At 67.5% G+C, this 54,025-nt stretch carries 58 protein-coding genes and 1 riboswitch (2 of these 59 only partly in view); of the genes, 30 read left to right on the top strand and 28 right to left on the bottom strand.

Annotated elements, in window-relative coordinates; genetic code table 11:
• Window positions 1-735, top strand: the 3' portion of a protein-coding gene (gene waaC / locus IAG39_RS30380; protein ID WP_118933516.1) for a lipopolysaccharide heptosyltransferase I. Its footprint begins 306 nt before the window's first position; only the last 735 of its 1,041 coding nucleotides appear in the window; its start codon lies off the left edge, out of view; its stop codon occupies window positions 733-735.
• A gap of 1 nt (window position 736) precedes the next feature.
• Window positions 737-2,026 carry a 3-deoxy-D-manno-octulosonic acid transferase gene (locus IAG39_RS30375; RefSeq protein WP_118933515.1) on the top strand — a complete coding sequence of 430 codons (1,290 nt, stop codon included), beginning with the start codon at window positions 737-739 and terminating at the stop codon, window positions 2,024-2,026.
• 35 nt (window positions 2,027-2,061) lie between these two features.
• Here the strand turns inward: IAG39_RS30375 and IAG39_RS30370 are convergent, their stop codons facing one another.
• Genes IAG39_RS30370 through IAG39_RS30360 form a run of 3 tightly spaced genes read right to left on the bottom strand, consistent with a single transcriptional unit; the run spans window position 2,062 to window position 3,903 of the window.
• Window positions 2,062-2,235, bottom strand: coding sequence for a hypothetical protein (locus IAG39_RS30370; RefSeq protein WP_165867898.1), 174 nt, complete (start codon window positions 2,233-2,235; stop codon window positions 2,062-2,064).
• Between the two features lie 16 nt (window positions 2,236-2,251).
• Window positions 2,252-3,058 (bottom strand): type III pantothenate kinase, encoded by an 807-nt coding sequence (locus IAG39_RS30365; RefSeq protein WP_118933514.1) that lies wholly within the window; start codon window positions 3,056-3,058, stop codon window positions 2,252-2,254.
• Window positions 3,055-3,903: a biotin--[acetyl-CoA-carboxylase] ligase gene (locus IAG39_RS30360; RefSeq protein ID WP_118933513.1), complete on the bottom strand. Its 849-nt coding sequence runs from the start codon at window positions 3,901-3,903 to the stop codon at window positions 3,055-3,057. Before IAG39_RS30360 ends, IAG39_RS30365 begins: the two co-directional genes overlap by 4 nt.
• Before the next feature lie 93 nt (window positions 3,904-3,996).
• On the opposite strand from IAG39_RS30360, the gene IAG39_RS30355 reads away from it, so the two are divergent.
• The 10 genes from IAG39_RS30355 (at window position 3,997) to IAG39_RS30310 (ending at window position 12,435) form a co-directional block, all read left to right on the top strand.
• On the top strand, window positions 3,997-5,130 hold the full coding sequence (locus tag IAG39_RS30355; RefSeq protein WP_059374082.1) for an MlaE family ABC transporter permease: 1,134 nt from the start codon (window positions 3,997-3,999) through the stop codon (window positions 5,128-5,130).
• Window positions 5,130-5,969 (top strand): ABC transporter ATP-binding protein, encoded by an 840-nt coding sequence (locus IAG39_RS30350; protein WP_088154656.1) that lies wholly within the window; start codon window positions 5,130-5,132, stop codon window positions 5,967-5,969. Before IAG39_RS30355 ends, IAG39_RS30350 begins: the two co-directional genes overlap by 1 nt.
• Entirely contained in the window at window positions 5,956-6,912 is a 957-nt protein-coding gene (locus IAG39_RS30345) for an MlaD family protein (protein WP_059374086.1), read from the top strand. Before IAG39_RS30350 ends, IAG39_RS30345 begins: the two co-directional genes overlap by 14 nt.
• A complete protein-coding gene (locus tag IAG39_RS30340) occupies window positions 6,912-7,511 on the top strand; it encodes an ABC-type transport auxiliary lipoprotein family protein (protein WP_118933511.1) in 600 nt (199 codons plus the stop codon). The genes IAG39_RS30345 and IAG39_RS30340 overlap by 1 nt, the downstream gene beginning before the upstream one ends.
• Window positions 7,512-7,544: 33 nt before the next feature.
• Window positions 7,545-8,198, top strand: a complete 654-nt coding sequence (locus IAG39_RS30335) for an alpha/beta hydrolase (RefSeq protein ID WP_059374087.1) — start codon at window positions 7,545-7,547, stop codon at window positions 8,196-8,198.
• Between the two features lie 164 nt (window positions 8,199-8,362).
• A complete protein-coding gene (locus IAG39_RS30330; RefSeq protein WP_118933510.1) occupies window positions 8,363-9,628 on the top strand; it encodes a D-alanyl-D-alanine carboxypeptidase family protein in 1,266 nt (421 codons plus the stop codon).
• Between the two features lie 129 nt (window positions 9,629-9,757).
• Window positions 9,758-10,624, top strand: coding sequence for a D-amino acid aminotransferase (locus IAG39_RS30325; protein WP_059374090.1), 867 nt, complete (start codon window positions 9,758-9,760; stop codon window positions 10,622-10,624).
• A gap of 162 nt (window positions 10,625-10,786) precedes the next feature.
• Window positions 10,787-11,062 (top strand): YbeD family protein, encoded by a 276-nt coding sequence (locus tag IAG39_RS30320; RefSeq protein WP_054457066.1) that lies wholly within the window; start codon window positions 10,787-10,789, stop codon window positions 11,060-11,062.
• An 18-nt stretch (window positions 11,063-11,080) separates the two neighbouring features.
• On the top strand, window positions 11,081-11,719 hold the full coding sequence (gene lipB / locus IAG39_RS30315; protein WP_059374092.1) for a lipoyl(octanoyl) transferase LipB: 639 nt from the start codon (window positions 11,081-11,083) through the stop codon (window positions 11,717-11,719).
• Window positions 11,716-12,435, top strand: a complete 720-nt coding sequence (locus IAG39_RS30310) for a tetratricopeptide repeat protein (protein ID WP_059374094.1) — start codon at window positions 11,716-11,718, stop codon at window positions 12,433-12,435. Before lipB ends, IAG39_RS30310 begins: the two co-directional genes overlap by 4 nt.
• A 61-nt stretch (window positions 12,436-12,496) precedes the next feature.
• Here the strand turns inward: IAG39_RS30310 and IAG39_RS30305 are convergent, their stop codons facing one another.
• Window positions 12,497-13,303 (bottom strand): LacI family DNA-binding transcriptional regulator, encoded by an 807-nt coding sequence (locus IAG39_RS30305; RefSeq protein WP_118933509.1) that lies wholly within the window; start codon window positions 13,301-13,303, stop codon window positions 12,497-12,499.
• Window positions 13,304-13,474: 171 nt separating this feature from the next.
• Between IAG39_RS30305 and lipA the strand changes: the two genes are divergently transcribed.
• Window positions 13,475-14,479, top strand: a complete 1,005-nt coding sequence (gene lipA, locus IAG39_RS30300; protein WP_118933508.1) for a lipoyl synthase — start codon at window positions 13,475-13,477, stop codon at window positions 14,477-14,479.
• A gap of 1 nt (window position 14,480) precedes the next feature.
• Here the strand turns inward: lipA and rfbC are convergent, their stop codons facing one another.
• From rfbC to IAG39_RS30275, 5 genes are read right to left on the bottom strand one after another with little or no spacing between them, the layout of a single operon-like run.
• Window positions 14,481-15,023, bottom strand: coding sequence for a dTDP-4-dehydrorhamnose 3,5-epimerase (gene rfbC, locus IAG39_RS30295; RefSeq protein WP_059374099.1), 543 nt, complete (start codon window positions 15,021-15,023; stop codon window positions 14,481-14,483).
• The gene (gene rfbA, locus IAG39_RS30290) at window positions 15,023-15,904 is read right to left on the bottom strand and encodes a glucose-1-phosphate thymidylyltransferase RfbA (protein WP_118933506.1); all 882 of its coding nucleotides are present in this window, start codon (window positions 15,902-15,904) and stop codon (window positions 15,023-15,025) included. The genes rfbC and rfbA overlap by 1 nt, the downstream gene beginning before the upstream one ends.
• A complete protein-coding gene (gene rfbD / locus IAG39_RS30285) occupies window positions 15,886-16,797 on the bottom strand; it encodes a dTDP-4-dehydrorhamnose reductase (protein ID WP_118933505.1) in 912 nt (303 codons plus the stop codon). The genes rfbA and rfbD overlap by 19 nt, the downstream gene beginning before the upstream one ends.
• A gap of 10 nt (window positions 16,798-16,807) precedes the next feature.
• Window positions 16,808-17,869: a dTDP-glucose 4,6-dehydratase gene (gene rfbB, locus IAG39_RS30280; RefSeq protein ID WP_118933504.1), complete on the bottom strand. Its 1,062-nt coding sequence runs from the start codon at window positions 17,867-17,869 to the stop codon at window positions 16,808-16,810.
• Window positions 17,870-17,913: 44 nt separating this feature from the next.
• Window positions 17,914-18,468, bottom strand: coding sequence for a cob(I)yrinic acid a,c-diamide adenosyltransferase (locus tag IAG39_RS30275; protein WP_118933503.1), 555 nt, complete (start codon window positions 18,466-18,468; stop codon window positions 17,914-17,916).
• Window positions 18,469-18,669: 201 nt separating this feature from the next.
• Between IAG39_RS30275 and IAG39_RS30270 the strand changes: the two genes are divergently transcribed.
• Window positions 18,670-18,975 carry a copper-binding protein gene (locus tag IAG39_RS30270; protein ID WP_118933538.1) on the top strand — a complete coding sequence of 102 codons (306 nt, stop codon included), beginning with the start codon at window positions 18,670-18,672 and terminating at the stop codon, window positions 18,973-18,975.
• Window positions 18,976-19,093: 118 nt separating this feature from the next.
• Here IAG39_RS30270 and hslU read toward each other — a convergent pair whose 3' ends face one another.
• The 5 genes from hslU to IAG39_RS30245 form a co-directional block, all read right to left on the bottom strand.
• Entirely contained in the window at window positions 19,094-20,428 is a 1,335-nt protein-coding gene (gene hslU / locus IAG39_RS30265) for an ATP-dependent protease ATPase subunit HslU (RefSeq protein WP_059374110.1), read from the bottom strand.
• A 73-nt stretch (window positions 20,429-20,501) separates the two neighbouring features.
• Window positions 20,502-21,041 carry an ATP-dependent protease subunit HslV gene (gene hslV, locus IAG39_RS30260; protein WP_013396837.1) on the bottom strand — a complete coding sequence of 180 codons (540 nt, stop codon included), beginning with the start codon at window positions 21,039-21,041 and terminating at the stop codon, window positions 20,502-20,504.
• Between the two features lie 148 nt (window positions 21,042-21,189).
• A complete protein-coding gene (dksA, locus tag IAG39_RS30255) occupies window positions 21,190-21,654 on the bottom strand; it encodes an RNA polymerase-binding protein DksA (protein ID WP_006389752.1) in 465 nt (154 codons plus the stop codon).
• 126 nt (window positions 21,655-21,780) lie between these two features.
• Window positions 21,781-22,899, bottom strand: a complete 1,119-nt coding sequence (locus IAG39_RS30250; RefSeq protein WP_054457043.1) for a CobW family GTP-binding protein — start codon at window positions 22,897-22,899, stop codon at window positions 21,781-21,783.
• 388 nt (window positions 22,900-23,287) lie between these two features.
• Window positions 23,288-23,794 carry a Fur family transcriptional regulator gene (locus IAG39_RS30245; protein WP_118933502.1) on the bottom strand — a complete coding sequence of 169 codons (507 nt, stop codon included), beginning with the start codon at window positions 23,792-23,794 and terminating at the stop codon, window positions 23,288-23,290.
• Between the two features lie 330 nt (window positions 23,795-24,124).
• Here IAG39_RS30245 and IAG39_RS30240 point away from each other — a divergent pair, with 330 nt between their 5' ends.
• The 5 genes from IAG39_RS30240 to IAG39_RS30220 are packed head-to-tail and all read left to right on the top strand — an operon-like array spanning window position 24,125 to window position 28,336.
• On the top strand, window positions 24,125-24,844 hold the full coding sequence (locus IAG39_RS30240) for a metal ABC transporter ATP-binding protein (protein ID WP_118933501.1): 720 nt from the start codon (window positions 24,125-24,127) through the stop codon (window positions 24,842-24,844).
• On the top strand, window positions 24,841-25,707 hold the full coding sequence (locus IAG39_RS30235; protein ID WP_118933500.1) for a metal ABC transporter permease: 867 nt from the start codon (window positions 24,841-24,843) through the stop codon (window positions 25,705-25,707). Before IAG39_RS30240 ends, IAG39_RS30235 begins: the two co-directional genes overlap by 4 nt.
• 21 nt (window positions 25,708-25,728) lie before the next feature.
• Complete coding sequence (locus IAG39_RS30230) at window positions 25,729-26,697, top strand: metal ABC transporter substrate-binding protein (RefSeq protein WP_118933499.1); 969 nt, start codon at window positions 25,729-25,731, stop codon at window positions 26,695-26,697.
• On the top strand, window positions 26,658-27,341 hold the full coding sequence (locus IAG39_RS30225; RefSeq protein WP_118933498.1) for a DUF1007 family protein: 684 nt from the start codon (window positions 26,658-26,660) through the stop codon (window positions 27,339-27,341). The genes IAG39_RS30230 and IAG39_RS30225 overlap by 40 nt, the downstream gene beginning before the upstream one ends.
• Window positions 27,332-28,336 (top strand): nickel/cobalt transporter, encoded by a 1,005-nt coding sequence (locus tag IAG39_RS30220; protein ID WP_118933497.1) that lies wholly within the window; start codon window positions 27,332-27,334, stop codon window positions 28,334-28,336. The genes IAG39_RS30225 and IAG39_RS30220 overlap by 10 nt, the downstream gene beginning before the upstream one ends.
• Before the next feature lie 58 nt (window positions 28,337-28,394).
• Here the strand turns inward: IAG39_RS30220 and xerC are convergent, their stop codons facing one another.
• Genes xerC through IAG39_RS30195 form a run of 5 tightly spaced genes read right to left on the bottom strand, consistent with a single transcriptional unit; the run spans window position 28,395 to window position 32,825 of the window.
• Entirely contained in the window at window positions 28,395-29,390 is a 996-nt protein-coding gene (gene xerC, locus IAG39_RS30215; protein ID WP_118933496.1) for a tyrosine recombinase XerC, read from the bottom strand.
• A gap of 20 nt (window positions 29,391-29,410) precedes the next feature.
• Complete coding sequence (locus IAG39_RS30210) at window positions 29,411-30,088, bottom strand: DUF484 family protein (RefSeq protein WP_059374119.1); 678 nt, start codon at window positions 30,086-30,088, stop codon at window positions 29,411-29,413.
• A 3-nt stretch (window positions 30,089-30,091) separates the two neighbouring features.
• On the bottom strand, window positions 30,092-31,003 hold the full coding sequence (dapF, locus tag IAG39_RS30205) for a diaminopimelate epimerase (protein WP_118933495.1): 912 nt from the start codon (window positions 31,001-31,003) through the stop codon (window positions 30,092-30,094).
• A 30-nt stretch (window positions 31,004-31,033) separates the two neighbouring features.
• Window positions 31,034-31,924: a lysophospholipid acyltransferase family protein gene (locus tag IAG39_RS30200; RefSeq protein WP_118933494.1), complete on the bottom strand. Its 891-nt coding sequence runs from the start codon at window positions 31,922-31,924 to the stop codon at window positions 31,034-31,036.
• A gap of 34 nt (window positions 31,925-31,958) precedes the next feature.
• On the bottom strand, window positions 31,959-32,825 hold the full coding sequence (locus IAG39_RS30195; RefSeq protein ID WP_059374122.1) for a lysophospholipid acyltransferase family protein: 867 nt from the start codon (window positions 32,823-32,825) through the stop codon (window positions 31,959-31,961).
• A gap of 277 nt (window positions 32,826-33,102) precedes the next feature.
• Here IAG39_RS30195 and metK point away from each other — a divergent pair, with 277 nt between their 5' ends.
• On the top strand, window positions 33,103-34,266 hold the full coding sequence (gene metK, locus IAG39_RS30190; RefSeq protein ID WP_088143368.1) for a methionine adenosyltransferase: 1,164 nt from the start codon (window positions 33,103-33,105) through the stop codon (window positions 34,264-34,266).
• Between the two features lie 65 nt (window positions 34,267-34,331).
• Here the strand turns inward: metK and IAG39_RS30185 are convergent, their stop codons facing one another.
• Window positions 34,332-35,759 carry an amidase gene (locus IAG39_RS30185; RefSeq protein WP_187774070.1) on the bottom strand — a complete coding sequence of 476 codons (1,428 nt, stop codon included), beginning with the start codon at window positions 35,757-35,759 and terminating at the stop codon, window positions 34,332-34,334.
• 79 nt (window positions 35,760-35,838) lie between these two features.
• Window positions 35,839-37,155, bottom strand: coding sequence for an MFS transporter (locus IAG39_RS30180; protein ID WP_059374124.1), 1,317 nt, complete (start codon window positions 37,153-37,155; stop codon window positions 35,839-35,841).
• Between the two features lie 81 nt (window positions 37,156-37,236).
• On the opposite strand from IAG39_RS30180, the gene IAG39_RS30175 reads away from it, so the two are divergent.
• Window positions 37,237-38,241, top strand: a complete 1,005-nt coding sequence (locus tag IAG39_RS30175) for an Lrp/AsnC family transcriptional regulator (RefSeq protein ID WP_118933262.1) — start codon at window positions 37,237-37,239, stop codon at window positions 38,239-38,241.
• Window positions 38,242-38,275: 34 nt separating this feature from the next.
• On the opposite strand, the gene IAG39_RS30170 is transcribed toward IAG39_RS30175, so the two are convergent.
• Window positions 38,276-39,199: a LysR family transcriptional regulator gene (locus tag IAG39_RS30170; protein WP_118933261.1), complete on the bottom strand. Its 924-nt coding sequence runs from the start codon at window positions 39,197-39,199 to the stop codon at window positions 38,276-38,278.
• Window positions 39,200-39,325: 126 nt separating this feature from the next.
• Here IAG39_RS30170 and IAG39_RS30165 point away from each other — a divergent pair, with 126 nt between their 5' ends.
• From IAG39_RS30165 to metF, 9 genes are all read left to right on the top strand, one after another.
• Window positions 39,326-40,303, top strand: a complete 978-nt coding sequence (locus IAG39_RS30165; RefSeq protein ID WP_118933260.1) for a tripartite tricarboxylate transporter substrate binding protein — start codon at window positions 39,326-39,328, stop codon at window positions 40,301-40,303.
• Window positions 40,304-40,339: 36 nt separating this feature from the next.
• Window positions 40,340-41,761, top strand: coding sequence for a 3-isopropylmalate dehydratase large subunit (leuC, locus tag IAG39_RS30160; protein WP_118933259.1), 1,422 nt, complete (start codon window positions 40,340-40,342; stop codon window positions 41,759-41,761).
• On the top strand, window positions 41,758-42,405 hold the full coding sequence (gene leuD / locus IAG39_RS30155; RefSeq protein WP_059374129.1) for a 3-isopropylmalate dehydratase small subunit: 648 nt from the start codon (window positions 41,758-41,760) through the stop codon (window positions 42,403-42,405). The genes leuC and leuD overlap by 4 nt, the downstream gene beginning before the upstream one ends.
• Window positions 42,402-43,292, top strand: coding sequence for an alpha/beta fold hydrolase (locus IAG39_RS30150; RefSeq protein ID WP_118933258.1), 891 nt, complete (start codon window positions 42,402-42,404; stop codon window positions 43,290-43,292). The genes leuD and IAG39_RS30150 overlap by 4 nt, the downstream gene beginning before the upstream one ends.
• A 105-nt stretch (window positions 43,293-43,397) precedes the next feature.
• A complete protein-coding gene (locus IAG39_RS30145; RefSeq protein WP_054457003.1) occupies window positions 43,398-43,634 on the top strand; it encodes a DUF1289 domain-containing protein in 237 nt (78 codons plus the stop codon).
• A gap of 78 nt (window positions 43,635-43,712) precedes the next feature.
• A complete protein-coding gene (locus IAG39_RS30140) occupies window positions 43,713-44,819 on the top strand; it encodes a glycosyltransferase family 4 protein (protein WP_118933263.1) in 1,107 nt (368 codons plus the stop codon).
• A gap of 35 nt (window positions 44,820-44,854) precedes the next feature.
• A riboswitch (S-adenosyl-L-homocysteine riboswitch) is annotated at window positions 44,855-44,990 on the top strand.
• 100 nt (window positions 44,991-45,090) lie between these two features.
• Entirely contained in the window at window positions 45,091-46,509 is a 1,419-nt protein-coding gene (gene ahcY / locus IAG39_RS30135; RefSeq protein WP_059374131.1) for an adenosylhomocysteinase, read from the top strand.
• A gap of 120 nt (window positions 46,510-46,629) precedes the next feature.
• The gene (locus tag IAG39_RS30130) at window positions 46,630-46,965 is read left to right on the top strand and encodes a phage holin family protein (RefSeq protein ID WP_006389784.1); all 336 of its coding nucleotides are present in this window, start codon (window positions 46,630-46,632) and stop codon (window positions 46,963-46,965) included.
• On the top strand, window positions 46,965-47,813 hold the full coding sequence (metF, locus tag IAG39_RS30125) for a methylenetetrahydrofolate reductase [NAD(P)H] (protein ID WP_059374132.1): 849 nt from the start codon (window positions 46,965-46,967) through the stop codon (window positions 47,811-47,813). Before IAG39_RS30130 ends, metF begins: the two co-directional genes overlap by 1 nt.
• A gap of 76 nt (window positions 47,814-47,889) precedes the next feature.
• Here the strand turns inward: metF and IAG39_RS30120 are convergent, their stop codons facing one another.
• From IAG39_RS30120 to IAG39_RS30095, 6 genes are all read right to left on the bottom strand, one after another.
• Entirely contained in the window at window positions 47,890-48,888 is a 999-nt protein-coding gene (locus IAG39_RS30120) for a tripartite tricarboxylate transporter substrate-binding protein (protein ID WP_118933257.1), read from the bottom strand.
• 131 nt (window positions 48,889-49,019) lie between these two features.
• Complete coding sequence (locus IAG39_RS30115; RefSeq protein ID WP_118933256.1) at window positions 49,020-49,814, bottom strand: DUF3800 domain-containing protein; 795 nt, start codon at window positions 49,812-49,814, stop codon at window positions 49,020-49,022.
• Between the two features lie 345 nt (window positions 49,815-50,159).
• The gene (locus tag IAG39_RS30110) at window positions 50,160-51,023 is read right to left on the bottom strand and encodes a proteasome-type protease (RefSeq protein ID WP_059374135.1); all 864 of its coding nucleotides are present in this window, start codon (window positions 51,021-51,023) and stop codon (window positions 50,160-50,162) included.
• A 55-nt stretch (window positions 51,024-51,078) separates the two neighbouring features.
• On the bottom strand, window positions 51,079-51,882 hold the full coding sequence (locus IAG39_RS30105; protein WP_118933255.1) for a transglutaminase domain-containing protein: 804 nt from the start codon (window positions 51,880-51,882) through the stop codon (window positions 51,079-51,081).
• 13 nt (window positions 51,883-51,895) lie between these two features.
• A complete protein-coding gene (locus IAG39_RS30100) occupies window positions 51,896-52,867 on the bottom strand; it encodes an alpha-E domain-containing protein (protein ID WP_059374137.1) in 972 nt (323 codons plus the stop codon).
• Between the two features lie 2 nt (window positions 52,868-52,869).
• Window positions 52,870-54,025 carry the 3' portion of a circularly permuted type 2 ATP-grasp protein gene (locus IAG39_RS30095; protein ID WP_118933254.1) on the bottom strand. It continues 278 nt past the right edge of the window, so the window shows 1,156 of its 1,434 coding nt (coding positions 279-1,434); its start codon lies beyond the right edge, outside the window; it ends in the stop codon at window positions 52,870-52,872.

Raw genomic sequence — 54,025 nt, 5'->3', positions numbered from 1 at the left:
TGGCTGGTGCGCCAGACCCGCGGCGTGCGGCATGGGCTGGACTGGCGTTCGGCGCGCGAACCGCTGGCTTCGCTGTTCTACAACGTGCGGCATCGGGTGGAGTTCTGGCAGCCGGCGGTGATCCGCCAGCGCAAGCTGGCCGCCCTGACGTTCGGCTACCAATACGCCGGCGCGCCCGATTTCGGCTTGCAGGCTTTTGCGCGCCAGGCGACGCAGCCTGCGGCGGACCCGGTGCTGGAAGTCGGCAGCGAGGGTCTGAACGTCGGCGAACTGCCGCGCTTGCACCACCTGGATACGGACCGCGGCTATGCCGTGATCATGCCGTCGGCCAGCCGCGACGACAAGCTCTGGCCGGAAGAAGACTGGCGCGTCGTGTTCCGCCGTCTGCGTGACGCAGGCTGCACCCTGAAACTGCTGGCGGGAAATGAGCAGGAGGCCGAGCGGGCCCGGTTGCTGATTGCCGGCATGGATGGCGCCGAGGTGATGCCCCGCATGGACCTGACCGCGGTGGCGCGTTTGCTGGCTGGGTCCCGCCTGATGGTGGGGCTGGACAGCGGCCTGACCCATTTGTCGGCCGCGTTGGGCCGGCCCACCATCGGCATTTACCGTGCTTCCACCCCGGTGCGCACGCCGCTGGTCGGTTCCAGCTACACCGCCAGCCTGGGCGACCGCGGAGCTTCGCCGTCGCGCGAAGCCGTGATGGCGGCGGTGGAGCAGGCTTTGGCCGCACAGTGACATGAACCGCGGCGTCTACTCGCTGGCGCTCAGGGCTCTGTCACCGCTGGTCTGGCTCTGGATGGGCCACCGCGCCCGGCGCGCGGGCGGGCAATGGGAAATCTTCTCTTCTGAACGCTTCGGCCATGTCGGGCCCGCCGCTGCCGCGTCCTGGACCGCTCCGGTCTGGGTGCACGCCGTCAGCCTGGGCGAGACGCGTGCCGCGCAGCCTCTGCTGCAAGCCTTGCTGGACCGCGGCCTGCCGGTGCTGCTTACGCACATGACAGCCACCGGCCGCGCCGAGGGCGCGCGCCAGTACACGGAAGCGATTGCCCGCGGCCAGTTGCGCCAGGCCTGGCTGCCTTATGATTTTCCCGGCGCGACCCGCCGTTTCATGGCGGCGTATCGGCCGCGCTGCGGCCTGCTCATCGAACGGGAGATCTGGCCGAACCTGCTGGCGGCCGCGCGCGCTGCGGGCGTGCCCATGGCGCTGGTCAGCGCCCGCTTTTCGGCGTCGTCGCTGCGCCAGGCGGGCAGGATGGGCGGCGTGATGCGCGAAGCGCTGGGCGGACTGGACTCGGTGCTGGCGCAGACCGCCGAGGACGCGGGCCGGCTGGTGCAGGCCGGGGCGCCGCAGCCCGTCGTGACGGGCAATCTGAAATTCGATCTGGTCCTGCCGGCGGCGCAGGTTGCCGCGGGGCAGGCTTGGCGCGAACAGCTGGGCCGGCATGTGGTGGCGGTGGCCAGCACGCGCGAGGGCGAGGACAGCGGCTTCATCGAGGCCATCAAACGCCATGCGGCTGCGCCTGGTGCGCCCCTGTTTTTGTTGATTCCGCGCCATCCGCAGCGCTTTGACGAGGCCGCGCGCCTATTGTCGGATGCAGGGTTGCCGTACGTCCGGCGCTCCGAAGGCGTGGCGCCGGGGCCGGGCACGGCCGTGCTGCTCGGCGACACGTTGGGCGAGATGGCGTTCCACTACGCCGCGTCGGATGTCGCGATCGTGGCGGGCAGCTTTGCGCCGCTGGGCGGGCAAAATCTGATCGAGGCCTGCGCGGCGGGCGTGCCGGTCATCGTCGGCCCGCACACCTTCAATTTCAAGCAGGCGGCGGAAGACGCCATCGCGGCGGGCGCCGTGCTGCGCGCGGCCGACGCCGGCCAGGCGGTGGAGGCGGCGATGGCGCTGCTGGCGGACGAACCGCGCCGCCAGCGCACGGCTGAGGCGGCGCTGGCATGGTTCCGCATGCATTCGGGAGCCACGGGGCGCACGCTGGACGCGCTGGCACCCTGGCTGGAGGCAGGAAAGGCGGGCTAGCGCCCGCGCTCACCGGCGCGTGCGCCGGATGGGGCTCAGGGGGCGGCAGGCGCGGTCTTGGGAACCAGGGTCACCGCGCCCGGATTCAGTTCCTGGTTGAAGCGGCGCGGATCGCGGCCTTCGTCCTCGGGGCGCACGCCCAGCCAGCCCTGGCCCAACGCATAAACCCCCAGATTCGCCAGCAGGATGAGGATGAAGAGCACGCGCATGGCCGGGGTCTCCCGTTCAGGCTTGGTCGTCCAGGGTGGCGCGGGCGACCGCGGCCAGGCCGTCCAGGACGGGGTGATCCAGATAGATGGGTACGGGGGCCGCACCTTCGGTGCCGCCCGCGTCCGCCAGCAGGCGTTCGATTTCCTGGTGCACTTCGGGCCAGCCGCCGCCCGCCGCGTAGATCTGCGGCGTCTGGCCGTAACGCTGGCGTCCGGCCAGCCATTGGCGCACGACGGCGCCGGCCTGCGCGGCGGCGATGCCGGAGGCGATGGCCTCGTGCGTGTCCGTGGGATAGGCCACGACCTGGCCATTGGCGATGGGTAGGTTGGCGGTGCCGTGGGCCAGCGCGCTGCGCATCATGGCCGGACCCGGCAGGATCAGGCCGCCGGCAAAGACGTTGTCGGGGCCGACGGTGTCGATGGTGGTGGCGGTGCCAAAGCTGGCCAGCACGAAGGGCGGGTGTGCCCCCGGCAGGCGCGACAGCACGCCCAGCAGCGAGGCCCAGCGGTCGGCGCCCAGCTGCGTGGGCGTCTTGTAGCTGTTGATCAGCCCCAGCGTGGTTGCCTGTGACGGCGACCAGGTCACCGCGCAGCCATGTTTTTGCAGGATGGCGGCGATGGCCGCGCCGCGCGCCTCGCCGGCAACGTTCACACCCAGCGCGCGCAGGGGACGGCGCGGCAGGGCGGCCAGCCAGCGGTCCAGGGCGTCCAGGTCCAGGCCGTCGAAGGCGACCGCCGCGGGTTCGCGCGGCGCGTCGGAGTTGCCGGCGTCCAGCCAACCCACCTTGAGACGGCTGTTGCCGGAGTCGATGAGAATAATCATGCTTGGCGTCGAATCGAGATTTCACCGACCAGGATCGGCTGGGTGCCCTCGGGGGTTTGCACCAGCAGGCGGCCTTGTTCGTCCACGCCGCAGGCGGTTCCGCCTAGAAGAATAGCGCCCTTGTCCAGCACGTTGACCTTGCGGCCGGCCAAAGCGTCCACTTGGTCGAAACGTGGCTTGAAGGCGCCAAAGCCCTCGCGCTCCAGCGTCCGCACCGCTTCCAGCCAGGCCATGGCGCTGGCGCAGACCAGGTCGGCGGCGGAGGCCTGGCGGGCGGCGGCTGCCTGCACCTGGCTCCAGTCGGCGACTTCGCGTTCCAGCGCGAGCGACAGCCGGGCGGCGTCGGTCAGGTTCACGCCCATGCCGATGACGACCGTATGGCCGGCCTCGCTGCCGCCGGGGTTGCGGGTGGTCTCCACCAGTACCCCTGCCAGCTTGGCGTCGTGCCACTGCACGTCGTTGGGCCACTTCATGCACAGCCCGGCGGCCTGCGGGCCGGCGACGGTGCGCAGAGCCTCGCAGGCAGCGATGCCGGCCAGCGGCGACAGCGCGGGCAGTTGCGCGGGCGGCAGGTGCACGTCGAAGGCACAGGAGAACATCAGCGTGGAGCCCGTGCGGTTCTGCCACGGACGGCCGGCGCGGCCGCGGCCGGTTTCCTGCAGGTGCGTGCCCAGCAGCCAGGGTTTGCCGCCGCCGCCTGCGCGAGCGCGGGCCAGGAGGTCGGCATTGGTCGATCCGGTGCTGCCGGTCCAGGAGATGTCCTGGAAGGCGGGCAGGCGCGTGCTGAGCATGCGGGCCAGGGTTTCCGGCGCGGGCAGGTCGATGGGGCTGGCTTGAGCGGACATGGCGGCGATTGTAGGGCACGCGGCCTGCGCTCGCGGCCGGACGGCGCCAGCGTTTATGATTGGCGATACATTTTGCATCGGTATTCTGTCTTCATGCCGCATTCCGCTTCGTCCACACCTGCCGCCGCCGCGCCCTTCCGTTTCGAAGGAGGCGTGTGCCATGTGGCCGGCGACTGGAGCGTGCTGGCGCTGGCCGAGCCGGGCGAGGTCCAACGTCGCCGCGAGGCGCTGGCCTGCGCCACGGATGGCGGCGCGCGCTGGGACCTGCACGGCATCGGCCGGCTGGACACCATCGGCGCGCTGCTGATCTGGGAAGCCTGGGGCCACAAGCTGCCCGAGCGCGTGCGCTGGTCCGCCGGCCAGCAGGACGTGTTCAACGCGCTGGCCATGAACAAGGGCGAGACCCCGGCCGCCGCGCCCAAGCGCGATCCGTGGGGCTGGCTGAGAGCGGTGGGCGAGGCGATATTCCAGGCTATCGACAATGGCCGCGCCTTGCTCATCATGCTGGGGCAGCTGGTCCTGGACCTGGGCGGAATGCTGCTGCGGCCGCGGCTGGGGCCATGGCGCGAGATTTCGGCGCAGGTGTACCGCACCGGCGCGCAGGCGCTGGGTATCACGGCGCTGGTCGGCTTCCTGATCGGCGTGGTGCTGTCCTACCTGTCGGCGCAGCAGCTGCAGATGTTTGGCGCCGATCGTTTCATCGTGCGCCTGCTGGGTGTGTCCATCGTGCGCGAGCTGGGTCCGGTGCTGGCCGCCATCCTGGTGGCGGGCCGTTCGGGCTCGGCCATCACGGCGCAGATCGGCGTGATGCGGGTGACGCAGGAGTTGGACGCGATGCTGGTCATGGGCATTTCGCACGGGCAGCGGCTTATCCTGCCGCGGGTGGTGGCGCTGGCCATCACCATGCCGCTGCTGGTGCTGTGGACGGACGCCATGGCGCTGTTGGGCGGCATGCTCGCCGCGCAAATGCAGTTGGGCGTGTCGGCGCAATGGTTCCTGCAGTCGCTGCCGGACGCGATTTCGCTGACGAACTACTGGATCGGCATCCTCAAGGGCGTGACGTTCGGCATGCTGATCGCGCTGATCGCCTGCCATTTCGGCCTGCGCATCCAGCCCAACACGGAAAGCCTGGGGCGCGGCACCACCACCTCGGTGGTCACCTCGATTACCGGCGTGATCCTGCTGGATGCGCTGTATGCCGTGATCTTCAGCTCGGTGGGCATCTGATGAATAGCGCCGCCCAGCACAAGCTCTTCGCCGAGGACGGCGTTACGGTAGAACCCGTCATCACGGTGCGCGGGCTGCGCACGGCGTTTGGCGATCATGTGGTGCACGACAATCTGGACCTGACCGTCTTCCCGGGCGAGATCCTGGTACTGGTGGGAGGTTCGGGCACGGGCAAGACGGTGTTGCTGCGGCAGATCATCGGGCTGGACCGGCCAGCTGCGGGCACGGTGCGGGTGCTGGGCCATTCGTTGTTTGAACTGACGGCGGCTGAACGCCGGCGGCTGTCCTATCGCTGGGGCATGCTGTTCCAGGCGGGGGCGTTGTTCTCCGCGCTGTCGGTGTTCGACAATGTGGCTCTGCCGCTGCGCGAATTGCGCACGGTGCCGGAAGACCTGGTGCGCGACGTGGTCATGTGCCGGCTGGCGATGGTGGGCTTGTCGGCGCGCGACGCCGACAAGCGGCCGTCGGACCTGTCGGGCGGCATGGTCAAGCGCGTGGCGCTGGCGCGCGCCTTGTCGCTGGATCCGGAACTGCTGTTCCTGGACGAACCCACGGCCGGCCTGGACCCGCTGCGCTCCGACGAGTTCGTGGACCTGGTGCGCAGCCTGCACCGGCAATTGGGATTCACCGTCGTCATGGTGACGCACGACCTGGACACGCTGCTGGCGTTGGCCACGCGCGTCGCCGTGCTGGCGGACAAACGGGTGATCGTGTGCGACACGGTGCCGGAAGTACTGAAGGTCGATCACCCGTTCATTCACACATTCTTCCTGGGCGAGCGCGGTTTGCGGGCGCTGGGGGATCTGGCGCCGAAGGGATTGCATCATGGAAAACCGTAGTCATGCGCTCATGGCCGGCATCTTCACGCTGGCCTTGCTGGCCGCAGCCGCCTTGGTGGCCATCTGGATCGGACGCGACCGGACTCAGCTTCAGCCATACGAAATTATCTCCGCGACCGCCGTCAGCGGCCTGAATCCGCAGTCCACGGTGCGCTACCAGGGCGTACCGGTGGGCAAGGTGCAGTCGCTGGCCCTGAACCCGGACAAGCCCGGGCAGGTGCGCATCCGCATCGGCGTGGCGCCGAACACGCCGATTACCGAGTCCACCTGGGCCGAACTGGGCGTGCAGGGCGTGACCGGCATTTCCAATGTGGAGTTGCGCGACGACGGTTCCTCGATGAAGCGGCTGGCCTCGTCGGCGGCGAATCCGGCCGCGATTCCGCTGCGTCCGGGCTTTCTGGACCGCATCGAGCAGCGTGGCGGCAAGCTGATCTCCAACGTGGAAGAGGTCACCGAGCAGTTGCGGCGCGTGCTCAGCGAGCAGAACGTGCAGGCGCTCACCGCCACGCTGCAGAACGCCACCGACATCACCCAGTCGCTCAGGGGCGCGAGCCAGGATCTGGCGCCCACGCTGGCCAAGCTCGGTCCCCTGATTGATTCGCTGGACAAGACCTCGCGCCAGGCCGACCGCGCCGCGCGGGAAGTCGGCGACCTGGCTGCGCAGGCCCGCCAGTCGCTGGCGCGCCTGAACGCGCCCGACGGCCCCCTGTCCGCCGCCACCAGCAGCCTCAATGACATCGCCCTGGCCGCCGCGCGGCTGGATGGCGAGACCTTGCCCGCCATCACCAGCATGGCCACCAACGTCAGCGCGGCCGCGCGCGGCGCCACCGTTACCCTGCGCCGTGTGGACAACACGCCGCAATCGTTCCTGTTCGGCCCGGCGCCCCGCGAGCCCGGGCCCGGCGAGGCCGGCTTTGCAGGCTTCGGGAGATCGCCCAAATGATGAAGATGCGTAGCGCCGTTCTAATCCTGACGCTGGCCCTGGCCGGTTGCGGCATCGGCCGCGTGGCTGCCCCGCCTTCGGTGTTCGACCTGGGCCTGGACTCCCGGCCCACGCCGGTCTTGCCCGCGCGGGCGCCGCTTGCGCTGGTCTTCCAGGCCGTGCCCAGCCTGTCCGACACGGGGGTGATCTGGCGCGTGGGCGACAGCGCCGCGCCCAAGGCCTATGCCAGCTACCGCTGGGCCTCGCCGCCGGCGGACCTGGTGCGTCAGCGCCTCACGGAGCGCCTGTCGCGCCAGGGGCCGGTGCTGGACGAGCGCGTCACCCTGCAGACGCCGCAAATGCAGGTGTCGTTGTCCCAGTTCGAGCAGGTATTCGCCGCCGACGGCCAGTCCAGCGAAGGCCGCGTGCTGCTGCAGGCGGTCTTGCTCAGCGGCCGCAGCGTGGTGGGCCAGACGCGCATCGAGGCGCGCGCGCCCGCACCCACGCAGGACGCGCAGGGCGGGGTCGCGGCATTGCGCCAGGCGACGGACGATGCCGCGGATCAATTGGCGCAGTGGCTTGCCACGACGCTGAAGCCCGCCGCCAGGCCGGGCGGTTAAGATCGCTGTTTTTCCCGCATCCTGAGTCACGCCATGTCCGCACGTACTGAAACCCATGCCTTCAACGGAGCCGCCGGCCGCATCGATTGCGCCGTGGACTGGCCCGCGGGTACGCCGCGAGGCTGGGCGCTGGTCCTGCATCCGCACCCGCTGCAGGGCGGCGCGCGCGAGAACAAGGTGGTCACGACCCTGTCGCGCGCCTGCGTGCAGCATGGCCTGGTGGCGGTGCGGCCCAATTTCCGCGGCGTCGGGCAGTCCGAGGGCACCTTCGACAAATCCGTCGGCGAAACCCAGGACATGCTGGCGGTCGTGGCGCAGATGCGCGAACTGCATCCGGAATTGGCCCAGGCGCCGTGGGTGCTGGCCGGCTTTTCGTTCGGCACTGCCGTCGCGGCGCAGACCTATGCCGCACTCGCCGAACAGGGCGATACGGTACTGCCCTCCGCCCTGATGCTGATGGGCCCCGCCGTGAACCGTTTCCAATCGCACGAAGTGCAGGTGCCGGACGACACGCTGATGGTGCACGGCGAGGAAGACGAAGTCGTGCCGCTGTCCGAAGCCATGGACTGGGCGCGCCCGCGTTCCATCCCCGTGGTGGTGGTGCCGGGCGCATCGCACTTCTTCCACGGCAAACTGCTGGTGCTGCGACAACTGGTGCAGGCGCGGCTGAAGGTCGCGCTGGACTGATCCGATTTGAAGCAACGAGCCTGAATGCGGCCGCAGGTTGCATCAGGTTGCATGTTTTCGACTCGCGGGAACCCCGGGCGGGCCGGACGGGTCTGATCGACTGCCTATAATTGTCAGCCACTTGCCCCGCGCCGGCGGGCGTCATTACTGGACCCACGTTGCCGATGAAGAATTTGCCTTACTCCGCTCACTCCCCCGTTGTCTTTACCCGCCGCCTGCTGTCAGGCGCGGTGCTGTCAGCCATGCTGGCGGCTTCGATGCCGGTCTGGGCGCAGCAGGCTCCCGCCGCGGCACCCGCTGCAGCTGCCGGCGCCGCGGCCCCGGCGCCGAATGCTTCGGCGGTGGTGCCCGTGGGCGACGTCTCGGCCGTGCCGGCCCCCACGATCGCAGCCAAGGCCTGGATCGTGATGGACGTGAACAGCGGCCAGACCCTGGCCGCTTCCAACCCGGACATGAAGGTGGAACCGGCCTCGCTCACCAAGATCATGACGGCCTACGTCGTGTTCAACGCGCTGGACGAAAAGCGCCTGACGCTGGAGCAGACCGTGCCGGTGTCCGAGCGCGCCTGGCGCACGGGCGGTTCGCGCATGTTCATCGAACCGCGCAAGCCGGTCACTGTCGACGAGCTGAATCAGGGCATGATCGTGCAGTCCGGCAACGATGCCTCCGTGGCCCTGGCCGAGGCCGTGGGCGGCAGCGAGGCCTCCTTCGCTTCGCTGATGAATCAGGAAGCCGAACGCCTGGGCATGCGCAACACGCACTTCATGAACGCCACGGGCCTGCCGGATCCGCAGCACATGACGTCCACGCGCGATCTGGCGATCCTGTCTTCGCACCTGATCACCGACCACCCGGATCACTTCCACTACTACAAGCAGAAGAGCTACACCTACAACAAGATCACCCAGCCCAACCGCAACCGCCTGCTGTGGGCCGACCCGTCGGTGGACGGCATGAAGACCGGCCACACCGATTCGGCCGGTTACTGCCTGGTGTCGACCGCGGTGCGCGGCGACCGCCGCATCCTGGTGGTCGTGGTGGGCACGGACAGCGAAGCCACGCGCGCCGAGGAAAGCTTGAAGCTCCTGAACTGGAGCTTCCAGAACTTCGACACCGTGAAACTGTTCGACAAGAGCCAGCCCGGCATCGACGCGCGCGTCTGGGAAGGCACGGTTGAAAACGTCAAGCTGGGCCCGCCCAACCCCGTGTCGATCGCAGTGCCGCGTGGCAAGGCTGGCGATCTGAAGCCGGTGGCGCAGCGCACGGATCCGCTGATCGCCCCGCTGGCCAAGGGCCAGCAGGTCGGCACCCTGCAGTTCACGCTGGACGGCAAGGTGCTGCGCACCGAACCGCTGGTGGTGCAGGACGCGGTCGAACGCGCCGGCTTCTTCGGCCGCATGGTCGATACCGTCAAGCGCTGGTTCGAGTAATCCTGCCGCGCCGCGGGCGCTATCGCGGGTGTAAGCTAGCAACGGGCGTTTCGCATGAAACGCCCGTGCTCTATTCACGGGACGGACCGGACGGTTCGTCCCTCTCCATTTCATATTCAGGAGTGCCTCATGATTCCGGGCGTGCCGGGCGAAAGCCAGGTGTATCTCAACGGTGAGTTTCTGCGTGTGGACGAGGCCAAGGTCTCCGTCCTGGACCGCGGCTTCATTTTCGGCGACGGCATCTACGAAGTCGTCCCCGTGTACCAAGGCAATGCATTCCGCATGGCCGAACACCTCGACCGCCTGGACCGCAGCCTGGCTGCCTTGCGGATCGCGCAGCCCTTCGACCGCGCAGGCTGGATCGACCTGATCCAGCAGCTGCTGGCGCGCACCAACCTTGAAACCTGCATCGTCTATCTGCAGGTGACGCGTGGCGTGGCCAAGCGCGACCACCAGTTCCCCTCGACGCCCGTCGCGCCGACGGTCTTCGGCATGATCTCGGCCTGGGCGCCGCCGCCTGCCGCGCAGCGCGAACGCGGCCTCGCCGCCATCAGCATCCCCGACGAACGCTGGCTGCATTGCGAGATCAAATCGGTGTCGTTGCTGGGCAACGTGCTGGCCAAGCAGCAGGCGGTCGATGCGCAGGTCGACGAAGTGGTGCAGTTCCGCGACGGCTACCTGACCGAAGGCTCGTCCACCAACATCTGGGTGGTTTCCGGCGGCAAGCTGCTGGCGCCGCCGAAGAACAACCTGATCCTGGAAGGCATCCGCTACGGCCTGATGGGCGAGCTGGCCGCCGAGGCCGGCATCCCGTTCGAGTCGCGCCCGATCTCGCGCCAAGAGGTGGAAGAGGCCGACGAGCTGATGCTGTCCTCGGCCACCAAGGAAGTGCTGGCCATCGTCTCGCTGGACGGCAAGCCGGTGGGCTCGGGCAAGCCCGGCCCCGTTTTTGCGCAATTGCGGGCGGGTTATGATGCCCGCATCGCCGCGCTCTGAGTCCGGCGTTACCGGGCGGCTCCTGCGGGGCCGCCCCGGCGGCCTTGCCGGCTGGCGGTTTGCCCCCATATAGACAGGATCTGGCCGCCTCGTGGCAGGCATCCTCGGGTGCAGTATCGAGCCGTGGCCGCGCCCTGTGGGGCAATACCTTATAGGCACATCATGCAACATATCCCGCCCGAAGACTCCCTCATCGAATATCCCAGCGACTTTCCCATCAAGGTCATGGGCAAGCAGCATCCCGAATTCGCGCAGACGCTGACCGAAGTCGTGTTGCAGTTCGATCCCGAGTTCGACGCCGCCACGGTGGAAATGCGGCCCAGCAAGGGCGGTAACTACATGGGCCTGACCTTCACGGTGCGCGCGACCTCGCGCGAGCAGCTGGACGCGCTCTACCGCGCCCTGCATGGCCATCCGATGGTGTCCATCGTCCTCTAGCGCAAGAGCGGGACAGCTGTGATCAAGTGGCTCGCGCGGCCGGCCGACTACCTGTCGGTCTGGCACGACATGCAGGCGTACACCAATCTGCGCGGCGCCGATACGCCTGACGAGATCTGGCTCTGCGAACACGCGCCGGTCTACACCTTGGGGCAGGCCGGCCTGCCCCAGCATGTGCTCAACCCCGGCAACATCCCCATCGTCCATTGCGACCGCGGCGGGCAGGTGACCTATCACGGGCCTGGCCAAGTCATGGCCTATGCGCTGTTCGATCTGCGCCGCGCCGACATCTACGTCAAGGAATACGTCAATTTGCTGGAAGGCGCGGTCATCGACACGCTGGCCCAGATGGGCGTGGCCGACGCCTGCCGCAAGCCCGGCGCGCCGGGCGTTTACGTGCCCGATCCGGACGGGGGCGAACTGGCCAAGATCGCCGCGCTGGGCATCAAGATCCGCAATGGCCGGGCCTATCACGGCGTGTCGCTGAACGTGCAGATGGACCTGGCGCCGTTCCTGGGCATCAATCCCTGCGGCTATGCGGGCCTGCGCACCGTGGACATGGCGGCCTGTGGCGTGCGCCGCGAGCCCACCGAGACCGGCGAGGCGTTGGCGCGCAACCTGGCGCAGGCCTGGGATCGCGCAAGGAACAAGACATGAAGACCTATACCGCGGCCGATGTAGCCGCAACCACGCCAGAAGAACTGGCCCGGCTGCGCGAACAGGGGCCGGCCGAGGACTACGCGGCATGGATCCGCGCGGCGGCCGAACTGGGGCTGATCGAAGCCCAGACCATCTACGGCCAGATGCTGCTGGACGGCACGGGCGTGGAGCGCGATCCGGAACAGGGGCTGACGTGGTTCAAGCGCGCCGCCCATGCCGATCACCCCATGGCCATCAACATGGTGGGCCGTTGCTACGAGAATGGCTGGGGCGTGCCGCAGGACGACACGGTCGCCGCCTACTGGTTCCGCCTGGCCGCGGACAAGGGGCTGGACTGGGGCATGTACAACTACGCCCACATGCTGCGCAGCGGCCGCGGCAGCGTGGCGCAGAATCCCGCGGCGGCGTTGGCGCTCTATCAAAAGGCGGCAGACGCCGGCCACGTGAAGTCCATCGGCGTCGTCGGCCGCTTTTACGAGGCCGGCGAGGTGGTCGAGCAGGACATGGAGCGCGCCTTCGGCTGCTACCAGCGCTGCGCCGAAGGCGGCGACTTCCGCGGCATGTTCCACCTGGGCCGGCTGCTGTTGCTGCGCGGACGGAAGCAGGATGCCGCGCAATGGCTGGTGCGCGTGCCTGAAACCGCCACGCCTGCGTTTCTGCGGGAAGCCAACATCATGCTGCAGGAAAGCGGCTTTCCGGCGCTATATGAGTAGATTCGTGTAGCGCGGCAGGGGCACGGCAAGCGCGCTTGGCTCCCACCGCGTGCAACTCGTCCTACGTACTCAATCTTTCCTCAAAAGCCACTTCCACCGTAATCCTTTCGCCCGTGCCGCGTTCGCCGTCCAGGCGGTCCAGCAGCAACTGGCCGGCGCGCCGGCCCAGAATGGCGGCGTCGGCGCCCAGGGTGGTCAAGCCCTGCGCCCACTGCGCGGCGCTGCCGTCGTCCGAGTAGCCCAGCACCGCCAGGTCCTGCGGCACTTGCAGGTCGCGGTTGTGGGCTTCCGAGACCGAGGCCGCGGCCAGCAGGTCGGTCGTGCAGAACACCGCGTCGAAGATCGTGTTGGTGGTCAGCAGGCGCAGGAAGGCCATGCGGCCGTCGTTCATGTGCTGCACCTCGGGCTGCACGATGTCCGCCACCAGCTCCAGCCCAAGTGCGGCCGCGCTGCTGATGAAGCCTTCACGCCGGGCGCGTTCCCAGGGGGTGTCGGCGCTGACGCAGGCGACGCGCGCATGGCGCTTGGCGGCCAGGTGCCGCGCCGCCATACGGCCGGCTTCCGCGTTGTCGACCACCACTGCGCTGTCCAGTGGCTGGGCGGATGCGATCCAGGTTTCCACCGTGGGAACCTCCAGCGCCGCCACGGCGGCGCGCAGGGCCGGGTCGTCCAGCGGACCGATGACCAGCGCTGCGACGGGGCGCAGTTCGCCAAGCCGGGCCTGGGCCTCGCGCCAGGGGCCCGCTGCCAGGTAGTAGCCGGCGGACAGCAGCAATTCGGCGCAGGCCTGGATGGCGCGGGCCGCGGGCGCCCAGTCCAGTCGGGGCGCGATCAGGGCTATGGGGCGGGGCGGGGGCAGGGAAGACATGGGTAAAACCGGCGGATTCATCAGGCGTGACGATAACCCAGCCTGGCTCCGGCCGAGGAGGCCCGCCGCCTGGGCGGCGGGACCCCGCCCGGCGGATCTGGTCGGCGAAGGGTAAAATGCCGTTTTTGTCTCAGACCCGGCGCGCCCACGCGCCGGTCGTGAAGGTGCTCCATGTCCACGCTCGCCGAGTCTCCTGTCCCCTCGAACGAATCCGCCGCCGCGCCCGCGGAAGCGGTCTACGATCCGACGCAAAAGCAGAAATCGCAGGCCAAGACCGCACGCATCCCCATCAAGATCGTTCCGGCCGAGCGCCTGAAGAAGCCTGAATGGATCCGCGTGAAGGCCGCCGCGCCCGGCTCGCGCTTCTACGACATCAAGCGCATCCTGCGCGAGCACAACCTGCACACGGTGTGCGAGGAAGCGTCCTGCCCGAACATCGGCGAATGCTTCGGCAAGGGCACGGCGACGTTCATGATCATGGGCGACAAGTGCACCCGCCGCTGCCCCTTCTGTGATGTGGGCCATGGCCGTCCGGATCCGCTGGACACCAACGAGCCCCTGAACCTGGCGCGCACCATCGCCGCGATGAAACTGTCCTATGTCGTGATCACCTCGGTGGACCGCGACGACCTGCGCGACGGCGGCGCCGGCCACTTCGTCGATTGCATCACGCACATCCGCGAACTGTCGCCCACCACCCGCATCGAGGTGCTGGTGCCCGACTTCCGCGGCCGCCTGGACCGCGCGCTGACCATCCTGAACGCCGGTCCTCCGGACGTCATGAACCACAACCTGGAAACCGTGCCGCGCCTGTACAAGCAGGCGCGTCCAGGCTCGGACTACATGCATTCGCTGAAGCTGCTGGCCGAGTTCAAGAAGCTGCACCCCGAAGTCCCCACCAAGTCCGGCCTGATGCTGGGCCTGGGCGAGACCGACGAGGAAATCCTGCAGGTGATGCGGGACATGCGCGAGCACAACGTGGATATGCTGACCATTGGCCAGTATCTGCAGCCGTCGGAGCACCATCTGCCGGTGCTGCGTTATGTGCATCCGGATACCTTCGCGATGTTCGAGCGCGAGGCTTATGCGATGGGCTTCTCGCATGCGGCGGTGGGGGCGATGGTGCGGTCTTCGTACCACGCCGACGAACAGGCCCATGCTGCCGGCGTGAACTGATTCAGCAGGCCGGCGCGTCGGCGAACGGCGCGCCGTTGCGGTCCTTCTCGGACAGCAGGGGCGGCTGCAGGCATGGCCAGGCGATCGCCAGCTGCGGATCGTCCCAGCGTATGCAGCGTTCGTGCTGCGGCGCGTAATAATCCGTGGTCTTGTACAGCACCTCGGCATACTCGGACAGCGTCAGGAAGCCGTGGGCAAAGCCTTCGGGAATCCACGCCTGGCGCCTGTTCTCCGCGCTGAGCAGGGTGCCCACCCATTTCCCGTATGTCGGCGAGCCGCGCCGCATATCCACCGCCACGTCGAAAATCTCGCCCGCGCACACGCGCACCAGCTTGCCCTGCGCCTGTTCGACCTGATAGTGCAGCCCGCGCAAGACGCCCTGAACCGAGCGCGAATGATTGTCCTGCACGAAGCAGGGGCGCAGCCCCGTCGCCGCTTCGAACGCGGCCTGGTTGTAGCTCTCGAAGAAAAAGCCGCGTTCGTCGCCCACCACCCTGGGCTCCAGGATCAGCACATCGGGGATGGCTTGAGGAATGACTTTCATCAGAACACCTTGTCCACCAGGATGCGCATCAGGTATTCGCCGTAGCCGCTTCTGGCCAGGGGCGCGGCCAGCTTCGCCAGCGCGTCGGCGTTGATCCAGCCCTGGCGGAAGGCGATTTCCTCAGGGCAGGCTACCTTCAGCCCCTGGCGATGTTCCAGCGTGGCGATGAACTGGCTGGCTTCCAGCAACGATTCATGGGTGCCGGTATCCAGCCAGGCATAGCCGCGCCCCATGATCTCCACGGCCAGCCGGCCCTGTTCCAGGTAGCGCTGGTTGACGTCGGTGATCTCGAGTTCGCCGCGCGCGGACGGCCGGATGTCGCGGGCGATATCGATGACGTCGTTGTCGTAGAAGTACAGCCCGGTCACGGCATAGCTGGAGCGCGGCCGCGCAGGCTTTTCCTCGATGGACAGGACCTTGCCGCGCTGGTCGAATTCCGCCACGCCGTAGCGTTCCGCGTCCTGCACATGGTAGGCGAACACGGTAGCGCCTTCCGTGCGCGCATCGGCCCGTTGCAGCAGTCGGGGCAGTTCATGGCCGTAGAAGATGTTGTCGCCCAGCACCAAGGCGCAGGCATGGCGGCCGATGAAGGGCGCGCCGATGAGAAAAGCCTGGGCCAGACCGTCGGGCGCAGGCTGCACCGCGTACTCGAGATTCAGCCCCCACTGCGAGCCGTCGCCCAGGAGTTGCTGGAAGCGCGGCGTGTCCTGCGGCGTGGAAATGACCAGGATGTCGCGGATGCCCGCCAGCATCAGTGTGGTCAGCGGGTAGTAGATCATCGGCTTGTCGAAGACCGGCAGCAGCTGCTTGCTGATGGCCAGCGTTGCCGGGTGCAGCCGGGCGCCCGAGCCGCCCGCCAGAACTATGCCTTTGCGCGCCATGCGGGGTCTCCAGGGTTGACGAGTTGCTCCAGGGCGCGGTCGACCTGTTCGGTCCAGGGCGGCATTTGCCATTGCAGCGCGCGCGACAGCGCGGCGGTGTCCAGCACGGCGTTGAGCGGCCGCTGGGCGGCGGCGGGATAGTCGCGCGTGGCGACGGCGCGAATCCGCTCGGGAGTCAGCGTCAGGGCAGCGCCGCGCGCGGCGGCGCCAGCGACGATGTACTGTGCGTAGCCGTGCCAGCTGGTGGAGCCGGCGGCGGCCAGATGGTAGGTGCCCGCGGGCAGCTGGTCCGCGCGGCGGCGCTGGATCGCCAGCGCCGTCAGGTCGGCGATCAGTGCGGCCGACGTCGGCGCGCCATGCTGGTCCGCAACCACGTCCAGGCTGTCCCGTTCCCGCGCCAGGCGCAGCACCGTCTTCAGGAAATTGCCCCCATGCGCCGAGTAGATCCAACTGGTCCGGAATATCAATGCATCGCAGCCGCTGGCCAGGATGGCGCGTTCGCCTTCGAGCTTGCTGCGGCCGTACACGTTTAGGGGGTTGGGAGCGTCGGTTTCCGTATAGGGCCGCTCCTGCGTGCCGTCGAATACGTAGTCGGTCGAATAGTGCACCAGCAACGCGCCGGCCGCGCGCGCATGGCGGGCCAGGGCGGCCACCGCGAGCGCATTGACCTGGTGAGCGGTGTCGGGATCGCTCTCAGCCTGGTCCACCGCGGTGAAGGCTGCCGCATTCACGATCACGTCAGGCCGGTGGAGCGCCAGGGCCGCGAGCAGCGCGTCCTGGTCGCGCAGGTCGACGTGGCCGCGTCCCAGCGCCACGACCTCTCCCAAGGGGAGCAGGGCGCGGCACAGTTCCCGGCCGACCTGGCCGTCCTTGCCCAGCAATAAGATCTTCACGCGGCCCTTGCTAAGTTTCGTAGCGTTTTTTGGCCCAGTCGCGATAGGCGCCACTGGCGACGTTCGCCACCCATTGGGGGTGGTTCAGGTACCAGAGTACCGTTTTTCGAATGCCGGTTTCGAATGTTTCGGCAGGCGTCCAACCCAGCTCGCGCCGCAGGCGGCCGGCATCGACTGCATAGCGGCGGTCATGGCCGGGCCGGTCGGTGACATGCGTGATCTGGGCGGAATAGGGTAGCCCGTTGGCCCTGGGGCTGAGCTCATCGAGCAGCGCGCAGACGTGGCGCACCACGTCGAGGTTGGTCTTTTCGTTCCAACCGCCCACGTTGTAGGTTGCGCCCGGTTGCCCGGCCTCCAGGATCTTGCGGATCGCATCGCAATGGTCCGCCACATACAGCCAGTCGCGGATCTGCAAGCCGTCGCCATAGATCGGCAGGGACTTGCCGGCCAGCGCGTTGTGGATGACCAGTGGAATCAGCTTTTCCGGGAACTGGTAGGGGCCGTAGTTGTTGGCGCAGTTCGAGGTCAGTACGGGCAGGCCGTAGGTGGTGTGGAAGGCCCGCACCAGATGGTCGCTTGCCGCCTTGCTGGCGGAATAGGGGCTGTTGGGTGCGTAGGGAGTCGTTTCCGTGAACGCGGGATCCGTTTTTCCCAGTGTGCCGTAGACCTCGTCGGTGGACACGTGCACGAAGCGCAAGCGCGCCTGCTCGCCTGCCGGCAGGCCGGTCCAGTAGTCGCGCACCGCCGTCAGCAGGCGCGACGTGCCCACGATGTTGGCCTGGATGAAGGGCTCGGGATCGGCGATGGAGCGGTCGACGTGGGTTTCGGCGGCGAAATTGATCACGGCCCGCGGTTTATGGGCGCGCAACAGGCGCGCAACTGCCTCCTGATTGCCGATATCACCCTGTACCAAGGTATGCCTGGGATCGCCGCGCAGCGGCGCCAGATTGTCGGGGTTGCCGGCGTAGGTGAGCTTGTCCAGCGTAACGACGGGTTCGTCGCTGCGGGCGAGCCAATCCAATACGAAATTGGAGCCGATGAAACCGGCTCCTCCGGTGACCACGATACTCATCTCTTCAAATCCTCAGGCCCCTGCAGCGCAGCAGGGCCGCGAGACTACTTGCGCGCCTGGGCGCCTGCCCAGAACGTGTCTTTCTGTCCCGCATGCTGGTTTATACAACGCGCCAGCACAAACATCAGGTCTGACAGCCGGTTCAAGTATTGCCGTACGGGCGGGTTCACCTGGTCGACCCGCGCCAGTGCCACCACGGCCCGTTCGGCCCGGCGGCAGACCGTGCGCGCCACATGCGCCTGCGCCGAACCGCGCGAACCGCCGGGCAGGATGAATTCGCGCAGAGGCGGCAAGGCCGCGTTGTAGTGGGCCAGGCGCGCGTCCAGGCGGGCGATGTGCTCGTCCGTCAGGGCGGTGTGACCGGGGATGCAAAGTTCCGCGCCCATGTCGAAAAGGTCATGCTGGATGGCCAGCAGATCTGCGGATATCTCGGCGGGCAGATCCTCGGTCAGCAATACGCCGATTCCGCTGTTCAGTTCGTCGACGTCGCCGATGGCCGCGACGCGCGGGGCGTCCTTGGGCGTGCGGGATCCGTCCCCCAGACCCGTGGTGCCGTCGTCTCCCGTGCGGGTGGCGATGACGGATAAGCGGTTGGCCATGGGAGCTCCTGAAATGAGTGACGAAAGGTAGGGGTTTTGCGTCCAGCCATGTATCGGGGCGGCGCGGCCCGCGTATTCCGCAATCAACTGTCAGAATTGTTGCGTCAGGGCGGGGGAACTGTTGCACGAGGGCGGTATCCTAGCACTATGGAAAGCGGGGACGCCGGTTCCGCGCTTTCCCTGCAATCGGAGGATATCTGCATGATTTTTGACCGCAAGTATGCAATGCCCATGGCCGCCGCGGCGGCGGTGGCCGTCATCACGCTGGCCGCGCCGCTGGCGTTCGCGCAGCAGGCCGAGGCCAGCGGGGAAGTGCGGCGGGTGGATCCGGCCGGCGGCAAGGTCACGATCAAGCATGACGCCATCAAGGCGCTGGACCTGCCCGCGATGACGCTGGTCTATGAAGCCGATCCGGCGCTGCTGGCCAAGATCAAGGCGGGTGACAAGGTGCGCTTCACGGCGGTCCGCAAGGACGGCAAGTACATCGTGACCGCGATCAGCAACTAGCGTTCCGGTAGGTGCCGCGTCCAGGCCGGGCCTGCCGCCCGGCAAAAGAAAACGCCGTCCGCAGCGCTAGGCTGCGGACGGCGTTTTGCTGGCGGCGCGCAAGGCGCGGCCGCGGGGACTACAGCACGTAGCGCGCCAGGTCCTGGCTGCTGGCGGCTTCCGCCAGTTGCGCGTTGACGTAGGCGGCGTCGATCTTGACGTTCTTGTCGCTGCTGGCGGTGGCGTCGAAGGACAGCTCGTCCAGCAGTTTCTCCATCACCGTGTACAGGCGGCGCGCGCCGATGTTCTCGGTGGTTTCGTTGACTTCGAAGGCCAGCTCCGCCAGGCGGCGCACGCCTTCTTCGGTGAACTCCAGCTGCAGGTCCTCGGTCGCCATCAGCGCCGTGTACTGCTTGGTCAGCGAGGCATCCGTGTCGGACAGGATGCGCACGAAGTCCTCGGCGGTCAGCGATTCCAGTTCGACGCGGATCGGGAAACGGCCCTGCAGTTCAGGGATCAGGTCCGAGGGGCGCGACAGGTGGAAGGCGCCGGACGCGATGAACAGGATGTGGTCGGTGCGGACCATGCCGTAGCGCGTGTTGACGGTGGTGCCTTCGACCAGCGGCAGCAGGTCGCGCTGCACGCCCTGGCGCGAGACGTCCGCGCCGCCAGATTCCTGGCGGGCCGCGATCTTGTCGATTTCGTCCAGGAAGACGATGCCGTTCTGCTCGACGTTGTTGATCGCCACGGTGCGCAGGTCTTCTTCGTTGACGCGCTTGGCGGCTTCTTCGTCGACGATCAGCTTGAAGGCTTCGCGCACCTTCATCTTCTTGGGCTTCTTCTTGTCGCGCGCCATGCCGGCGAACATGCCGCGCAGCTGTTCGGCCATTTCTTCCATGCCGGGGGGCGTCATGACGTCCATCTGCGGCACGGCCTGGGCAACTTCGATCTCGATTTCGAGGTCGTCGATCTTGCCTTCGCGCAGGCGCTTGCGGAAGGTCTGGCGGGCGCTGTTGTCCTCGCCGCGTTCCGGTTCGCCGGAGGCGCCGCGCGGGGGCGGCACCAGGGCGTCCAGGATGCGGTCTTCGGCGGCGTCTTCCGCTTGCGTGCGCACGCGGCGCATTTCCAGTTCGCGGGTCTGCTTGATGGAGTATTCGGTCAGGTCGCGGATGATGGTGTCGACGTCGCGGCCTACGTAGCCCACTTCGGTGAACTTGGTGGCTTCGATCTTGATGAAGGGCGCGTTGGCCAGCTTGGCCAGGCGGCGCGCGATTTCGGTCTTGCCCACGCCGGTGGGGCCGATCATGAGGATGTTCTTGGGGTGGATCTCGTGGCGCAGGGGTTCGGCGACCTGCTGGCGGCGCCAGCGGTTACGCAGCGCCACGGCCACGGCGCGCTTGGCGCGGTTCTGGCCGACGATGTACTTGTCGAGTTCGGAGACGATCTCTCCGGGCGTCATGTTGGATGCGGACATGAGGGCGGATCCTTGAAGCTAGGGCAGGCTGGGGGGGCGGCCGCGGCGCGACGGGCGCGCCGCGTGGCGGGCGTCAGTCGCCCAGCGTTTCGATGACGTGGTTCTGGTTGGTGTAGATGCAGAGGTCGCCGGCGATTTCCAGCGATTGCTTGACGACGGCTTCCGGCGAAAGCTCGGTGTTGCGCAGCAGCGCCAGGGCGGCCGACTGGGCGTAGGCGCCGCCGGAGCCGATGGCGGCCAGGCCGTGTTCCGGTTCGAGCACGTCGCCGTTGCCGGTCAGCACCAGCGTGTGCTCGGCGTCGGCCACGATCAGCATGGCTTCCAGGCGGCGCAGGACGCGGTCGGTGCGCCAGTCGCGGGTCAGTTCGACCGCGGCGCGCATCAGGTTGCCCTGGTGTTTTTCCAGCTTGGCCTCGAAGCGTTCCTGCAGGGTGAACGCGTCGGCGGTGGCGCCGGCAAAGCCGGCCAGAATCTTGTCGTGGTACAGGCGGCGGATCTTGCGGGCGGTGCCCTTGATGACGATGTTGCCCAGGGTGACCTGGCCATCGCCGCCCAGTGCGACGCGGTTGCCGCGGCGCACGCACACGATGGTGGTGGCGTGAAATTGTTCCATGCGTTCCTTCCTATGAAGGGATTAGCTGGGGGCGGTTGCGGGGAAATCAAGGCAGGACGCTTGCGTCCCCTTTGCGTGCCGGCCAAAGAAAAAGGCCATGCTGGAAACCAGCATAGCCTTTCAGCGTAGGGCCTGAATACGGGACGGATCAGTCGCCGTAGAGCTTCTGGCGCATCTCGCGGCGTTCCTGCGCTTCGAGCGACAGGGTGGCCGTGGGGCGGGCCAAGAGGCGCGGGATGCCGATGGGTTCGCCGGTTTCCTCACACCAGCCGTATTCGCCGCTGTCGATGCGGGCGATGGACTGTTGCACCTTCTTCAGCAGCTTGCGCTCGCGGTCGCGGGTGCGCAGCTCCAGGGCGTGTTCTTCCTCGATCGTGGCGCGGTCGGCGGGATCGGGCACGAACTGCGTTTCGCGCAGGTGCTCGGTGGTTTCGCCGGCGTTGGCCAGGATGTCCTGCTCGAGTTGTTTGAGCCGTTCCTTGAAGAACGCCAGTTGGCGTTCGTTCATATAGTCGGACTCGGGCATGGCCAGCAATTCCTTCTCGCTGGGCAGATCAATCGCCGTATCGCTCGTCGACTTGCTTGATTTCTTGGTTGCTGCCTTGGTAGCCATGAAAACACTCCACTATGAATCGATCCTGGCGCGGGCGTTCATTCCCGGTCCGTATTACTTGTTGCCTACGCTATTCGTACCTCACAGTACTGCCTTCGTCGCATCACGTCACGTCAGGAAGGGGGATTACCCCGCCAGGCACTGCTCCAAGCCCCGGGTGAAAATCTCCTGGGGCAGCTTACGGCCGATGAAAACCATCTTGGTGGACGGTTTTTCGGCTGCGGTCCACGGCTTGCCGGGTTCGGCGCCCATCATCATGTGCACACCCTGGAACAACATGCGGCGGTTGATGCCCTTCATGTACAGGATGCCCTTGTAGCGCATCAGGTCGGGGCCATAGACCTGCACCACGCCGCCCAGGAATTCCTCAAGGCGCGCGGGATCGAACGGCTTGTTGGAACGGAACACGAACGCGCCGATTTCGTCGTCGTGCTGGTGGTGGTGATGATGGTGGGCATGATTGCAATGCGCCCCGCAGTCGCCTTCGTGATCATGGTCATGATCGTGGCCATGGTCATGTCCATGGTCGTGATCGTGGCCGTGGTCATGGGCGGCGTCGGGGTGCTCATCGGCCAGGAAATCCGGGTCGATGTCCAGAATGGAATTCAGGTTGAAGCCGCTGATGTCGATGATGGACTTCAGGTCGACTTCGCCGAAGTTGACCGGGGTGATCGGCGCACGCGGGTTCATGTGAACCAGGCGGTGGCGCAGCGCTTCGTAGTCGACTTCGTTGACCAGGTCGCGCTTGGAGATCAGGATGCGGTCGGCGAAACCGACCTGCTTCTGGGCTTCGGGTTGGGCGTCGAGGGTGGCCATGCCGTGCTTGGCGTCGACCACCGTAACCACCGCGTCCAGGCGGTAGTACTCGGCAATGTCGTCATCCATGAAGAACGTCTGGCACACGGGGCCGGGGTTGGCCATGCCGGTCGTTTCGATGATGACGCGTTCGAAAGACAGTTCGCCGGCTTCGCGCTTGGCGCGCAGTTCGCCCAGCGTGCGCATCAGGTCGCCGCGCACGGTGCAGCAGACGCAGCCGTTGGACAGCTCGATGATTTCTTCGTCGCGGTCCTGCACCAGCAGGTCGTTGTCGATGCTTTCAGGCCCGAACTCGTTTTCGATGACCGCCACGCGGCGGCCATGGTATTCGGTCAGGATGCGTTTGAGCAGGGTGGTCTTGCCCGCACCGAGAAAGCCGGTGAGGATGGTGACGGGAACCATTTTGTCCAAACTGCGCGGGGTGTTCATGGCGAAGCTGCTAGCGTGAAGTCAAGGCGTTAAACAGGAACTCTCGGCGGGGATCGCAACCCTGTCTTGCAACGCCGTCTTGCGACGTTTGGACGGGGTTTCCCAGTCTTTGCCGGAGGATGTTTGCCGCAGGCTGCGTGGGCCGCCTGCAGCGGCCGGACGCAGGATTACAGCACAGTCGGGGGCAGGGGGCAAACCCAGGGTCAACCCTGGGGCCGTAGCCATCCAGATGGCGTCCGTACGCCGTCAAGTATCGGGCGATACCACTATTTGGGGGCGGTTTGCCCGATTTCAAGAGCGCGATGCGCGCATCCGGATGAAACGTTCTGCGCGGGCTTGCGTCCGATGGCGGAGAAGTGGCGGGCGGGCTGCCTGCCGGCACTAGTTCTTAATGATGGTGGTGGCCGTGGCCGGCGTCCGCGGCGGGCTGCTTCTGCTGGCACTGGGGGCACAGCGCGCGGATTTCGGTTTCGTGCGTGGCCAGGGCATAGCCGGTCTGGGCGACTCGTTCGGCCAGTTGGCGGCTCATGGCGGGGTCGGACACTTCCGCGACCGCGCCGCAGCCCGTACAGACGACCAGCAGGTCGTGGGGCGCGCCGCCCGCGTCGTGGCAGGCGCTCCAGGCATTGACGGCGTCCAGGCGGTGGATCAGGCCCTCGTCCATCAGGAAGTCCAGGGCGCGGTACACGGTGGGGGGCGCGGCGCCCGGATGCACGGCGCGCATCGCATCCAGCAATTCATAGGCCTTCAGGCTGCGGCCGTGGCGCAGCAGCAGTTCCAGCACCTTGCGGCGGATGGGGGTAAGGCGGCGCCCGCGCTGCTCGCACAGCGCTTCGGCGACGCTGAGCTGGGCGCCGACGGTATCGCTGCGAGGGGGGCGGGACGGTGCGGACATGGCTGGCTTTATCTCTATGGAAAACGCGCGCGATGCGCGCGAGATGCCTGGAAGGTAGCAGAAAACATCCAGATGCGGGCGAACGCCGTGGAATCAAGCCGTTTGGTTATGATATAACATAATAAAACTGACTGTAGCCGCTATTCGCCTCCGCATTCTTTCCATGTCCCATTTCACGCTTTTGCCCCGGCGGCCCGAAGCCGCACCGCGGCAAGCTCCCCCGCCGCGTTCCGCCTTCCTGGTCTCCGCCTGGCGCCGCATGGCCGCCGCCCTAGCTGCCGCGGCCGCCTTGTGGGCCTTGACCGGGTGGGCGCTGGATTGGTGGGCGCGATGAACGCGCCGGTCACCATCGAACTGGCCGACGCGTCCTTTGGCTGGCATGGGCACGCCGCGCTCAAGTCGGTATCGGGGTGTTTCGCCGCGGGCGGCATGACCGCCGTGGTCGGTCCCAACGGCGCGGGCAAGTCCACCCTGATCAAGGGCATCATGGGCGTGCTGCGTCCCATGGCCGGCAGCGTGCGCATCGGCGGCGCGGGCCGTTCGGAGTTGGCCTGGCTGCCCCAGGCCGCCGAACTCGACCGTTCGTTCCCGGTGTCGGTGCTGGATCTGGTGGCCATGGGCGCCTGGCGCCGAGTGGGGGGATGGCGCCGGTATGCGAACCAGGAGCTCGAGCGCTGCATGGACGCGCTGGAGACCGTGGGCATGGCCGACGCGGCCGGACGCGGCGTGGACGCGCTGTCGGGCGGGCAGATGCAGCGCGCGCTGTTCGCGCGGATGCTGGTGCAGGATGCGCCCGTACTGTTGCTGGACGAACCCTTTGCCGCCGTGGACAGCCACACGGCCGACGACCTGATGGCCCTGCTTTGCGGCCTGCACGGCCAGGGCCGCACCGTGATCGCGGTGCTGCATGACCTGGATCTGGTGCGCGACCATTTCCCCGAATGCCTGCTCCTGTCCGGTTCGGTGGTGGCGTGGGGGGACACCGAACACACGCTGAACGACGCGCATCTGAAGCGGGCGCGGCAGTGGTTGGCGGAGGCCCGCGCATGAGCCTGGCGCAATGGGTCGTGTCGCCCTTCCTGGACTATGGCTTCATGCGGCGCGCGCTGGCCGGCGCCTGCGCCCTGTCGTTGGGCGCCGCGCCGCTGGGCGTGTTCCTGGTGCTGCGGCGCATGAGCCTGATGGGCGATGCCATGTCGCACGCCATCCTGCCCGGCGTGGCGGCGGGCTTTCTGCTGGCCGGTCTGTCGCTGGGCGCGATGATGCTGGGCGGCATCGTCACCGGGCTGGCCGTGGCGCTGCTGGCAGGACTGGTGGCACGCATGACGCCGCTGCGCGAGGACGCCAGTTTTGCCGCCTTCTATCTGATATCGCTGGGGCTGGGCGTGCTGCTGGTGTCGCTGCGCGGCTCCAATATGGATCTGCTGCATGTGCTGTTCGGCACGGTGCTGGGGCTGGACGACGCGGCATTGCTGCTGGTGACGGCGACGGCCAGCGTGACTCTCTTGGCGCTGGCGGCGATCTACCGGCTGCTGGTGGCCGAATGCCTGGATCCGGGTTTCCTGCGCGCCAGCGGCGGCGGTGGGGGCTGGGTCCACATGGCTTTCCTGGTGCTGGTGGTGGTGAACCTGGTGGCGGGCTTTCAGGTGCTGGGCACGTTGATGGTGGTCGGCATCATGATGTTGCCAGCCGCCGCCGCGCGCTTCTGGGTCCGCTCCGCCGCCCGCCAGGTTCCGCTGGCCGCGGGCCTGGGCGTGGCGGCGTCCACGGCCGGTCTGCTTATTTCGTACCACTTCAACGTGCCGGCCTCGCCCGCCATCATCCTGGCGGCCGGCGCCTGCTATCTGTTTTCCATCGTAGGCGGCCCGCAAGGCGGGCTGCTGCCGGCGCGGCGCCGCATGCGCCGCGCCTGACTCATCCAAAGGAGATACGCCATGCGTTTCCATTCCCTGGCGCGCCGCCGCGCGCTGCTCGCCACGGCCGGCCTGTGCCTGTCGGCGCTGTTCGGAACCGCGCAGGCCGCCGAGCCGTTGAAGGCCGTGGCCAGCTTTTCGATCCTGGGCGATATCGTGCGGGAAGTGGGCGGCGCCGACGTCAGCGTGGCCACGCTGGTGGGGCCTGATGGGGACGCGCACGAATATGAGCCGACGCCGGGCGACGCGAAGAAGCTCGCAGCGGCGCGCGTGCTGTTCGTCAACGGCCTGGATTTCGAGACCTGGATGCCGCGCCTGGCGAAGGCGTCGGGCTTTGCCGGCGCCACCGTGGTCGCGTCCCAGGGCGTGAAGACGCGCACGTTCGCGGGCGGCGGGCATGATGATGGCCACGACCACGACCACGACCACGACCACGACCATGGTCATGGCCATCATCACAGCGGCGCCGATCCGCACGCATGGCAGAACCTGGCCAATGGCGTCATCTACGCTCGCAATGTGGCCGAAGGCCTGGCCGCTGCCGATCCCGCGCATGCCGACGCCTACCGCCAGCGCGCGCAAGCCTATATCGCGCGCCTGCAGGCGCTGGACGCGCAGGTCCGCAAGACCTTCGCCGCGATTCCGGCCGAGCGCCGCAAGATCGTGACCTCTCACGATGCCTTCGGCTATTTCGGCGATGCCTACGGCGTGGCGTTCATTCCCGCGATGGGCGTGTCCACGGATGCGGAACCCGCCGCGGGCCAGGTGGCGCGCATCATCGAACAGGTCAAGCGCGAGCGCGTGCCGGCGGTATTCGTGGAGAACATCAGCAGCCCCAAGCTGGTCCAGCAGATCTCGCGCGAAACCGGCGCCAAGGTGGGTGGTACGCTGTATTCCGACGCCCTGTCCAAGCCCGGACAGCCCGGCGCCACCTACCTGGAAATGTTTGAATGGAACGCACGTCAGCTCGCCGCGGCCATGCAGCCTTGACCGCGGCGGCGATGCTGCTGGCGGCGGGCGCCGCCAGCGCACACCCGCATATGTGGATCGATGCCCGCGCGGCGATCGATATCGATGGACAGCAGCGCATCACGGCGCTGAGGCAGGTCTGGCTGTTTGACGAGATGTTCGGCGCCTACGCCACGCAGGGATTGAAGAAGGGCAAGGACGGTTCGCTGTCGTCCGAGATCCTGCAGGGCATGGCGCGCGATTGGATGCAGGCGCTGGGCGAGCCGATCTCGCACTACTTCACCCGCGTCACCGTGGACGGCAAGACCTCGGCTTTCGCAGCCCCGCAAGATGCGCGCGTCGACTGGAATCCGAAGACCACGCGGCTGACGCTGTCCTTCACCTTGCCGCTGGCCACGCCCGTGGCACCGGGTGCAGGCGGCGCGCAGGTGGACATCTACGATCCCACCTATTTCGTGGCCTACGCCTTCGATCAAAGCGGCGCGGTATCGCTGGGCGGGCAAGGCGCCAAGACCTGTACGTCCGCCTACCGCAAGCCCAAGGAACTGGATTGGAAAACCATGCAGCAATTGGCCGCGATCCCGGCCGACCCGGACGCCTTGCCGGACGAGTTATTCGCGATCACCAAGGGGTTGACGCACCGCATCGAGGTGCGATGCGAGTAGTGCTCGCGCTGCTGGCCGTGCTGCTGCTGGGCGGCGCGGCTGCGGCCGCGGCCCAGGGCGCGCATCCCTTCGGCGTGCCGGAGGGCGGAGCGAGCGTGGGCGGGCCGGGCTGGCTGGCCGGCTTCTTTGGCAAGGTGTCGGTCTGGCAAAGCTATTTCTACCGGCAGCTGACGGGCGCCGTTCGCGCCTGGCAGGCCGAGGGCGGCGCGGCCTGGGCCTTGATCGGGCTGTCTTTCGCCTACGGCGTATTCCATGCGCTGGGGCCGGGGCATGGCAAGGCGGTGATCTCTTCCTATGTGCTGGCCAACCGCCAGACCGCACGCAACGGCGCGCTGCTGGCGCTGGCGTCCGCGCTGATCCAGGCGTTGGTGGCGATCGCGCTGGTGGCGGTGCTGGCGCTGATCTTCAACGCCACCGCGGCCACGATGAACAACGCGACGCGCTGGCTGGAACTTGGCTCGTATGCGCTGGTGACCTTGTTGGGCATGTGGCTGGTGTGGGTCAAGGCGATCCGTCCGCTGTTGCGGACCCGCGCAGGGCCAGCGCCCGCGGAATCGATGCTTGATCACGGCCATGGGCATGAGCACTCTCACCATCAGCACCACGATCACGATTGCGGCTGTGGCCACGCACATGTGCCTGCGCCCGCGCAGGTGTCGGGTCCGCTGAATTGGCGCCGTGCGGCTACGGCCATCCTGGCCGTGGGCTTGCGCCCGTGCAGCGGCGCGTTGATCGTGCTGGTGTTCGCCCTGGCACAGGGTTTCTTCCTGGCCGGCGTGGCCTCGGCCTTGGCGATGGGCTTGGGTACCGGGCTGACGGTGGCGGCGCTGGCGTGCCTCGCGGTCGCGGCGGGCGGCGCGGCCACGCGCATCGGCAGCCGCCTGTCCAGCGCCGGCGCGGCGCGCCTGCGCTACGGCGTGGAAGCGCTGGCGGCACTGGCGGTGCTGTTGCTGGGCGTGATGCTGCTGGGCGGCGTGATCGCGGGTGGCGGTTAGGAAGCGGCCGTGCGAATTCGCGCAGCCGTTCCCGCGGAACGCGCGGGGCCCGGGGCGTTCAGGATTTGCGTCCGGCCCGAGGATGCGCCTGATCGTAGGCGCGGGCCAGATGCTGGAAATCCAGCCGGGTGTAGATCTGCGTGGTCGAGATGTTGGCGTGGCCCAGCATTTCCTGCACGGCGCGCAGGTCCTGCGCGGATTGCAGCACGTGGCTGGCGAAGCTGTGGCGCAGCACGTGCGGGTGCACATGCGTGGGCACGCCGGCCTGCTGCGCGATGCGCGCCAGTTGCAGCTGCACCACGCGCGGCGAAATCCGGCGGCCGCGCGCGCCCAGGAACAGTGCGGCCGCGTCCTCGGGCTGCGCCGTGAAGGGCGCGAGCTGCGGGCGCGCCGCGATCCATTTGCGCAGGGCCGCCAGCGCGGCCTGGCCCACGGGCACCGAGCGGCGCTTGCCGCCCTTGCCCAGGACGATGACTTCGGCCTCTTCCAGGTTCAGCCAGCCGCGCGATTCGTAATTGCCGGAACGTTCATAGCGCAGGTCCAGCCCGACCAGCTCCGACAGCCGCAGGCCGCTGGAATAGAGCAGTTCGAACATGGCCTGGTCGCGCAACGCGGCCGGTTCGTTCGCCACTTGTGCGGGCGCGCGGTCCAGCAGGGCCTGGGTCTGTTCCACGGACAGGGCCTTGGGCAGGCCGCGCGGCGCCTTGGGGGCGCGCACGCCGGCCACGGGATTGCCAGCCAGTTCGATGGCCGGCGCCCACCATTGATAGAAGCCGCGCCACGCCGCCAGGGTGCGCGCCAGGCTGCGTGGCCCGCGGCCCTGGGCGTGCAGGCGCGCCACGAACTGGCGGATGTGGCCGTTGCCGATCTTGTCCAGCGGCAGCTTGGCCTGGTCGGCAAGCTCGCGCAGGAAATGCAGTTCGCGGCGATAACCGTCCAGCGTGTGGGGCGAGTAGCGCCGGTTGGTTTCCAGATGGCGCAGCCAGGCGCTCATGGCGTCCGGCAGGGGAGTTTCGGGCGGGGCCGCGTCTTGCGCTTGCGTGGTTTTCGCCATGGCGTCCGCCCGCGTCGGTGCTAGGCCTTGGGCGAGGCCGGATTCAGGCGATGCAGCGCCGCCGAAGCCAGCTGGCCGATGGATTCCAGGAAGGTCGTGCCCATTTCAGGCGTGAAGCGCTCGGCGTCGTCCGAACCCAGCACCAGCAGGCCGACGGCGGGACCGTCGGCTTCCAGGCGCAGCGGCACCAGCGCCAGGGACTTGGGCTTGGCATCCAGCCAGCCGGCCGCTTCGAATTCGGTGTCGGCGCCGCAGTACGGCGTCTTCAGGCTGTCGGTAAAGGTGCGTACGTCTTGCGTGACGGGTTCGCCGTAGCCGGTCGCCGGCAGTTCCGACAGATCCCACAGGCGCAGCGCCACGTGGTTCAGCTCGAACTGTTCGGCCAGTCCCAGGGCGATCTCGCCCGGCACATGCTGCGGATCGCATTCGGACAGCAGACGGCAGCACCATTTGGCCACATGCGTGCCGATGCTTTCATTGGCGGTGGCGTTGCGCACGAGTTCGTTCAGGCGCCATTCGAGTTCGCGGTTGCGCTCGCGCAGCGTCAGGATCTGGCGTTCGCCCAGCGAAATGGCGCGCGAACCGTGCGGATGCGGCACCTGCAACGTGGCGAAGACGTCTGCGTGATCGTCGAAGAAGCCAGGGTTCTCTTGCAGGAAATCAGCGACGTCCTGAGCGGTAATAGCGGTATCAGTCATGGCTTATCGGTTCAGCCCCATGGAGAAGACGAGCTTGTCGATATCGACCTGCCCCGTGAAGACGGACTCGGCTGGGCCGGTCATGCGTAATTGCTCGCCGTTCCAGGCGACGGTCAGAACGCCGCCGCGCGCTTGCACGCGCACCGGCGAGTCCAGCAGGCCGCGGCGAATGCCTGCCGCGACGGCGGCGCAGGCGCCCGTGCCGCAAGCCAGGGTTTCGCCGGCGCCGCGTTCGAACACGCGCAGGCGGATGTTGTTGCGGTCCACGATTTGCATGAAGCCGGCGTTGACGCGGCGCGGGAAGCGCGGATGGGTTTCGATCAGCGGGCCGAGCACGGCTACCGGCGCGGTGTCGACGTCGTCCACCACCTGCACGGCGTGCGGATTGGAAATCGCCACGGCGGATAGCGCGACCGTGCGCGGCAGGCCGGCGGGCGCGTCCAGTTCCAGTTCCCACAGCGTGTCCTGGCCTTCGATGCGCGAGGAGAGGCCGGCGGTGTCGAACGGAAGCGCGGCGGGCTCGAAACGCGTGCTGCCCATGTCGACGGTGACTTGTTCGTCGTCGCCTTGGTCCAGCACCAGGATGCCGGTGGCGATTTCGGCGCGCAACGGATTGCGGTCGGACAGGCCCTGCTCATGCACGAAGCGCACGAAGCAGCGCGCGCCGTTGCCGCAGTGCTCGACCTCGCTGCCGTCGGAATTGAAAATGCGGTAGCGGAAATCGGCGTCGGGCCGGGTCGCGGGCTCGACCAGGAGGATCTGGTCGGCGCCTATGCCGAAATGGCGGTCGCCCAAGGCGCGGGCACGCTCGGGCGTCATTTCGATGGTCTGGCGGACCCCGTCGAGCACGACGAAATCGTTGCCCGCGCCATGCATTTTGGTGAAGTTCCAGTTCATCACTGGATTATCGCCCATATTGGGGCGCGAGCGGCGCGGGCCGCGGACTCAGTAGAGTTTGGGTTCGCCCGGCGGACGGGTCTTGAAGCGGCGATGGACCCAGTAGTACTGGCTGGGGCAGCGGCGCACCCAGGATTCCAGCTCGCGGTTCAGACGCGCGGTGGCGTCTTCCAGCGAGTCGGTTCCGGGGAAGTCGGCCAGCGGCGGCAGCACTTCGACGTGGTAGCGGCCGGTATCCGGGTTCCAGAAGTCCAGGATGGGCAGCACGGCGGCATCCCATTTCTTGGCCAGTTGGGCGGTGGCGAGCAATGTCGCCGCCGGCACGCCGAAGAACGGCGCGAAGGTGGCGCCCTGGCGGCCGAAGTCCATGTCCGGCAGGTAGTAGACGGGCCGGCGCTCGCGCAGGTGGCGGATCAGGTCGCGCACGCCGTCCTTGCGGCTGACCAGGAACACTTCGTTGAAGCGCTTGCGGCCGGCGGCGACGATGGCGTCGACCTGAGGATCGCTTTGCGGCGTGTACATGGTGGCGCCGCTGGGCACCTCCATGGTGAGCCGCGTCGCGGCAGCGTCCAGCCCGATGAAATGGGGCGCCAGCAGGATCACCGGGCGGCCCTGGGCAGTCAGTTCGTTGATGCGGTCAGCGCCAGTTTGCGTGACCATCTCCTTGATGGCCTCGGGCGTGCCGTACCAGAGCACGCCGCGGTCGACGATGGACTGCGCCAGTGCGCGGAAGTGGTCCGCGACCCACTGTTCGCGCACGTGTTCGGGCTGGTCGGGAAAGCACAGTTCCAGATTGCGGCGCACGATGCGCGTGCGCGACTTGGCCAGCCGCGGCGCCAGCCAGCCCAGGGTTGCGCCGATGCGCTGCCGGGTCGACGGCTTGATGCGGCCGAACCATTTCAACAGGGATACCAGCGCGCGCGTTTTGAAATCAGTCATGGTGGGAAATAGGGAGCGGACGGGGCGCGGCGGTTCAGCTGGCCGAAGCAGGAGTGTCGGCGGCGGGGGCCGGCGGGGCGCCACGCGGCGTCTTGTAGCGGTTGTAGCTCCAGAGGTATTGCTCCGGACAGCGGCGGATCAGCGTTTCCATGGCGGCGTTGAGCAACGCGGCCTGCTCGGCGGCATCGGCGGGCAGCGGTTCGGGCACGCGGACATAGTGGATGCGCCAGCCCCGGCCTCCCGGCAGCCGTTCGCCAGCGGTCAGGATGATGGGCACGCCCGTTTGCGTGGCCAGCTTGCCGGGCAGCGTCATGGTGTAGGCCATGCGCCCGAAGAACGGCGCCCAGACGCCGTCGCCCACGCTGGGCGCCTGGTCGGGCAGCATGCCGACGGATTCGCCGCGGCGCAGGGCGCGCACGAATTCGCGCACCCCTTGCATGGTGGCCGGCACGGCATTGACGGCCGAGGTATTGCGCGCGGTTTCCAGCAGCGGGGCCAGGATGTCCTTGCGCGGCGGCCGGAACATGACGGTCATGGGCATCTGGCGGGCCAGGTAGCGCGCGGTGATCTCGAAGCAGCCCAGGTGCGGCGTCAGGAACAGGATGCCGCGGTTCTCGGCGCGGGCCGCGCTGACCACGTCGTTGTCGTCCGAGATCACCTGAGCCAGGCTTTGTTCATTGCGGAACCAGACGCGCGGGCTCTCCAGGATCATGGCGCCGATTTCGCCCGCCGCGCGCCGCGCGAAAGCCGGATCGGGGTAACCGGCCTGGGCCGCGTTGGCCTGCAGCCGCCGGCGGTACTTGCCCGGCCAGGCGTAGATCGCGCGCCCGGCCAGCCGCCCCACGGCGTGCGCGACGGAAAGGGGCAGGGCGGCGAATGATCTGAACAGGAAGAGCAGCATGCGGCAGAAAAATGGGACGGACAGAAAGTGCGCCTGGGGCCGGGATATATGCATACGTCCCCCAGCTTTGGCGGCAGAACCGCATTTTCGCTTAAAATAGCGCAGTCGCCGAGTTAACCGACAACTTGCGGGGCGACGGCAAGGGTACAGCGCTTTGCGCGCCTCTTGCCAAATCCGCTAAAGCGTCGCGCCCAGATTTGCGTATGTCATGCGGTCAGGGGTGCAACGCGCCTCGTGAACCTATGCGCCGGCAATGCCGGTCACCAAGGACGCATCTGTGGCCAACAACGACTTTCTCTTTACTTCCGAATCCGTCTCCGAAGGGCACCCCGACAAGGTTGCCGACCAGATCTCCGACTCGATCCTGGACGCGATCTTCACGCAGGACCCGAATGCGCGCGTCGCAGCCGAGACCCTCTGCAACACCGGTCTGGTAGTGCTGGCTGGCGAAATCACCACCACCGCCAACGTCGACTACATCCAGGTCGCGCGCGACACGATCCGCCGCATCGGTTACGACAACACCGAATACGGCATCGACTACAAAGGCTGCGCGGTGCTGGTCGCCTACGACAAGCAGTCGCCGGACATTGCCCAGGGCGTGGACCGCAGCTCTGAAGACTATCTGAACCAGGGCGCGGGCGACCAAGGCCTGATGTTCGGCTATGCCTGCGACGAAACTCCCGATCTGATGCCTGCTCCGATCTGGTACGCGCACCGCCTGGTGCAGCGCCAGAGCGAGCTGCGCAAGGACGGCCGCCTGCCGTGGCTGCGTCCCGACGCCAAGTCGCAAGTGACGTTCCGCTATATCGACGGCCGCCCGGCGGAAGTCGACACGGTGGTGCTGTCGACCCAGCACGCACCCGAGGTTTCGCAAGAAACCATCCGCGAAGCGGTGATCGAAGACATCATCAAGCCCAGCTTCCCCGAAGGCCTGATCACGCCGCAAACGAAGTTCCTGGTCAACCCGACCGGCCGCTTCGTCATCGGCGGCCCGCAAGGCGATTGCGGCCTGACCGGCCGCAAGATCATCGTCGATACCTACGGCGGCGCTTGCCCGCACGGCGGCGGCGCGTTCTCGGGCAAAGATCCGTCCAAGGTCGACCGTTCGGCCGCCTACGCGGCCCGCTACGTGGCCAAGAACATCGTGGCCGCCGGCCTGGCGCGCCAGTGCCAGGTGCAGGTCAGCTACGCCATTGGCGTGGCCGAGCCCATCAACATCACCGTCTACACGGAAGGCACGGGCGTCATCCCCGACGACCAGATCGCCAAGCTGGTGCGCGAGCACTTCGACCTGCGTCCGAAGGGCATCGTCAACATGCTGGACCTGCTGCGTCCGATCTACGCCAAGACCGCCGCCTATGGCCACTTCGGCCGTTCCGAGCCGGAATTCTCGTGGGAAGCCACGGACAAGGTCCAGGCGCTGAAGAAGGGCGCGTAAGCCTTCCCGGCGCTTGAACAAGAAAGCCCCCGCAGTGCGGGGGCTTTTTCATTGCGGCAGCGACCTTACAGCCCCCAGCCTGACAAATCCGGCCGGCGCAGCGCCGGCGCCAACACCGGCTCCAGCGCCGCGGCGCAATCCAGCATTGCGGCGTCGCCGCCTGCCGGCGCCAGCAACTGCACCGCCATGGGCATGCCTTCGGCATCGAAGCCCACAGGCAGCGAGATGGCGGCCGCGCCCAGGAAGTTGGCGGGGCGCAGCAGCTTGCCCAACCCGGCGTGGCGCGTATCGTCGGCGTCCAGCGCTTGCGCGGCCTGGTCGCAGGCGGGCATCAGCAGGGCGTCCAGGCCTTGCATGGCTTGCGCGAATGCGGCCATGTCGGCGGCGCGGCGTTGCAGCGCGGCTTCATAGTCGGCCTGCGCGATGCGGCCGCCGGCCGCGATGCGCTTGCGCACCACGTCCCACAGCGGCGTGGCCGGGTCTTCGGCCAACGCGCCGTAGTAGCGGTAGGCCTCGTAGGCCAGCACCACGGAGTTGTCGTCGGCCATGCGGGCAAAGGACAGCGCCGCGGGCGGATGCCAGGACGTGGGCGTGTAGCCGGCGCGCGCCAGGTTTTCCTCGGCCTCGCGCCAGGCGCGCAGGCCGGCCTCGGCCAAGGGGGCGGGCCAGGCCTCGGGCGCCAGCACGGCCACCGGACCCGGGCCGCGCGCGGCGGGCTGGCGCAAGGCGGCGATGGCGCTTGCGGGAAAGCCCAGCGTGGCCGCGTCGCCGAGGTTGGGGCCGGCCAGCAGTTGGGTCAGCAGGCGGGCGTCGGCCACCGTGCGCGTGATCGGACCCAGCACGTCCAGCGTGTCCGACAGGGGCAGGCAGCCGCCGCGGCTGATGACGCCGGTGGACGGCTTGTAGCCGACCAGGCCGTTCAACGCCGCCGGCGCGCGCACCGAGCCGCCGGTGTCGCCGCCCAGCGCCAGCGGCGCCAGGCCGGCGGCCACGGCCACGCCCGCGCCGCTGGACGAGCCGCCCGGCGCGCGGGCGGTCTGCGCGTCCCAGGGGTTGCGCGCGGTGCCTTGGGTGGGGTTCTGGCCTGACAGGCCGAAGGCGAATTCGGTCATGCGGGTCTTGCCCAGCACCACCATGCCTTGCGCAGCCAGCTGTTGCAGCGGGACCGCCGTGACGTCGCTGATCCGGCCCTGCAGGGCGAGCGAACCCAGACAGACGCTGACGCCCTCCCATTGCACGCTGTCCTTCACCGCCACGGGCACGCCGTGCAGCGGACCCAGCAGAATGCCCGCGGCCAGCAGGCGGTCGGCGGCGTCGGCCTGGGCCAGCGCGCGCTCGGCCGTGACTTCGCTGTAGGCGGCCAGCGCGGGGGCGCGCTCGATACGGTCCAGGAAGTGGGTGGTGACCTGGCGCGAACTCAGTTCGCGCCGGCGGATGGCGCCGGCCAGGGCCTGGGCGTCTTGGAAGTGCAGGGCGGTGTCTAGTGCTGGCATGGGTCTCATCGGAAAAGAAAAAGCTTTCCGGTCCTGCGGGAACCGGAAAGCGCTGGTGCGTGACGTTCGTTCTCTCTGCTTACTTCAGGCTCTGGCCCTTGGTTTCTGGCATGCGGATGAAGGTGATCAGGGTGATCACGGCGCCCGCCAGCACGTAGTAGAAGAACCAGCGCTCCATGCCCTTGCTCTGCAGCCAGGTCAGCAGATAGGGCGTGGTGCCGCCCAGCAAGGCGACGACCAGGTTGTACGGCGTACCGATGCCGACGGCGCGCACGCTGGTGGGGAACTGTTCCGACATGATGGCCGGCGCAATCGAGGTGTACATGGCATACAGCACCAGGCCGAACAGCTCCACCGCCAGGATCGAACCGAACGACGGGCCCAGCGTGGTCATCAGCGGGTAGAAGAACACCAGGTAGCCGGCGGCGAAGAAGATCAGCTGCGGCTTGCGGCCGATGCGGTCGGACAGGATGCCGAACAGCGGCTGCACCAGCATGAATACGATCAGCGCGACGGTGTTTGCGGCGAACGCGGTCTTCGGGTCGGCATGCACCTGGCGGATGGCGTAGGTGGGTACGTAGGCCACGAAGATGTAGAACGCGAACGTGGTCAGGATGGAAAAGCCCACGATGCGCAGCACTTCACGCGGGTGGTCGCGCAGCAGGGTGCGCAGCGGCTGCTTTTCGACGCCGGCCTTCTTGGCGTGCGAGAACGCTTCGGTTTCCGGGATGGAGCGCCGGATCCACATGCCGGCCAGGCCGCCCAAGGCGCCCAGGAAGAACGGGATGCGCCAACCCCATGCGGCCATCTCGGCCTTGGTCAAGGTCGAGGTCAGCACCCAGCCGATGGCCGAGGCGGCCAGGATGCCCACGGCGGCGCTGAAGAACACGAAGCTGGAGTAAAAGCCGCGTTTGTTGGGCGGCGCCATTTCCGCCAGGAAGGTCGTGGCCGAGGCATACTCTCCGCCCAGCGACAGGCCTTGCAAGAGGCGCGCAGCGGTCAGCAGCAGCGGAGCGGCCAGGCCGATGGAGGCGTAGGTGGGGGTGACGGCGATGATCAGCGAGCCGCCGGCCATCATCAGGATGGTCAGGCCCAGCGCGGCCTTGCGGCCGTAGCGGTCGGAGAAGATGCCCAGCAGCCAGCCGCCCACCGGGCGCATGAAGAAGCCCACGGCGAAAATGCCGAAGGTCGCCAGCAGGGCCGTGGTTTCGTTGCCTTCGGGGAAGAACTGGCTGGAGAAGAAGATGGCGAAGGACGCGTAGATGGTCCAGTCGAACCATTCGACGGCATTGCCTACACTACCGGCCAGAATGGTGCGCGAGCGGGAGACGGGCGCGGTGCCGGCCGAGGCGGCTGCCCCCTGCGGCTTGCGCAGGGGCGCTGAAGTGCTGCTCATGAAAACCTCAAATAAGAATTTATTTTTGGTCAAAAAGACCGTTTAATTTTGTGTTTTTATCAATGCGCGAACGTTAATTTAATGAATATGGACACGTCAAGTAAGGGTAAGCCCCTAGCTCCGGGGCTGGACGACACCGATCTCGCCTGCCTCATCGCGCTGCAGGCGGACCCGCGCGCGTCCTGGCGCGAGCTGGGCGCCGCCACCGGCATTCCCGAGCGCACCGTCGCGCGCCGCATCAAGCGCCTGATGGATGCCGACGCCCTGCGTGTCATCGCGGAACCCGATCCCTTGGCTACCGGACGCGGCGTGGTGCTGCACGCCTGGGTGCGCTGCCGGTCGGGCCGCGTGCCGGAGGTGGCGGACCAGCTGGCGCGGCTGGACCTGAGCCAGCTGGTGGTCACGCTGGCCGGTTCGGCCGATCTGATGGCCGAGCTGACGCTGGCGGACGCCGCCGACATGCCGGACGTGGTGACGCGCGTGCTGCCGTCCATCGACGGGGTGGAGCACGTGGAGGCGCGGCTGGTGCTGCGGCCGTTCCGCCGCGCCGGCCAGTGGCGTATCCAGGCCCAGCCCGATGGGGCGGCGGCCGAGCCCGCCGCGGCGCAGCCGCCCGCGGCATTGACGGACGCTGAACAGCGCATGGTGGCCTACCTGATGCGCGACGGCCGCGCCAGCCTGGCGGAACTGGCCGAGCATGCCGGCGTCAGCGAGCCCACCGCGCAGCGTCTCTTGCACAACATGGTGGAGCGCCGTGCGCTGAGTTTCCGCGTTGAAGTGGAGCCGGCGCTGGTCGGCTTTCCGGTGGAGGCGGTGATTTCGGTGCAGGTGCGCCCGCAAGCCGTGGACGCGCTGGCCGTGCATCTGGCGCTGGACCCCAACACCCGCTGCCTGTTCGGCACCAGCGGCGCGTCGCAGCTGTTCTGGCACGTGCTGTGCCGCGACAGCCTGCATTTGTGGGATGTCGTGACGCGCCGCCTGGGCGAGCTGGACGGCGTGTTGAACAGCGAAGTCGGCGTGGTGATGCGGGCGCACAAGCGTTGCGGCATCGTGCGCGCCGGCGGGCGGCTGGGGGCGGACGCGTAGCGTCGCGGCCGCGCCGGAGCGGGACGCGACCGGTTCACCAGACCGCGTCGTCCGAACCTGGTGCGCGCAGATGCCGGGCAAAGCGCTGCGACAGGAACTCCACGAAGGCGATCGTCTTGGCCGGCAGGTTCAGGCGTTCGGGATACAGCGCATGGATGTCCGCGGGCGGCGTGCGCCAGTCGGCCAGCACCGCGCGCAGACGGCCGGCGCGCAGGTGCTCGGCCGTTTCCCATTCTGAACGCATGACGATGCCGTGGCCGTCCAGCGCCCATTCCAGGGCGCTTTGCCCATCGTTGGAGCTGAGCGGGCCGCGCACTTTCACGGTCTCCGCGCGTTGGCCCGATTCCAGCCGCCAGGTGCCATAGGCCACGTCGTTCTCGCGCACCACGATGCAGCGGTGGCGTTGCAGGTCGCCCGGCGCGCGCGGCTCGCCATGGATTTCCAGGTAGCGCGGCGACGCGCACAGCAGCCGCCGGTTGGACGCGATCTTGCGCGCGGTCAGGCGCGCATCGGGCAGGTCGCCAAAGCGCACCGCCACGTCGAAGCCTTCTTCGATCAGGTTCAGCGGCCTGTCGGTCAGGCGCATCTGGACTTCCACTTCCGGGTACTGGCGGGCGAAGTCCGACACCGCGGGCACGATGTGGGCGCGGCCAAAGCCGAATGTGGCATTCAGCCGCAGCAGCCCCTGGGGACGGGCGCGGGCGCTCGATACGGAACGTTCCAGCGCTTCCAGGTCCGTCAGGATGCGTGCGCCTTCTGCCAGATAAAGCTCGCCTTCCTGCGTGACGCTGACCCGGCGGGTGGTGCGGTTCAGCAGCCGCACGCCCAGGCGCTGCTCCAGCTTGGCCAGGCGCGTACTGACCGCGGGCGGGGTCAGGCCCAGTTCGCGGGCGGCGGCGGACAGGTTGCCGTGCTTGACCACCAGCGAGAAGAAGGCGAGATCGGAAAGGGCGTCCATGCGCTTATTTATAAACTTAATTTAATAAAGCTTTATCTGGATAAGTAATTATAAGAACCGGACCGGCTTATACACTGGGCTCACCACTACAGAGCCGCCTGGCGCGGCCAACCGAGGAGACCAGGAATGAAGATCAACAAAGCTGCCGGCGTTCTATGCGCGGCCATCGCCGCATCCTGTTGGACCCAGCCGGCCGCCGCCGACGCCTTTCCCCAGCGCGCCGTGACGCTCATCGTGCCGTTCGCGCCCGGCGGCAGCGTGGACATCGCCGCACGCCTGATTTCGGATGCCTGGGGCCGCGCCCTGGGGCAGAGTGTGGTGGTGGAGAACCGCGCCGGCGCTTCCGGCAACATCGGCATGGCCGCGGTGGCGCGCGCCGAGCCCAACGGCTACACGCTGGCCGTCAACACCATGTCGCTGGCGATCAACCCGGCGTTGTTCCAGAACATGCCGTTCGACACGACCAAGGACCTGCGTTCGGTCGGCACGATAGGGACGTCGCAGCACGTGCTGACGGTGACCAACCAGTTGCCCGTGGCCAATGTGAGCGAGTTGCTGGCCTATGTGCGCGCGAGGCCCGCCAACGACCTGAGCTTCGGTTCGGCAGGCACGGGCAGCACCTTCCACATGGCCGCGGAACTGTTCAAGTCGGTGTCCAAGACACAGATCCTGCACGTGCCTTACAAGGGCGGCGGCCCCGCCATGGTGGACACCATCAGCGGCCAGGTGCAGATGAGCTTTCCGGTGCTGTCCGCCGCCAAGCCGCAGGTTGACGGCAAGAAGCTCAAGGCGCTGGGCGTGACCGGCACCACGCGTTCGCCGCTCTTGCCCGACGTGCCCACCATCGCCGAGTCCGGGCTGCCCGGCTACGAGTTCAACACCTGGTTCGTCATCAGCGCGCCCGCGGGCACGCCGCAAGCCGTGATCGACACGCTGAACGCCAAGCTCGAACAGGCCTTGCGTTCGCCCGAGCTGGAGCAGCGCATGGGCCGCGAAGGCTTCGATCCGCTGATTTCCACGCCCGCCAAGACCGACGCGATGGTGGCCGCCGAGATGACGCGCTGGGCCGGCATCGTCAAGGACGCCGGCATCCAGGCCAACTGATCGGGCCGCAAGACCCAACTACGAAGGACGCAAGACATGCCCGGCAAGACGCTGTACGACAAACTGGTGGCCAGCCATGAGGTGGCCCGGATCGACGACGAGCACATCCTGCTTTACGTCGACCTGCACATCATGAACGAATACACCAGCCCGCAGGCCTTCAGCGGCCTGGCCGCGCGCGGGCGCGGCGTGCTGCGTCCCGGGCAGCAGATGGCGGTGGTGGACCACATCATCCCCACGCATCCGGTGCCGGCGGCGCTGCGCGTGATCGCCGACGACGCTTCGTCGCGCCAGGCGCTCAACCTCAAGCGCAACTGCGACGCGCAGGGCATCGCGTTGTTCGACACCACCGATCCGCTGCAAGGGATCGAGCACGTGATCGCGCCTGAGCATGGCATGGTGCTGCCGGGCATGGTGGTGCTGTGCGGCGACAGCCACACCACCACCTACGGCGCGCTGGGCGCGCTGGGCTTCGGCATCGGCACGTCCGAGGTCGAACACATATTGGCCACGCAGACGCTGGCGTACCGGGTGGCGCGCAACATGCGCATCCGCGTCGACGGCGCGCTGCCGGCCGGTGTCACCGCCAAGGACCTGGTGATCTGCGTTGTGCACCGCATCGGCGCGCAAGGCGCGCGCGGGCATGCGGTGGAGTTCTGCGGCGAGGCCATCGCCGCGCTGTCCGCCGAGGCCCGCATGACCTTGTGCAACATGACGGTGGAAGCCGGCGCCCGCGCCGCGCTGATCGCGCCGGACGCCACCACCGAGGCCTACATCGCCGCGCATGCGCCCGAACTGCAAGGCGAGGCGCTGGCGCAGGCGCGCGCCCATTGGGCCACGCTGCGCTCGGACGAGGACGCCGCGTTCGACGCCGAGCACGTGCTGGATGCCGCCGCGATCGCGCCCTTCGTCACCTGGGGCACCAGCCCGGACCAGGCCATGCCGGTGGACGGCGTGGTGCCGGACCCGCAGGCCGAGCCCGACGCGCTGGCCCGCCTGGCGCTGGAGAAGGCCATGGACTACATCGGCCTCGCGCCGGGCACGCCGATAGCCGGCGTGCCGATAGACCGCGTGTTCATCGGCTCCTGCACCAACGGACGCATCGAGGATCTGCGCGCGGCGGCAGCCGTGTTGCGCGGCCGCAAGGTGGCGGCCGGCGTGCGGGCCATGGTGGTGCCCGGATCGGGCGCGGTGCGCGCGCAGGCCGAGGCCGAGGGCATCGCGGCGCAACTGATCGAGGCCGGCTTCGAATGGCGCCAGCCCGGCTGTTCCATGTGCCTGGCCATGAATGACGACGTGCTCAGCCCGGGCGAGCGCTGCGCCTCCACCACCAACCGCAATTTCGAAGGCCGGCAGGGGCGCGCGGGCCGCACGCACCTGATGTCTCCGGCCATGGCCGCCGCCGCCGCGCTGGCCGGCCGCATCGTCGACGTCCGCGTCTGGGAGCAACACGCATGACCGCAATCATCGAGGGCGTCGCCGCGCCGCTGCCTTTTTCCAATCTGGACACCGACCAGATCATGCCCAAGCAGTTCCTGCGCATCATCGACAAGGCAGGGCTGGACCGTGGCCTGCTGCATGACCTGCGCTTTGACGCGGGCGGCGCGCCCAGGCCCGATTTCGTGTTGAACCAGCCCGCCTACGCCGGCGCGTCCATCGTGGTGGCGGGGCCGAACTTCGGCTGCGGCTCCAGCCGCGAGCATGCGGTGTGGGGTTTGCAGCAGTTCGGCATCCGCGCGGTGATCGCGCCCAGCTTCGGCGAGATCTTCTACTTCAATGCGGTGAACAACGGCCTGCTGCTGATCAGCCTGGCGCCGGCCGAGATCGACGCCTTGCTTGCCAGGGTGTCCAATACGGCCACCAACCGCGTCGGCATCGATGTGGCGGCCGGGCGCGTCACCGCCATGGACGGCTGGACGGCGGCGTTCACGCTGCCTGAACGGCACCGCCGCATGTACGCGCAGGGGCAGGACATGGTGGGCGCATCATTGCAGCGGCTGGACGAGGTGGAGCGTTTCGAGGCCGGCCATTGGGCGCGGCATCCCTGGATGAAAGATCTGGCGCGCCGTGTGCGCGACCGCCTGAACCAAGAGGCCATATGACCGCATTCTTCGACCTGCCCGTGCGCCGCATCGCGGCCAACGGCATCGACATCGCAGCCCGCGTCGACGGCGCTGGCCCGCCGCTGCTGCTGCTGCATGGCCATCCCCAGACCCACGCCATCTGGCATCGCGTCTGGCCGGAACTGACGCGCCACCGCACGTGCGTGGCGGCGGACCTGCGCGGCTACGGCGATAGCGACAAGCCGGCCGCGTCGCCGGACCACGCGGCCTATTCCAAGCGGGCGATGGCGGCCGACATGGTCGATTTGATGCGCGCCCTGGGCCACCGGCGCTTCGAGGTGCTGGCGCACGACCGCGGCGCGCGCGTGGCGCACCGGCTGGCGCTGGACCATCCCGCCGCCGTCAGCCGCATGATGCTGCTGGACATCGCGCCCACGCTGGACATGTACGAAGGCACCACGCGCGCCTTCGCCCAGGCCTATTACCACTGGTTCTGGCTGATCCAGCCGGCGCCGCTGCCCGAAACCATGATCGAGCGCGACCCGGTGTTCTACCTGCGTTCCGTGATGGGCGGGCGGCCCGGCGGACTGGCGCATTTTTCCGCTGAGGCCATGGCCGAGTACGAACGCGCGGCGCAACTGCCCGGCTGGGCCACGGGCATCTGCGAGGACTACCGCGCTTCCGCCACGCTGGACCTGGAGCACGACCGCGCCGGCCGGGAGGCCGGCGAACGCCTGCGCCTGCCATTGCGTGCGCTGTGGGGCGAGCGCGGCGCCGTGGGCCGCAACTTCGACGTGCTGACGCTATGGCGCGCGATCGCGGACGAGGTATCCGGCGGTCCGTTGCCGGGCGCGCACTATCTGGCGGAAGAATGTCCGGACGCGCTGCTGGCGCAGGCCAGGGAGTTTTTCGGCTGGCGCGAATAGAGGGCTGCCCGCGTGTAGCACCGTGCGCGCGGGCAGGTATTCAAGTCCGGGCGGGGCATAGGGCCATCCAAAAGGGGACGCACTCCGGGTGTTAACCTACGCCCGATGAATCAGCACCACGTCGACCTCTCCAAACTCCCCGACGCCGAAGACGCGCAACGCGCCTTCAAGGCTTCGGATTCGCCCTGCGTGGCCGTCTGCTCCACGTTGTTTGACGACATTTGCCGCGGCTGCGGCCGCACCGCCATGGAAGTCGCCAACTGGGTGTTCATGACAGAAGAGGAAAAGCGCGAAGTCTGGGTGCGCATCACGGCGCAAGGGTATCCCCGCCGCAACAATTAGCCGGCGGCCGCGCAGGCCGTCTTGGGCATGTCACATGGCGCGGGCTAAATCGCGCTATTGCCCACTTCCGGCTCCATCATGCGCATCGTCCTGGTCACGGATGCCTGGCATCCGCAAGTCAATGGCGTCGTCCGCACCTGGACGACCATGCAGCAGATCCTTGGAGAATGGGGCCACGAGCTGATCGTGGTGAACCCGCAGGGCAGCCGCACCGTGCCGGCGCCCTCCGAGCCCGACCTGCGGCTGTGTCTGCAGCCCGGCCGGCAATTGCGCCGCATCCTGGGCGACATCGTGCCCGACGCCCTGCACATCGCCACCGAAGGCCCGCTGGGCCTGGCCGCGCGCCGTATGGCGCTGGCGCGGGGCTGGCGCTTCACGACGTCGTTCCACACCATGTTCCCGGACTACCTGCAGGCGCGCATGGGCATCCCGGCGGCCTTGCCCTGGCGTTATCTGCGCTGGTTCCACCGGCCCTCGCAGCGGGTGCTGGTGCCTACGCCCACGGTGCGCGACGTGCTGGCGCGGCGCGGCCTGGGGAACCTGCAGATCTGGTCGCGCGGGGTGGATCCGCGCAAGTTCCAGCCGGGGGCAGGCCAGGCCTTCCCGGACCTGCCCCGTCCCGTATTCCTGAGCGTGGGCCGCGTGGCGCGCGAGAAGAATCTGGACGCCTTCCTGTCGCTGGACCTGCCGGGCAGCAAGGTGGTGGTGGGGGCGGGGCCGGATGAGGCGCGGCTGAAGAAGCGCTTTCCCGGCGCGATTTTCCTGGGCATGCGGCACGACGAAGCGCTGCCGGCGCTCTACGGGTCGGCCGACGCCTTCGTCTTCCCCAGCCTGACTGACACCTTCGGCCTGGTCATGCTGGAGGCCATGGCCTGCGGCACGCCGGTCGCCGCTTTCCGCAGCGAAGCGCCGCTGGCGGTGGTGACCCAGGGCGTCACCGGTTTCCTGGACGAAGACCTGGCCCATGCCTGCCGCTCGGCCCTGTCGCTGGACCGCCATGCGGTGCGCGAACACGCCCTGACGCGCAGCTGGGACTCGGTGGCCGCGACCCTGCTGGCTGCACTGGTGCCGCTGGACGGGAGCGCCCGCGGCGCGGAGCATGCGCAGGCGTCGTGCGTGCCCGAAGGGGCCGTGCTTGCGCGGCGGCCTGGCGGCGAAATGCCCGCCAGGGAGCCAGGGGTTTGATCCTTGGCGGACGGTTCCCGGGTACAATGCCCGGCAATCCTGAGGAGCGTTGCGACGACCCTGCGGTTCCCGCCAGCCGGCACGGCAAGCGGGGCCAGGCTCGCCAGGCTCAGGAATCCTTGTTCAAGCGGCGCGCCTTGCGCGGCGCTACAGCAACGGCGCTCACCTTTGTCGCATATGGCGGGAAAGGCGAGCACTCGACCTTCGTGGTGCCTTCGCGTTGTCCGGCCATATCCTGCGCCGTTCGTATTTCACGTGGAGCCTACACACCATGAACGCTGTGACCGATAAATCCTTTTCCGACTACCTCGTCGCCGACATGTCGCTGGCCGGCTGGGGCCGCCGCGAACTCGCCATCGCCGAAACCGAAATGCCCGGCCTGATGGCCATCCGCGAGGAATTCGCCGCCAAGCAGCCGCTCAAGGGCGCGCGCATCGCCGGCAGCCTGCACATGACCATCCAGACCGGCGTGCTGATCGAAACGCTGGTGGCGCTGGGCGCCGAAGTGCGCTGGGCCTCGTGCAACATCTTCTCGACGCAGGACCACGCCGCCGCCGCCATCGCCGCGTCGGGCACCCCGGTCTTCGCCGTCAAGGGCGAAACGCTGGAAGAGTACTGGCAGTACACCCACAAGATCTTCGAATGGCCCAATGGCGAAAACGCCAACATGATCCTCGACGATGGCGGCGACGCCACCTTGATGCTGCACCTGGGCACCAAGGCCGAGAAGGACATCTCGGTGCTGGCCAACCCGGGCAGCGACGAAGAGCGCATCCTGTTCGCCGCCATCAAGGAAACCCTCAAGCGCGATCCCAAGTGGTATTCGACCCGCCTGGCCCTGATCAAGGGCGTGACGGAAGAAACCACCACCGGCGTGCATCGCCTGTACCAGATGTCGCAAAAGGGCGAGCTGGCCTTTGCCGCCATCAACGTCAACGACTCGGTCACCAAGTCCAAGTTCGACAACCTGTATGGCTGCCGTGAATCGCTGGTCGACGGCATCAAGCGCGCCACCGACGTGATGGTCGCTGGCAAGGTTGCCGTCGTGGCCGGCTACGGCGACGTCGGCAAGGGCTGCGCCCAGGCGCTGGTCGCGCTGCGCGCCCAGGTCTGGGTCACCGAAGTCGATCCGATCTGCGCCCTGCAGGCCGCCATGGAAGGCTTCAAGGTCGTGACCATGGAAGAAGCCGCCGCCCACGGCGACATCTTCGTCACCGCCACCGGCAACTACCACGTCATCACGCGTGAGCACATGAACGCCATGAAGGACCAGGCCATCGTGTGCAACATCGGCCACTTCGACAACGAAATCGACGTCGCCAGCCTGGCTGACTGCAAGTGGGAAGAGATCAAGCCGCAAGTCGACCACGTCATCTTCCCGGACGGCAAGCGCATCATCCTGCTGGCCCAGGGCCGCCTGGTGAACCTGGGTTGCGCCACCGGCCACCCCTCGTTCGTGATGTCGTCCTCGTTCGCCAACCAGACCATCGCCCAGATCGAGCTGTTCACGCGCAACGAAGCCTACACCTCGGGCCAGGTCTACGTGCTGCCCAAGCACCTGGACGAGAAGGTCGCCCGCCTGCACCTGAAGAAGCTGGGCGTGAAGCTCACGACCCTGCGCCAGGATCAGGCAGACTACATCAACGTGCCGGTGCAAGGCCCGTACAAGCCCGAGCACTACCGCTATTGATGGTTGTAGCAAAATAGGCAAGTGCCGCGCCATGTCGGCGCGGGCTTTCCGGTCTGCGGGACCCCTGTCGCGAACGTATCGCCGCGACAGGGCCGGCGGGCTCACAACAGGAGATCGAACATGGCATTGATACTCGTCTGGATCCTGAACGCGGTGGCCTTGCTGGCCGTGGCCTACCTGCTGCCCGGCATCACCGTGGCCAGCTTCGGATCGGCGCTCATCGCCGCGCTGGTGCTGGGTCTGGTGAACATGCTGGTCAAGCCGGTGCTGGTGCTGCTGACGCTGCCGATCACGATCGTCACTCTCGGTCTCTTCCTCATCGTCATCAACGCCTTGTTGTTCTGGTTCGTCGGCTCCGTGCTGAAGGGCTTCCAGGTCAACGGGTTCTGGTGGGCCGTGGGCGGTGCGATCCTGTACAGCATCATCTCTGGCCTGCTCACGAAGCTGATCCCCTAATGTCTGATTCGACTACTCCCGCTTTCAGTCTGGAATTCTTCCCGCCGCGCGACCTGGCCGGCCAGGAACGGATGGTGCGCGCGGCCAAGCAGATGCTGGCCATCCAGCCCAAGTACGTCAGCGTGACCTTCGGCGCGGGCGGTTCCACCCGCGCCGGCACGGCGGACGCCGTGCGCACGCTGCGCAACCTGGGTTGCGAGGCGGCGCCGCACCTTTCGTGCGTCGGCGCCACGCGCCAGGATCTGCGGGACATCCTCCAGGCCTACAAGAACGACGGTGTGCGGCGCGTGGTGGCCCTGCGCGGCGACCTGCCCTCGGGCATGGGCGGCGATGCGGGCGAACTGCGTTACGCCAACGAGCTGGTGTCGTTCATCCGCGAGGAAACGGGCGACTGGTTCCACATCGAAGTCGCGGCCTATCCCGAAATGCACCCCCAGGCAGCCAATCCCTCGGCCGACCTGGACCATTTCGTGAACAAGGTCAAAGCTGGCGCCGACGCAGCCATCACGCAATACTTCTTCAACGCCGACGCTTACTTCGACTTCGTCGACCGGGCCCAGGCCAAGGGCGTGAACGTGCCTATCGTGCCGGGCATCATGCCCATCACGAACCACACGCAGCTGCTGCGCTTCTCGGAAATGTGCGGCGCGGAAGTGCCGCGCTGGATCCGTCTGCGCCTGGCCGAGTTCGGCGACGACAAGGCCTCCATCCGCGCCTTCGGCGTGGACGTGGTCACCGAGCTGTGCCAGACGCTGCTGGACAACGGCGCGCCGGGCCTGCATTTCTACACCTTGAACCACGCGGAAGCGCCGCTGGCGGTGTGGAAGGAACTAGCGGTGCAGGCGTAACAGGCTGCCCCGCCATAAAGGCCAAGCCCACCCGAGAGGGTGGGCTTTTCTTTGGCCGCGCGCCCGGTGTGCGCCGTCAGTCGGCGTACACCCCCGCCTTGCGGATGATGCCGCCCCATTTGTCGACCTCGGATTGCAGCCAGGTCTGCAGGCCCTGCGGGGTCTGCTTGGATTCCGGCACGATCTCGGCGCCCAGTTCCGCCATCTTCTGCGTGAAGGCGGGGTCCTTCAGCGCGGCGCGCAACGCTTCGTTGAACTTGGCGACGGCTTCCGGCGGCGTGCCCTTGGGCGCGTAGACGCCATGCCACACCTTGACCTCGAAGCCCTTCAGGCCATTCTCCTGCAGGGTCGGCGCATCGGGCAGCGTCTTGATGCGGTCCAGCGTGGTGACGCCGTACAGCTTCACGCGGTCGGCCTTGATCTGCGGAATGGTTTGGGTGGTCTGATCGCACAGCACGTCCACCTGCCCGCCCAGCAGGGCGGTCATCGCCGGCGCCGTGCCGGCATAGGGCACGGTGGTGAACTGCACGCCCAGCGATTCCTGCAGCAGCATGCCGCAGAGCTGCGACACCGCGCCCAGTCCGGCGTTGGCCAGGTTGATCTTGTTACCGTTCTCCTTGGCGTACTTGATGAAGTCCTTCATGCCGTCCGCGGGCAGGTCCTTGCGGCCCAGCAGCGTCATGGGAACGTCGGCCACCTGGCCGACATAGGCGAAGTCCGTCAGCGGGTTGAACGACAGCTTGCGGTACAGCGCTGGCGCGGTGGCCATGCCGTTATGGTGTATCAGGAAGGTGTAGCCATCGGGCGCGGCGCGCGCCACGTGCTGCGACGCCAGCGTGCCGCCGGCGCCCGTGCGGTTCTCGATGATGATGCTTTGGCCCAGCGTCTTGGACATGGACGCGCCCAGGCTGCGCGCCACCACATCGGTCGGCCCGCCCGCCGCGAACGGCACGACCAGTGAAATGGGATGGTTGGGATAGGCGCCTTGCGCGCCGGCGGTGCCAGAGACCAGGCAGGACAGGGCCAGCACGGGCCAGGCCGCGCGCTTGAGCGCGCGCGCGTAGATAGGGGGCATGTCTCGCTCCTTGTGGTGTTGTCGGGGCCCCCAAGGCAAAGCATGACGGCCGGACACCAGTGTGGCGCGACAGCGCCCGGATGAGAATTCGCGGTTCCGCAAGCCGGGTTTCGGTTGCTGGAAAGGAGGGTTTACGCGGAAGGCGATATGAGCGGGGGATTTTCCTGCTCGTCCTGCGAACCGAGTCCGCTGCACGGGAGGGCTGCGGCTTGCAGGCGGTCATGAAAGTAACGGTGAAAAATCTCCCAGTCTCGGTACTGCGCGGACGCCACCTGGAAGGCGCACAGCCGGCCCACCAGGCTGCAGATCCAGTCAGCGCATTGAAGGGTCTGGAACAGGTGGCTTTCACCTTGAATCAGCGGCTCGACCAGCGTTCTGCATTGGTCGGTGGCATCTTCGAACATCGCCAGCGTGCAGGCTTCGACATTCATTTCGCGCCACCGGCTGCCCGCCTGTTGTTCGTCGATCAAAAGCATGAAGGTGGCCTGTCTTGCCGAGAAAAACCGATCCGCGCGTCGGACTATGCGTAGCAATTGCTGCTTGAAGATCTCTGCGGGTTGATGCGATGTCGCGTCTGTTGTCTTTTGCTCACCGCTGTAGATCACGTGTCCGCCGATTTGTCTGATCCGGTTCAGCAAACGCCCCGTTTCGGTCCGCAACTGCTGGTACTTTTCAACATTCCGGACGGTATAGAGTTGTGCGCCTTTCTTTTCCCAGCGGTACGCAGGTTGGTCTTGCCGTTCCAGTTCGAACTTCAATAGATGGCATTTCAGTTTGTAGAAGTAGATGGCGAATTCGCGCACGGTTTCCACAGGCAAAACCAACCCGCCGAATCCGAACACCGGGCTCGTCCGGTGTTTGCCATGATCACGGGAGACGAAGGGTCCGATGTGGCCGAACTCGTCCAGGTACATGACGTAATGCATGACGTAACCCTTTGCCCGACACATGGCTTGTATGCGAATCGAAGCAGTGTAGGGCGCGGGAGACGGTCGATTTTCCTTCAGTGAATGGAAAGATCGCACTCAAATTCATCGTGGCAACGATCATGCCGCACAAGAACACGAAAGCCCGCAGCAGTGAATTGCGCGGGCCTCGGAAGGTGGGCATATGGCGTGCATATACGTTGAAGAAACTCTATGCCGATTCCGGTCGTGCCACAAGGGATCAAGGCGTCCGGAACACGCAAATGTGCGCGGGAACTTGCGGTATCAGACGGAATCCCGGGTTTCAGCCTGGGAGACTCGGCGTGTTCCTGTCGGCAACGGTCCCTAGTTCGCCTGATCCTTCCCCGGATCTTCCGCCAGCACCTGCGGCGCCGAATAGTTCGACACGGGCGCATCCACCGGCTCCGCACGCAGGGGCTGGTGCACGCGGCTGGGAGGGACCAGCGAATCGGGCGAGTCGGGATTGGTCCAGAGCGGGTCCGGGATCTCGGCGAAGACCTGGCGCAGGCGTTCGCCCCAGGTGCCGCGGATCATGCGGAAGTATTCGTTGTGCTCGTCGATGCTGGCGAAGTGCGTGACGCGCAGCGAGTGCGTGTCGTAGACCAGCAGGTCCAGCGGCAGGCCCACCGAGATGTTCGACCGCAGCGTGGAATCCATGGAGATCAGGGCGCACTTGGCGGCTTCGTCCAGCGAGGTGTCGGGGCGCAGCACGCGGTCCAGGATGGGCTTGCCGTACTTGGCCTCGCCGATCTGGAAGTACGGGCATTCCTGGCCGGCTTCGATGAAGTTGCCCGCCGAATACACCTGGAATAAGCGGCAGCGCTCGGTGCCGATCTGGCCGCCGAAGATCAGGTTGACGTTGAAGTCCACACCCTGCTCGCGCAGGGCCGGGGCTTCGTGGTGGTAGACGCTGCGCACCGCCGCGCCGACGCGGCGGGTGGCCTCGAACATGTCGGGGGCGTTCCAGACGGTTTCGCCGTCTTCGTCGTGTTGACGCGCCAGGGCGTTCAGCACCGCCTGGCTGACCGCCAGGTTGCCGGAACTCATCAGCACCATGACGCGGTCGCCCGGGCGTTCGAACACGGTCATTTTGCGGAAGACGCTGATCTGGTCGACTCCGGCATTGGTGCGGGAGTCGGCCAGGAACACCAGGCCGGAATCAAGGCGGGCTGCGACGCAGTAGGTCATGATCAGAAATTGGGAAAACCACGCCGCATTGTATTGCGGCGAGGCCGGCGGGATGTTACTGCTGGGCGCTGGACTGGACCTGCACGCTGACCTCCATGGATTCCTGGCCGCCGCCGTTGCGCACGCCGCGCACCGGCGAGGCCGAGTCATAGTCCCGCGCCACCGCCAGCCGGCAGTGGCAGTCCGAGGCGAACTGGCGGTTGGTGATGTCGACGCTGGTCCAGCCCACGTCGGGCAGCCAGACGTCGGCCCAGGCGTGGCTGGCCGCGTGTTCGGCGGTGGTGTACAGGTAGCCGCTGACGTAGCGCGCGGGCACGCCCAGGCCGCGCACGCAGGCCAGAAAGAGGTGGGCGTGGTCCTGGCAGACGCCGTGGCCCATGGCCAGCACCTGGTTGGCCGCGGTGGTGACGTCGGTGGTGCCGGGCTCGTAGGCGACGCGATCGCTGACCGCCGTGGCCAGGGCCAGGATGTCGTCCGGCGTATGCAGGCCGCCAGGCAGCGCCTCGCGCACGAAGGCCATGACGGTGTCGTCGGCCTGGGTCAGCGGCGTCTGCACGCAATAGGCGTGCACCGGCAGGCGGCTGTCCTCGCTGCCCAGCAGGCCGCGTTCCAGCGGCGCCACCAGCACCTGTCCGACCACGCGCAGCTCGATGTCGGTATGGGGCTGGTTGAGCGTCAGCGTGTGCGTGATGTTGCCGTAGGCGTCCACCTGCTTGTCCAGGTCGCCGGGCGCTTCGATGTGCCAGCGCAGCACGCGCTGGTGTTCGTCGTCGCGCGGGGTCAGGCGCAAGGTCTGGATGCTGTAGGTGACCGGGGCGGTATAGCGATAGTGAGTGACGTGGGTGATGATCTGTTTCATTCTGCTCTCCTGCCTAGGCCGACAGCGGTACCAGGAAGTCCTGGCTGATCCGGTTGCCCAGATCGTTGATGCGGTCGAGGAAGTGCTCCAGGTACTGGTGCAGGCCGCTGGCCAGGATGTCCTCGACGCGGCCGTATTGCAGTTCCGCGCACAGCATGCCGGCGCGCCTTTCGGTTTCGGTCGAGCGCTGGTTGGAAACGCGCGCCAGGTCGTCGGCCACCGCGCGCATCGAGGCCAGCAGCGAGCGCGGCATGTCGCCGTGCAGGATCAGCAGCTCGGCCACGCGGTCGGGGGTGATGACGTCGCGGTACACCTTGCGGTAGATCTCCAGGCCCGACACCGAGCTGAGCAACGCCGACCAGCGGTAGAACTCGCTCTGCAGCGCGGCCGCGCCGGCGGGCTCAGTTCGGCCGTCATGGCCGTTGGCGCCGCGTTCATGGAACTTCACGTCCAGCATGCGGGCGGTGTTGTCGGCGCGTTCCAGGTGCATGCCGATACGCAGGAAGTACAGGGCCTCGTCCTCCAGCATGGTGCCGATGGTGACGCCGCGCGCCAGGTGCGAACGGAACTTGACCCATTCGAAGAACTCGCCCGGATTGCGCTCCAGCAAGCCCGTATGCAGGTGCTTGAGCAGTTCCAGCCAGGTGGTGTTGTAGGTTTCCCAGACCTCGGTGGTGAGGCTGCCGCGCACCGCGCGCGCGTTCTCGCGGGCGGCGCGCATGCAGGAATAGATGGACGAGGGGTTCTCGGGATCGCGCACCATGTACTGCAGCACGTCGTGCGGCGAGATGGCGGCGTACTTGCTCTGGTACAGGCCTTGCAGCTCGGAGATGCGCAGCACGGCCAGCCACGAGCCTTCGCGCCGCTGCGCGTCCTGCGGCAGCAGCGACATCTGCAGGTTCACGTCCAGCATGCGGGCGGTGTTCTCGGCGCGCTCGGTGTAGCGGCACATCCAGAACAGATTGTCTGCGGTTCGGCTCAGCATGTTCAGTCCTCCTCCAGCACCCAGGTGTCCTTGGTGCCGCCGCCCTGGCTGCTGTTGACCACCAGCGAGCCCTCGGTCAGCGCCACCCGGCACAGGCCGCCCGGCACGGTGCGGATGTCCTTGCCGCATAGCACGTAGGGCCGCAGGTCCACGTGGCGCGGCGCCACGCCCGATTCCACGTAGGTCGGCACGGTGGACAGCGCCAGCGTGGGCTGCGCGATGTAGTTGGCGGGGTTGGCGCGCACGCGGTCCTTGAAGGCCTCGACCTCGGCGCGCGAGGCCGACGGCCCCACCAGCATGCCGTAGCCGCCGGAGCCGTGGACTTCCTTCACCACCAGTTCGTGCATGTGGGCCAGCACATGTGACAGCTCGTCCGGCCGGTTGCAGCGCCAGGTGGGGACGTTGGACAGTATCGGCTCCTCGCCCAGATAGAAGCGGATCATGTCCGGCACGTACAGATAGGTGGACTTGTCGTCGGCGATGCCGGTGCCGATGGCGTTGGCCAGCGTGACGCGGCCGGCGCGGTACACCGACAGCAGGCCCGGTACGCCCAGTGCGGAGTCGGCGCGAAACGACAGCGGATCGAGGAAGTCGTCGTCCAGGCGGCGGTAGATCACGTCCACCTTGCGGGGTCCCTGCGTGGTGCGCATGTAGACGGTGTTCTGTTCGACGAACAGGTCCTGGCCTTCCACCAGCTCCACGCCCATCTGCTGCGCCAGGAAGGCGTGTTCGAAGTAGGCCGAGTTGTACATGCCGGGCGTCAGCACCACCACGGTGGGATCGTCGCCGCCGTGCGGCGCGACTTCGCGCAGGTTGTCCAGCAGCAGGTCAGGGTAGTGCGCCACCGGCTCCACCTTGATGCGGCTGAAGGCGTCGGGCATCAGCCGCATCGACATCTTGCGGTTCTCCAGCATGTAGGACACGCCGGATGGCACCCGCAGATTATCTTCCAGCACGTAGAACTCGCCCGCGCCGGCGCGCACGATGTCCACACCGGCGATGTGGCAGTAGATGTCCTCCGCCACGTCCACGTCCTGCATCTCGGGGCGGTACTGGGCGTTCAGGAACACCTGCTCGGCGGGCACCACGTCCGCGCGCGCGATGTCGTGCCCGTGATAGATGTCGTGGATGAACATGTTGAGCGCGCGTACCCGCTGC

Origin of the sequence: Achromobacter xylosoxidans (assembly GCF_014490035.1) — a bacterium.
Lineage (GTDB): Bacteria > Pseudomonadota > Gammaproteobacteria > Burkholderiales > Burkholderiaceae_B > Achromobacter > Achromobacter bronchisepticus_A.
The sequence above is the reverse complement of the archived record's forward strand: the minus strand, read 5'-3'. Positions and strand labels throughout refer to the sequence as shown.

Bases quoted from the DNA above. Each gene is read 5' to 3' on its own strand.
- IAG39_RS30305 (WP_118933509.1), bottom strand. From the start codon at position 13,303: ATGTCTTCCCTGCCCCCGCCCCGCCCCATAGCCCTGATCGCGCCCCGA.
- hslU (WP_059374110.1), bottom strand. From the start codon at position 20,428: ATGTCCGCATCCAACATGACGCCCGGAGAGATCGTCTCCGAACTCGAC.
- metF (WP_059374132.1), top strand. From the start codon at position 46,965: ATGTCTGATTCGACTACTCCCGCTTTCAGTCTGGAATTCTTCCCGCCG.
- IAG39_RS30140 (WP_118933263.1), top strand. From the start codon at position 43,713: ATGCGCATCGTCCTGGTCACGGATGCCTGGCATCCGCAAGTCAATGGC.
- rfbB (WP_118933504.1), bottom strand. From the start codon at position 17,869: ATGAGTATCGTGGTCACCGGAGGAGCCGGTTTCATCGGCTCCAATTTC.
- IAG39_RS30350 (WP_088154656.1), top strand. From the start codon at position 5,130: ATGAATAGCGCCGCCCAGCACAAGCTCTTCGCCGAGGACGGCGTTACG.
- IAG39_RS30225 (WP_118933498.1), top strand. From the start codon at position 26,658: ATGGAACGCACGTCAGCTCGCCGCGGCCATGCAGCCTTGACCGCGGCG.
- IAG39_RS30220 (WP_118933497.1), top strand. From the start codon at position 27,332: ATGCGAGTAGTGCTCGCGCTGCTGGCCGTGCTGCTGCTGGGCGGCGCG.
- IAG39_RS30310 (WP_059374094.1), top strand. From the start codon at position 11,716: ATGAAGACCTATACCGCGGCCGATGTAGCCGCAACCACGCCAGAAGAA.
- leuC (WP_118933259.1), top strand. From the start codon at position 40,340: ATGCCCGGCAAGACGCTGTACGACAAACTGGTGGCCAGCCATGAGGTG.
- IAG39_RS30100 (WP_059374137.1), bottom strand. From the start codon at position 52,867: ATGCTGAGCCGAACCGCAGACAATCTGTTCTGGATGTGCCGCTACACC.
- IAG39_RS30355 (WP_059374082.1), top strand. From the start codon at position 3,997: ATGCCGCATTCCGCTTCGTCCACACCTGCCGCCGCCGCGCCCTTCCGT.
- IAG39_RS30240 (WP_118933501.1), top strand. From the start codon at position 24,125: ATGAACGCGCCGGTCACCATCGAACTGGCCGACGCGTCCTTTGGCTGG.
- IAG39_RS30200 (WP_118933494.1), bottom strand. From the start codon at position 31,924: ATGACTGATTTCAAAACGCGCGCGCTGGTATCCCTGTTGAAATGGTTC.
- ahcY (WP_059374131.1), top strand. From the start codon at position 45,091: ATGAACGCTGTGACCGATAAATCCTTTTCCGACTACCTCGTCGCCGAC.
- IAG39_RS30270 (WP_118933538.1), top strand. From the start codon at position 18,670: ATGATTTTTGACCGCAAGTATGCAATGCCCATGGCCGCCGCGGCGGCG.
- IAG39_RS30195 (WP_059374122.1), bottom strand. From the start codon at position 32,825: ATGCTGCTCTTCCTGTTCAGATCATTCGCCGCCCTGCCCCTTTCCGTC.
- rfbA (WP_118933506.1), bottom strand. From the start codon at position 15,904: ATGGCGCGCAAAGGCATAGTTCTGGCGGGCGGCTCGGGCGCCCGGCTG.
- IAG39_RS30335 (WP_059374087.1), top strand. From the start codon at position 7,545: ATGTCCGCACGTACTGAAACCCATGCCTTCAACGGAGCCGCCGGCCGC.
- IAG39_RS30245 (WP_118933502.1), bottom strand. From the start codon at position 23,794: ATGTCCGCACCGTCCCGCCCCCCTCGCAGCGATACCGTCGGCGCCCAG.
- IAG39_RS30120 (WP_118933257.1), bottom strand. From the start codon at position 48,888: ATGCCCCCTATCTACGCGCGCGCGCTCAAGCGCGCGGCCTGGCCCGTG.
- hslV (WP_013396837.1), bottom strand. From the start codon at position 21,041: ATGGAACAATTTCACGCCACCACCATCGTGTGCGTGCGCCGCGGCAAC.
- IAG39_RS30360 (WP_118933513.1), bottom strand. From the start codon at position 3,903: ATGTCCGCTCAAGCCAGCCCCATCGACCTGCCCGCGCCGGAAACCCTG.
- IAG39_RS30115 (WP_118933256.1), bottom strand. From the start codon at position 49,814: ATGCATTACGTCATGTACCTGGACGAGTTCGGCCACATCGGACCCTTC.
- IAG39_RS30105 (WP_118933255.1), bottom strand. From the start codon at position 51,882: ATGAAACAGATCATCACCCACGTCACTCACTATCGCTATACCGCCCCG.
- IAG39_RS30185 (WP_187774070.1), bottom strand. From the start codon at position 35,759: ATGCCAGCACTAGACACCGCCCTGCACTTCCAAGACGCCCAGGCCCTG.
- dapF (WP_118933495.1), bottom strand. From the start codon at position 31,003: ATGGGCGATAATCCAGTGATGAACTGGAACTTCACCAAAATGCATGGC.
- IAG39_RS30320 (WP_054457066.1), top strand. From the start codon at position 10,787: ATGCAACATATCCCGCCCGAAGACTCCCTCATCGAATATCCCAGCGAC.
- IAG39_RS30340 (WP_118933511.1), top strand. From the start codon at position 6,912: ATGAAGATGCGTAGCGCCGTTCTAATCCTGACGCTGGCCCTGGCCGGT.
- IAG39_RS30150 (WP_118933258.1), top strand. From the start codon at position 42,402: ATGACCGCATTCTTCGACCTGCCCGTGCGCCGCATCGCGGCCAACGGC.
- lipA (WP_118933508.1), top strand. From the start codon at position 13,475: ATGTCCACGCTCGCCGAGTCTCCTGTCCCCTCGAACGAATCCGCCGCC.
- IAG39_RS30345 (WP_059374086.1), top strand. From the start codon at position 5,956: ATGGAAAACCGTAGTCATGCGCTCATGGCCGGCATCTTCACGCTGGCC.
- IAG39_RS30330 (WP_118933510.1), top strand. From the start codon at position 8,363: ATGAAGAATTTGCCTTACTCCGCTCACTCCCCCGTTGTCTTTACCCGC.
- IAG39_RS30365 (WP_118933514.1), bottom strand. From the start codon at position 3,058: ATGATTATTCTCATCGACTCCGGCAACAGCCGTCTCAAGGTGGGTTGG.
- rfbC (WP_059374099.1), bottom strand. From the start codon at position 15,023: ATGAAAGTCATTCCTCAAGCCATCCCCGATGTGCTGATCCTGGAGCCC.
- IAG39_RS30175 (WP_118933262.1), top strand. From the start codon at position 37,237: ATGAATATGGACACGTCAAGTAAGGGTAAGCCCCTAGCTCCGGGGCTG.
- IAG39_RS30210 (WP_059374119.1), bottom strand. From the start codon at position 30,088: ATGACTGATACCGCTATTACCGCTCAGGACGTCGCTGATTTCCTGCAA.
- IAG39_RS30325 (WP_059374090.1), top strand. From the start codon at position 9,758: ATGATTCCGGGCGTGCCGGGCGAAAGCCAGGTGTATCTCAACGGTGAG.
- IAG39_RS30370 (WP_165867898.1), bottom strand. From the start codon at position 2,235: ATGCGCGTGCTCTTCATCCTCATCCTGCTGGCGAATCTGGGGGTTTAT.
- IAG39_RS30275 (WP_118933503.1), bottom strand. From the start codon at position 18,468: ATGGCCAACCGCTTATCCGTCATCGCCACCCGCACGGGAGACGACGGC.
- leuD (WP_059374129.1), top strand. From the start codon at position 41,758: ATGACCGCAATCATCGAGGGCGTCGCCGCGCCGCTGCCTTTTTCCAAT.
- IAG39_RS30130 (WP_006389784.1), top strand. From the start codon at position 46,630: ATGGCATTGATACTCGTCTGGATCCTGAACGCGGTGGCCTTGCTGGCC.
- xerC (WP_118933496.1), bottom strand. From the start codon at position 29,390: ATGGCGAAAACCACGCAAGCGCAAGACGCGGCCCCGCCCGAAACTCCC.
- IAG39_RS30170 (WP_118933261.1), bottom strand. From the start codon at position 39,199: ATGGACGCCCTTTCCGATCTCGCCTTCTTCTCGCTGGTGGTCAAGCAC.
- IAG39_RS30250 (WP_054457043.1), bottom strand. From the start codon at position 22,899: ATGAACACCCCGCGCAGTTTGGACAAAATGGTTCCCGTCACCATCCTC.
- IAG39_RS30110 (WP_059374135.1), bottom strand. From the start codon at position 51,023: ATGACCTACTGCGTCGCAGCCCGCCTTGATTCCGGCCTGGTGTTCCTG.
- IAG39_RS30230 (WP_118933499.1), top strand. From the start codon at position 25,729: ATGCGTTTCCATTCCCTGGCGCGCCGCCGCGCGCTGCTCGCCACGGCC.
- IAG39_RS30180 (WP_059374124.1), bottom strand. From the start codon at position 37,155: ATGAGCAGCACTTCAGCGCCCCTGCGCAAGCCGCAGGGGGCAGCCGCC.
- IAG39_RS30165 (WP_118933260.1), top strand. From the start codon at position 39,326: ATGAAGATCAACAAAGCTGCCGGCGTTCTATGCGCGGCCATCGCCGCA.
- IAG39_RS30375 (WP_118933515.1), top strand. From the start codon at position 737: ATGAACCGCGGCGTCTACTCGCTGGCGCTCAGGGCTCTGTCACCGCTG.
- IAG39_RS30235 (WP_118933500.1), top strand. From the start codon at position 24,841: ATGAGCCTGGCGCAATGGGTCGTGTCGCCCTTCCTGGACTATGGCTTC.
- IAG39_RS30145 (WP_054457003.1), top strand. From the start codon at position 43,398: ATGAATCAGCACCACGTCGACCTCTCCAAACTCCCCGACGCCGAAGAC.
- dksA (WP_006389752.1), bottom strand. From the start codon at position 21,654: ATGGCTACCAAGGCAGCAACCAAGAAATCAAGCAAGTCGACGAGCGAT.